Here is a 54,085-nt window from a genome sequence, read left to right as displayed (position 1 = left end):
CCTGAAGCCTGAAGCCTGAAGCCTGAAGCCTGAAGCCTGAAGCCTGAAGCCTGAACTTCCAGCTTCCAGCTTCCAGCTTCCAGCTTCCAGCTTCCAGCTTGCTGCTTTCACTTGCGGCTTGCAGCTTGAGGCTTGCCGCTCGCCCTTCTACTTCACCACCAACACATCACAGGGCGGGCGCTGCAGATAGTGCAGCGCCAGGCTGCCCAGCAGGGCCTGGGAGATCATGCTGCGGCCGTGGCTGCCGAGGGTGATGAACTGCGGCTGGGCGGCGGCGATGGCGTCGTCCAGGGCGCGCGGCAGTGAACCGTGGGTGACGTCCAGGCTGATCTTTGGCGCGGCCGTGACGTTGCCCAGTTCGTCCTTGAGCAATTGCACCAGCAGCTCGCGCTGGGTCTTGAGGTATTCGCTGGCGCTGTTGGCCTTGGCCAGCAGGCGGCCGGTCAGTTCCAGCACGTTCACGGCCTGCAGGTGGCCTTCGGTGGTCAGCAGGCTGCAGGCGCTGCGCAGCGCGTCGCAGGCGCAGAGGGAGAAGTCCAGCGCGGTGAAGCCCTTGCGGTAGGGGGCCGGCGTTTCGCTCACGGCCAGCAGCAAGGGGATGTCGATATGCCGGGCCACGCGCTCCAGGGTGGTGCCGATGAACAGCTCCGGTGCATTGTGGTGGTGATTGCCGATCACCAGCAGGTCGGCCTGGCTCTCTTCCACTTCTTCGAGAATCTGCAGGGCCGGGCGGCCCTTGCGCAGCAGTACCTGGGCGGGCGGGGCGCCGAGCTGCTCCAGGCGTTGCTGGAACAGGCGCTGGGCGCCTTCGCGCAGGTTGTCCTGCAAGGCATTGGGCAGGTGGTCTTCGAGCACGTGCAGCAGGGTCAGGCGTGCGTCGTACTGGCGCGCCAGGTCCACGGCGCGTTGCAGGGCGAGGTCGGCCTCGCGGCTCAGGTCATGGGCGATGAGAATGTGGCTGAACATGGGTGGCACCTCCGGGTGAGGCGCCACTGTGGGGCAATTGGCCGCGCGGCAAGTTGATCCAGGGCAATCCGCCCGAGGCTCAGTGGGCGCGCAGCTGGTACAGCCCGCGGCTCTGCGCCACCACCTCGCCGGTGGCGTCCACCAGCTCCAACTCGAGCAGGTAGTCGGCCTTGCCGTTGGCGCTGGCCTCGGCCTGGATGCGTTCGATCTCCTCGGCGCCGATGCGCGCCTCGACGCTGATGTCACCCTTGGCCGGGCGGCGGAAGCGCAGGCTCATGTCCTTGATGATGGGGTAGAAGCGGCGGGTGTCGAAACTGGTGATGAACAGCGCGCCGCCGGGAATCTCCGCCAGGGTGAACAGGGCGCCGGCATACATGGTGCCGATGTGGTTCTCGTTGCCGGCCAGGGGCACCAGCAGCTTCACGTAGCCCGGTTCCAGGGCCACGGCCTTGAGGCCCATGCGGCGCACGAAGGCGATCTTGTCTTCGGTGAAGTGGCGGGCCATCTCTTCGTTGAATTGCATGACGAACTCCGGCAGGACGAATGCCAGGAGCCTAGCCGGATGCACGCCGGCGGCAATGACCGGGACGGCCAGCGCGGGTGACCGAAACGATCAGGACCCGGCCGTTAGGTGGGACTTTCACCGGGAGGTTGAGCCTGTAACGGACGCGCTTCATTGCCTAGGGTAATCATTGGCCTGCGCATGTCGCGCTCGCTCGAACCAGCAGGGAAAGCCCATGAACGCCACCTTCAAACCGCAGGGATTCAATACCGTTACCCCGAACAGCATCGTCAGCGACCTGGCCAGTGCCGTCAGGTTCTACCAGGCGGTGTTCGACGCGGAGGAGCTGCTCCGCCTGACGACGCCGGACGGCAAGGTGGTGCATTGCGAGCTGAGGTTCGGCGACTCGCGGATCAACCTCGGCGAGTCGATGGACGGCTGGCCGGAGCAGCCGCTGCTGGCGCAGATCTATGTGCCCGATTCGGACGCGACCTTCGCTCGGGCGATACGCGAAGGCGCCCGGGAGCTGAGCCCGGTGGCCGACATGTTCTTCGGCTCGCGGGAAGGCCGGGTCATCGACCCGTTCGGCAACACCTGGACCATCTCCACCCAAAAGCGCCAGGTCTCCGCCGAGGAGATGCAGCGGGCGCTGAACGAGATGTACGCCGGGCAAGGCTAGCCGGAGCCGCGCCCGCCCCGGCGTTCTAGATGCCCTGGCTCTTCAGCCAGCCGAGCAGTTGCGGCAGGGGCAGGGCACCGCTCTGGCGGGCGACTTCGACGCCGCCCTTGAACAGGATCAGCGTGGGAATGGAGCGGATGTTGAGCTGCCCGGCCAACTGGCGGTTGGCCTCGCTGTCCAGCTTGCCCAGGCGGCAGCGGCCCTGGAGCTGGGCGGCGGCCTGCTGGTAGGTGGGGGCGAAGGCCTTGCAGGGGCCGCACCAGTCGGCCCAGACGTCCACCAGCAAGGGCAGGTCGCCGCGCAGTTGCTTGGCGAAGCCGGCTTCGTTGAGGTCGAAGGGCGTGGCAGGGACCACGGCGGACTTGCAGTGACCGCAGCGGGGCGAGTCGCCCAGGCGCTCGGCGGGGATGCGGTTGAGCCCGGCGCAGTGGGCGCAGGGAATCATCAGGGGATCGGTCATGGTCGGCTCCGGAACAGATTCCCCTGATCTGGAGCCGACCCGCCGAATATCAACCCCTGGGCATCAGCCCCGTGCGGCCTCGAGGGACTGGGTGAGGTCGGCGAGGATGTCGTCGATGTGCTCGATCCCGATGGACAGGCGCACCATGTCGCGCGGCACGCCGGCCTTTTCCAGCTCCTCGTCGTTGAGCTGGCGGTGGGTGGTGGAGGCCGGGTGGCAGGCCAGGGACTTGGCATCGCCGATGTTCACCAGGCGCACCACCAGCTTCAGCGCGTCGATGAAGCGCGCACCCGCCTCGGCGCCGCCGACGATGCCGAAGGACAGGATCGCCGCCGGCTTGCCCGCCGTATAGCGCTGGGCCAGTTCGTGCTCGGGGTGGTCCGGCAGGCCGGCGTATTTCACCCAGGCCACCTGCGGGTGGGCCTGGAGGAAGTGGGCGACCTTCAGCGCGTTCTCGGTGTGGCGCTCCATGCGCAGGGGCAGGGTTTCCAGGCCCTGGAGGATAAGGAAGGCGTTGAACGGCGACAGCGCCGCGCCCATGTTGCGCAGCGGCACCACGCGGCAGCGGCCGATGAAGGCGGCGGGGCCGAAGGCTTCGGTGTAGGTCACGCCGTGGTAGGAGGCGTCCGGGGTGTTGAGCAGCGGGAAGCGCGCCTTGTTTTCGGCCCAGGGGAACTTGCCGGAGTCGACGACGATGCCGCCGATGCTGTTGCCGTGGCCGCCGATGTACTTGGTCAGCGAGTGCACGACGATGTCCGCGCCGTGCTCGAAGGGGCGGCAGAGGATGGGCGTGGCCACGGTGTTGTCGACGATCAGCGGCACGCCATGGCGGTGCGCGGCGGCGGCCAGGGCGGCGAGGTCGATGATGTTGCCCGCGGGGTTGCCGATGGATTCGCAGAACACCGCCTTGGTGCGTTCGTCGATCAGTGCTTCCAGGGCGGCGATGTCGTCGTGGGCGGCGAAGCGCACCTGGATGCCGGAGCGCGGCAGGGTGTGGGCGAAGAGGTTGTAGGTGCCGCCGTAGAGCTTGGCCACCGAGACGATGTTGTCGCCGGCTTCGGCGACGGTCTGGATGGCGTAGGTGATGGCGGCCATGCCCGAGGCCACGGCCAGGGCGCCGACGCCGCCTTCGAGCGCGGCGATGCGCTTCTCCAGCACGTCGTTGGTGGGGTTCATGATGCGGGTGTAGATGTTGCCGGGCACCTTGAGGTCGAACAGGTCGGCGCCGTGCTGGGTGTCGTCGAAGGCGTAGGAGGTGGTCTGGTAGATCGGTACCGCCACCGCACGCGTGGTCGGATCGGGGCTGTAGCCGGCGTGGATGGCGAGGGTTTCCGGTTTCATTGTGGCTGCGTTCCTTCGGGGCTGATGAAGGAGCGCAGCATGTGAAAGCGGAAGGGGTGCGGTCAATGACCTGGAGCAATCACCGGCTGGCGCGGCTAGACCGAAAAGTTCGGTGGCTAGAACCGGCCGATCAGCGCAGGGCCATGTAGATGTTGAAGGCGCTGATCAGGGTGATCAGGGTGCCGACCAGGGTCAGCAGGGTGCGCGCCGGCAGCTTCTTGCACAGCATGGCGGCGAAGGGCGCCGCGAACAGGCCGCCGAAGACCAGCCCGGCCACCAGCATCCAGGTGTTCAGCTCACCGGCCAGGAGGATGAAGGAGGTGGCGCTGGAAATGGTCAGGAAGAACTCGGCGAAGTTCACCGAGCCGATGGTGGTGCGCGGGTCGCTGCCCGAGCCCAGCAGGCTGCTGGTGACCACCGGACCCCAACCACCGCCGCCGGCGGCATCGACGAAACCGCCGAACAGGGCCAGCTTGGCCACGTGTTTCGGCGCCCGGCGCTGGGCCACGTGGCGGTAGGCCTTGCTGAGGATGTACAGGCCCATCAGCAGCAGGTAGGCAGAAATGAAGGGCTTGAGCGCGGCGCCGTCGAAGGTGGTGATCAGCACGGCGCCGAGCACCGCACCGATGATGCCCGGCAGCAGCAGGCGCAGGAACAGGGATTTGTTGACGTTGCCCAGCTTCACATGGGAGATGCCCGAGAGCCCGGTGGTGAAAACTTCGGCGATGTGCACGCTGGCGCTGGCCGCGGCGGGGGAGGCGCCGGCGGTGAGCAGGAAGGTGGTCGCGGTGATGCCGTAGGCCATGCCCAGCGCGCCATCCACCACCTGGGCGAGGAAGCCCACGGCCACAGCGCTCCAGAAGGTCGGGCTGCTGAGGGTGCGTTCGATGATGTCCAGGCCGGTGTCGCCGCCGTGGTCACCGAAGAACAGGCGCCAGGCGAGGAAGCTCAGCAGGCTGACCAGCACCAGCACGGCGAACCACATCGCGGCGCGCAGCACCGGGTGGTTGTCGGGGTGGCTGACGAAGTCCTCGACGGGGGGGATGCCCAGTGCCTCGTGCTCGGTGTTGATCGGGCTCTGGCTGAGGTCGAGATTGCGGATCTTCATGCGGGGTACGGCGCCTGACAGTGGGTGGTAGAACAGGCTGGAATAAGCAGGCGGCGAAGATAAGCGGCTTTGCTTAGAGAGTCTAAGAAGATTTCCGCAGGTTCATATTCCATTTTCAAAGGTTCGGATGGGCCGTTGCGGCTGTACCTGCCCATCACCGGATAACTGTATGTCCAGGCAGCACGCCTGCCTGGGCTAGGCTGGGATTTTGCTCGGGAGAACGCGTCATGAGGTTGCTGGGTGTACTGGGTGGCATGAGCTGGGAGTCTACCCTGAGCTATTACCGCTTGCTCAACGAAGGCGTGCGTGACGCGCGGGGCGGCCTGCATTCGGCGCCGCTGCTTTTGCATTCGGTGGATTTCGCCGGCATCGCCGCCCTGCAGAAGTCCGGTGACTGGGACGAGGCAGGGCGCCAGCTGGCTGCCGCTGCGCAAGGGCTGGAGCGTGCCGGCGCCGGTGCCCTGCTGCTGGCCACCAACACCATGCACAAGGTGGCGGCGGCGATCGAGGCGGCGGTGGACATCCCCCTGCTGCACATCGGCGACGGTGTGGGGGCGGCCCTCAAGGCACAAGGCTGCGAGCGGGCGGCGCTGCTGGGCACACGCTTCACCATGCAGGAGGACTTCTACCGGCAACGCCTGGGCGAGCGCTTCGGCATTCGCGTGCAGGTGCCGGACGCAGCAGCGATGCTGGAGATCGACCGGGTGATCTTCCAGGAGCTGTGCCTGGGCCGCTTCCTGCCCGAGGCGCGGGCCTTCTACCTGGCGCAGTTGCAGCAGCTCAAGGACGAGGGGGCCCAGGCGGCGATCCTCGGCTGCACCGAGATCGGTCTGCTGCTGGACGGTTGCGATTCGCCCTTGCCCCTGGTGGACAGCACCGAGGAGCATGTACGCATGGGGCTGGACTGGTTGCTGGCCGGGGCCTGAAGACGGGAGCGGGAACGATGCGGGCAGGGATTATCCGGTGGCTGGGGCGTGGCGCCTTGCTGATGGCATTGGCGGTGCTGCTGGTCTTCGCCGTGCGGGTGCTGGATATCCAGGGCGAGCCGGCGCTGCTGCCCTGGCACCGCTTCGTGCCGGACGAGCTCGATGAGCGCGCCCTGGACCAGGCCGACTGGGCCGCCTGGATGGGCGCCGAAGCCCATGTCTTCGACCAGGTGCGCCAGCAGGTCAGTGAGCGCCTGGAGCCCGAGGAACGGGTGCCGGCGAACCGCTACTTCCCCGGTAGCCCGCTCTACCCCGGGCACTTCCACCAGGATTGGAACCGCTCCTACGTGCTACGCCCGGAAGGCGAGCCGGTGGGCGCGGTGGTGATGCTGCACGGCCTCACCGATTCGCCCTACAGCCTGCGCCACCTGGCGCTGCGCTACCGCCAGGCGGGCTTCGTGGTGGTGGGCTTGCGCCTGCCGGGCCATGGCACGGTGCCGGCGGCGCTGACCGACGTGAGCTGGCAGCAGTGGCTGGCCGCCACCCGCCTGGCCGTGCGCGAGGCCCGACGCCTGGTGGGCGAGCCGCGGCCGCTGCGGCTGGTGGGCTATTCCAACGGCGGCGCGCTGGCGCTGAAGTATTCCCTGGATGCCCTGGAGGACCCGGCGCTGCCCCGGGCCGAGCGGCTGGTGCTGCTCTCGCCCATGGTGGGCGTGGCCGGTTATGCGCGTTTCGCCGGGGTGGCGGGCTGGCCGGCGGTGTTCCCGGCCTTCGCCAAGGCCGCCTGGCTGGACCTGCTGCCCGAGTACAACCCGTTCAAGTACAACTCCTTCCCGGTCAACGGCGCGCGCCAGTCCTACCTGCTCACGGCCGCCCTGCAGGAACAGCTGCAGCGGGCTTCGCACCGTGACGGCTTGAGGGAAATGCCGCCGCTGCTGACCTTCCAGTCGGTGATGGATGCCACGGTGAGCACGCCGGCGGTGGTGGACGGGCTCTACCGCCTGCTGCCGGACAACGGCAGCGAGCTGGTGCTGTTCGACATCAACCGTTCGGTGGATTTCGGTCCGCTGCTGCGGCCGGAGGCAAGCCTGGCCCTGGCGCGCCTGCTGCCGCCACCGCCGCGCAACTACCGCACGGCGGTGGTCACCAATGTGACGGCGAGCAGCCGCGAGGTGGTCGAGCGGGTGACCGAAGCCGGTGCCCGGGAAGAGTGGGTGACGCCGCTGGAGCTGACTTTCCCCCGTGAGCTGTTCTCGCTGTCCCACGTGGCCCTGCCCTTCCCCGAGAGTGATGGGCTGTACGGCCGGCGCCCCGACCCGGCCGATGACTTCGGCATCCATCTGGGCAACCTGTCATTGCGGGGCGAGCGGGGTGCGCTGGTGATGGACATGGGCGCGCTGCAGCGCGCCACGTCCAACCCTTTCTTCCCTTACCTGATGCGGCGCGTGGAGCAGACCCAGGGGCTGGCCCGTTGAGGTTCACCGAGGGCTCGGGGGCTCAGGAAGAGCAGCTGATTTCCAGGTGCTTGCCCCATTCGGGGGGGCGCTCGGCGTAGCGTTCCATGCCCGGCTGCTCGTCGAACGGGCGGGCGAGCACGTCGTGCAGCTGGCGCACCTCGCTGTAGTCGCCACGCTCGGCGGCCTCGATGGCGCGCTGGGCCAGGTAGTTGCGCAGGATGTACTTGGGGTTCACCGCGTGCATGCGCTGGCGACGGGCGTTCTGGTCGGCGCCTTCGCGCGCGGCGCGCTCGACGTACTGTGCGGCCCAGGCGTCGAAGCCGGCGAGGTCGACGAAATCGTCCCGCAGCACGGCCACCGCCTGCTCGGGCGCGCTGTCGCCCAGGCGGCGGAAGAACAGGGTGTAGTCCACGGCGCTGGTCTGCATCAGTTGCAGCAGGCGCTGCACCAGCGCTTCGTCGCCATCCTCTGCCTGGGTGAAGCCCAGGCGCCGGCGCATGCGGTCCAGCCAGGCGGCCTGGTACAGCGGCAGGAACAGCTCCAGCGCCTCGCGCAGGGCTTCCACGGCGATGTGCGGCGTGAGTGCCTGGGCCAGGGCGGCGAGGTTCCAGTGGGCGATGGGCACCTGGTTGCTGAAGCTGTAGCGCCCGCTGTCGTCGGAGTGGTTGCAGATGTGGTTGGCGTCGAAGTCGTCGAGGAAGGCGTAGGGGCCGTAGTCGAAGGTGATGCCGAGGATCGACATGTTGTCGGTGTTCATCACCCCGTGGCAGAAGCCATAGGCCTGCCAGCCGGCGATCATCTCGGCGTTGCGCTCGATCACCGTACGGAACATCGCCAGCCAGGGCTCGTCGGCGTCGAGGCACTCGGGGAAATGGCAGGCCAGCACGTGCTCGCCGAGGGTCTTCAACTGCTCGTGCTGGCGGGTGTAGTAGAAGTACTCGAAGTGGCCGAAGCGCACGTGGCTGGGGGCCAGGCGCATGACCATGGCGCCGCTTTCCTTCTTCTCGCGGTACACCGGGGTGCTGGAGCCGGTGACGCACAGCGCGCGGCTGCTGGGGATGCCCAGGGCGTGCAGGTGTTCGCTGGCGAGGAACTCGCGGATCGAGCTGCGCAGTACCGCGCGGCCGTCGCCCATGCGCGAGTAGGGCGTCTGGCCCGCGCCCTTGAGGTGCAGGTCCCAGTGCTCGCCAGCGTCGTTGACCACCTCGCCCAGCAGCAGGCCGCGGCCATCGCCGAGGCGCGGGTTGTAGCTGCCGAACTGATGCCCGGAATAGACCATGGCGCGCGGGGCCGCGTCGGACCACAGCTTGTGCCCGGCGAAGAGCTCGGCGAACACCGGCGTGTCGGCCTCGGCCGGGTCCAGGTCGAGCAGCGCCATGGCCGCCGGGCTCGCCACCACCAGGTGCGGGTCGGCCAGCGGGTCGGGCAGGACTTCGGTGGAGAAGGCATCGCCCAGGCGGGCGAAGCGGTTGTCGAACTGCAGGTCGTCGAGTCTTTTCATGGGCTCAGCTTGTCACGCGGCCGGAGCCGGGGGAAGTCGCGGGGACCGGTGGTCCCCGCGTGGCGGCGGCCTACTTGGCCCGCTCTTCGGCGGCGTCGGCCGCGGCTTTCTCGACCGGGGCGTGGGCCTCGACCTTGCGGCTGAGGATGACGTCCATCTTCGGCACCGAGGAGATGTTGATGTTGTGTTCCTGGAACAGCTGGTCGATGCGCCGGTTCAGCTCGTCGGTGGCCAGGCCACGGTCGCCCAGTTCGCGCACGTAGATCTTCAGCTCGTGCTCCAGGGTGGTGGCGCCGTAGGTCTTCAACTGCACGTTGGGGGCCGGGTCGCGCAGCACGCGGGTGTTCTCCTGGGTGGCCTGCAGCAGCAGCTTGCGCACCAGTTCCAGGTCGGCGCCGCGGTTGACGTTGTAGACCAGCACGATGCGGGTGACGGTGTCGGTCAGCGTCCAGTTGATCAACTGGCTGGTGAGGAAGGTCTGGTTGGGGACTATCACTTCCTTGCGGTCGCTGTCGGTGATGTGGGTGGCGCGGATGCGGATGCGGTTCACCGTGCCGGTGACGGTGCCGATGGTCACCAGGTCGCCGATGCGCACCGGGCGCTCGAACAGCAGGATCAGGCCGGAGATGAAGTTGGCGAAGATCGCCTGCATGCCGAAGCCGATACCCACCGAGAGCGCGGCCACCAGCCACTGCAGCTTGTCCCAACTGACCCCGAGGGTGGACAGGGCACTGACGAAGCCGATGCCGGCGATGGCATAGGAGAGCAGGGTGGTGGTGGCGTAGGCGCTGCCCTGGGCGAGCCTCAGGCGCGACAGCACCAGCACTTCCAGCAGGCCGGGCAGGTTGCGCGCGAGCACCGTGGTGATGCCGGCGATGATCAGCGCGCCGAGCACGTCGAGCAGGCTGATGGGCACCTGGGTGGCGGCGTCGCCGGTGCCGGCGGCGTACTGGTAGAGGGTCACTTCGTCGAGGTAGGCGAAGACGCTGATCAGGTCGGCCCAGACCAGGTACATGGCGGCGATGAAGGTGCCGAGCAGGGCCAGGCGGATCAGGCGCAGGGACTGCTGGTTGACCTGCTCGATGTCGAGGGTCGGCTCTTCCACCGCCACTTCCTCGCCCTCGGCGTTCTCCTTGGTCTGCGCCTGGCGCTTGGCCAGGGCACGGGCATAGGCCAGGCGCCGGGCGGCCACGGCCAGGCCACGGACGAAGGCGGCCTCGATCACCAGCGTGAGGATCAGCAGGTAGAGGGTGTTGATCAGACGGTCGGTGAGCTTGAGCGAGGTGTAGTAGTAGCCGAAGCCCACGGCGACGATGAACGCCAGCGGCAGCAGGGTGAAGCCCAGGCCGATGAGGAAGCGGAAGGGCGAGGTGTGCTCGCGCATCGGCTCGGCCAGCAGCAGGTTGCTCAATACCAAGGCCATCAGGGCGTAGCAGGAGATGACGACGATGATGCCGATCACGTCCTCGGCCAGGGCCTGGGGCTGGTGCTCGGCGACGGTGACCACGGCCACCAGGGCCATCACGACCATGCCGAGGCGACGGATCTGCTTGCTCAGCAGGGACACCTGCGGGCGCGGCCAGCGGAAGTGCAGCTCGGCGACGCCGCCCGGGGAGAGGATGCGGTACAGGGTGTAGAACACCAGCCAGGCCTGGGCCATCTCCATCAGCGCGGCGCCGAGGGTGGCGTTCTGGCCACGGGCGTCGATCTGCAGGGCCAGGCCGCAGAGGGCGAGGAACAGGGTCACCGGCAGGGCCAGGAGGATGTTCAGCAGCAAGGCCAAAGGCGTGTGCATCTGGCTGTCGCGCTTGTAGTGGCCGATGTCCTGGTGCAGGTCGGTGAGTTTGGCGTAGATCCAGCTGCGCCGCCACAGCAGCGCGCCGATCATCAGCAGCAGCGGAATGAACAGCCAGGGGCGGTCCACCAGGCCTTCACCCAGTTCGGCCAGGCCGGAACCCCAGGGTACGTCGGCGAGCTGGCGTTGCAGGTAGTGCGGGGCGTTCTTGATCCAGGAAAGGTCCAGCGGCTTGTTGCTGGGAATCCAGAACATCTGCTCTTCCAGGGTCGCGCGCAGCGCCTGGGAGGTGCTTTGCAGCTGCTTCTGGTTGAGCTGCAGGGTGATGGATTCGTTGAGCAGGGCGTTGAGCTCGCGGCTCAGGCGGTCGAACAGCTCGGTGCGGGTGGTGGCCAGGTCGAGCAGGGTGGCGCGCAGCTCCGGGGTGACCTGGTCGGCGGGCTGGCGGGACAGCAGGTCGTCGACATAGGCCTGGGGGTTGTTGAGCTTGTCGCGCTGCTGGCTGAGTTCGAACTGGTAGAGGCGGATGTCGGCGATTTCGTCGGCCAGGTCGCCGTCGAGCTTCAGCCGCGGCAGGGCCTGCTTCTGCTGGTAGAGGATCTTCGACAGCAGCAGGCTGCCCTTGAGCACGCTGATCTGCTCTTCCAGGGCCTGGTCGGCCTGGCTAAGGGTGTCCAGCTGCTGGCGGGTCTGCAGGTTCTGCTGCGTCAGCTCGTTGAGGCGGTCGGTGGAGCGCAGAAGGTAATCGGAGATCTTCAGGTTGGTGGAGCTTTCGGCGGCCAGCAGACTGTCCGGCGTGGCCTTCTGCGCCTCGCGGGAGAGCTCGGCGACGGTCTGCTCGGAGCTTTCCCGGCGCTTGTCGTTGATCAGCGATTGCAGGGCCTGGGTTTCCTGCTCCAGGCGATGGATGCGCTCCACCAGCAGGTCGCGGCGGCTGTTGCCGAGGTCCTGCAGCAGGCTGTTGCCGGCCAGCTCCTGGCGGCGCAACTGGGTCTGGGCATCCAGGGCGGCGAGCTCGGCGTTGTACTGGTCGCGCTGCTCTTCGGAGAGCGCCTTGCCGCCTTCCTTGCCGATCTTGAGGATGGCGTTGATCTGCTGGGTGCGGGCCTGGTTGCTGGCGATCTCGGCCTGGGCGCGCTCGGGGCGGGTCTGGGCGGTGATGATCAGGCTGTTGGCCTCGGCCAGGTCCTTCTGCCAGTCGGCCAGCTGGGTGCTGCGCTGGTTGAGCTGCTGGTCCAGCTGGGCCAGGGAGGATTTGCCGTAGCGCTCGCCGACATCCACCGGCTTGCTGGCCTTGAGGCGGGCGAAATCACGCTGGGCGTCGCTGGTCTGGCGCGGGGCGTCGGCCAGCTGGCGCTTGAGGTCGGCCAGGCGCTTTTCGCTTTCGGCTTCGTTGTCCAGCAGCGTCAGGGTCTGCTCCAGTACCTGCTGCAGGGCCTTCTGGTCGGCTTCGGACAGCTTGCGCTCGGCGAGGGTATCCAGGCTCTGCTGGACCTTGGCGCTGGTGGGGGGCTCGGCGGCGTGCAGGCTGGTGACACCGAGGCATAGGCCGATGAAGGCGGCGGCAATGAGGGGGCGCAGGAAAGACATGGTCGCTGGGTGCGGCTCTGGAAAAAGTGCGGTTAATGATATGCCAGGCGCGGCGCCCGTGGTGGGACGTGCCGCGCCTTCAGAGGAACAGTCCGGGGCCTGGACGCCCGTGACCTTCGGGGAATTTGACGCCCACCTTGCGCACCTTGTTCCCTTCCATCAGGGCGACGGTCCAGGTCAGGCCGTTCCACTCCACCTGGTCGCCGACGATGGGCTCGCCGCCGATCTCGTGGGAGATGAAGCGCCCGAGGGCCTGGCTGCCGTCGATGTTCTCCAGCTTGAGGCCGTAGAGCGAGGCGACGGCCGAGAGCTGGGCATCGCCTTCGAGGACGAAGTCGCCGAAGAAGCGCAGGTCGAGGCCACGCTGGGGGGCCTGGCTGAACAGCTTGCCGAGGGCGGAGAGGTCGTGCTCGTGGCCGACCACGCAGAGGATGTCGCCCGCTTCCAGCACGGTACTGCCCGAGGGGTGGAGCAGTTCGGTGCCCCGGAACAGTGCGGCGATGCGGGTGCCTTCGGGCATCTTCAGCTCGCGCAGGGCGGCGCCGATGCACCATTTTTCCGCGCCCAGGCGGTAGACGAACAGCTCCCACTCGCTGGTGGGGTGGATCTCCAGCCCGGCGCGGGAGATGGGCGCCGGCTCCGGCGGTACCGTCACCCGCAGCAGCTTGGCCGCCAGCGGCAGGCTGGCGCCCTGCAGCAGCAGGGAGACGAGGACGATGAAGAAGGCCAGGTTGAAGTACAGCTGCGAGTGGGGCAGGCCGGCCATCATCGGGAACACCGCGAGGATGATGGGCACCGCGCCGCGCAGGCCGACCCAGGCGATGAAGGCCTTTTCTCGGTCATGGAAGGCGCGGAAGGGGATCAGCCCGATCATCACCGACAGCGGGCGGGCGAAGAGGATCATCCACAGCGCCAGGCCCAGGGCGGGGATGGCGATGGGCAGCAGGTCATGGGGCGTTACCAGCAGGCCCAGCACCAGGAACATGCCGATCTGCGCCAGCCAGGCCATGCCATCGAGCATGTGCAGGATGCTGTGGCGCGAGCGGATCGGGCGGTTGCCCAGCACCAGGCCGCAGAGGTAAGCGGCGAGGATGCCGCTGCCGTGCAGGAAGTTGGTCAGGGCGAATACCAGCAGGCCGCCACTCACCACCAGCAGCGGGTAGAGGCCGTTGGGCAGGTTGATGCGGTTGATCAGCTGCAGCAGCACCCAGCCGCCGCCGAGGCCGAGCAGCGCGCCGATGCCGAACTCGCTGACCAGGTGGCCGAGGAAGGACAGGCTGATTTCGCTCTGCCCCTTGGCCAGCATGTCGATCAGGGTGACGGTGAGGAACACCGCCATGGGGTCGTTGCTGCCGGACTCGATCTCCAGGGTGGCGGTGACCCGTTCGTTTAGGCCCTTGCCGCCGAGCAGGGAGAACACCGCCGCGGCGTCGGTGGAGCCGACGATGGCGCCGATCAGCAGGCCTTGCATGATGTCGAGGTCGAACAGCCAGGCCGCGGCCATGCCGGTCAGCCCGGTGGTGATCAGGACGCCGACCGTGGCCAGCGACAGCGCCGGCCACAAGGCCACGCGGAAGCTGGAGACCCGTGTGCGCAGGCCGCCGTCGAGGAGGATGATGGCCAGCGCCAGGTTGCCCACCAGGTAGGCCAGCGGGTAGTTGCTGAAGCCGATGCCGCCCGGACCATCGATACCGGCGACCATGCCGACGGCAAGAATGATGACCAGGATGGGGATACCCAGGCGCGAGGAAACCGAGCTCACCAGAATGCTTGCGCCGACCAGCAACGCGCCGATCAGGAACAGGCTATTGATGGTGGCTGCATCCACGTATTGAAGCTCCTGGCAATGATGGTGGGGGTGACGCTGGAGGGATGCATGCAGCGTGCATGCCAGCCGGATTCTAACCTGCTACCCGCAACGCGCCGCAAGCGCTGATCGGCATAAATCCACAGGTTTTTTTGAGCGCGACCGACGCCCTCGTTCGTCGTTTCGACCAGGCGGTCAGGATTCTTGCCCCGGGTGCGGGCGCCGGCGGTTGTTCCGGCGCGATCAGGGCATGGGCGAGCCTGACGCCCCGATCCGCAGGCAAAAAAAGCCCCGCATGTGCGCGGGGCAGGGAAACCCTGAAAAGTTGAAATCAGAACCAGGCGTCGCGCATTTCCAGGCAGGTGTCGTCGCGGGCTTCGAGAATGGCCAGGGCGTGGTGCACCCCCGGCACTTCCCAGGTGAGGAAGTAACGCGCGGCCTGCAGCTTGCCCTTGTAGAAGTCGGCGTCGGCGGCATTGCCGCGGGCCAGGCCTTCTTCGGCGCGGATCGCCTGTTCCAGCCAGCGCCAGCCGATCACCGCATGGCCAAAGGCGTTGAGGTACAGCGCGGAGTTGGCCAGGGCCTGGTTGACCTTGCCCTGCATCAGGTCGCCGAGCAGAGACAGGGTCACGGCGGAGAGGCGCGACACCAGTTGCTCCAGCGGCTGGCGCAGGGCGTCGAGGGAGCCGTGGGCGCTGGCGCGCTGGCAGGTGTCGTTGATCAGGCGGGTCAGCTGCTTGAGGCCGGCACCGTTGTTCTGCGCCACCTTGCGGCCCAGCAGGTCCAGGGACTGGATGCCGTGGGTGCCTTCATGGATGGGGTTGAGGCGGTTGTCGCGGTAGTACTGCTCCACCGGGTATTCGCGGGTGTAGCCGTGGCCGCCGAGGATCTGCACCGCCAGTTCGTTGGCCTTGAGGCAGAACTCCGAGGGCCAGGATTTGACGATGGGGGTGAGCAGGTCGAGCAGCTCGTGGGCCTGCTTGCGCTCCTCCTCGGTGGCGAGGGTCTGGGTGTCGTCGAACAGGCGGGCCGAGTACAGGCCGAGGTCGAAGGCGCCTTCCACATAAGCCTTCTGGGTCAGCAGCATGCGGCGCACGTCGGCGTGCTCGATGATCGCCACCTGGGCGCTGGTGGGGTCCTTGCCGTCGGGCAGGCGGCCCTGGGGGCGCTCGCGGGCGTATTCCAGGGAGTAGAGGTAGCCGGCGTAGCCGAGCATCACTGCGCCCATGCCGACGCCGATGCGCGCCTCGTTCATCATCTGGAACATGTAGGACAGGCCGGCGTGGGGCTTGCCCACCAGGTAGCCGACGCAGTCGCCGTTGTCGCCGAAGTTCAAGGCGGTGGAGGTGGTGCCGCGGTAGCCCATCTTGTGGAACAGGCCGGCGAGGATCACGTCGTTGCGCTTGCCGAGGGATCCGTCGTCGTTGACCAGGAACTTGGGCACGATGAACAACGAGATGCCTTTGACCCCGGCGGGGGCGTCCGGCAGCTTGGCCAGCACCATGTGCACGATGTTGTCCGACAGCGGGTGGTCGCCGCCGGAGATGAAGATCTTGTTGCCCTTGATGCGGTAGGTACCGTCACCGGCCGGTTCGGCGCGGGTGCGGATGTCCGACAGCGAGGAGCCGGCGTGGGGCTCGGTGAGCGCCATGGTGCCGAAGAACTTGCCGTCGATCATCGGCTGCAGGAAGCGCTGCTTCTGTTCGTCGCTGCCGAAGCTCTCGATCAGGTTGGCCGCGCCCATGGTCAGGAAGGGGTAGGCCGAACTGCCGACGTTGGCCGACTGGAAGTGGGCGAAGCAGGCCTGGGACAGCAGCGTGGGCAGTTGCATGCCGCCCTGTTCGAAGCTGCGGGTGGCGTTGAGGAAGCCGGCTTCGAGGAAGGCGTCGACGGCGGGCTTCACTTCCGGGATCAGCGTGGCGGCGCCGTTGTGGTACTCCGGCTCGTTCTCGTCGCCCTTGCGGTTGTGCGGGGCGAAGTATTTCTCGGCGATGCTGCGGGCGGTGCCGATGGCGGCGTCGAAGGTTTCGCGGTTGTGGTCGGCGAAGCGCTCGCGCTGGGTCAGGGCTTCGGCGTCCAGCACTTCGTAGAGTTCGAAGGCCAGGTTGCGGGAACTGAGCAGGGTCTCGGACATGTCGGATCTCCGGTTGGATCGTCGGAGTCTAGATCGGTGAATGAAGGTCGCCTAGCAACATCCATAAGGGTGATAAAGCGGCAAAACCCGGCCAGCGTCGTGGCTGTTAAACTGCGCGCCTCGCGAGGATTCCAACACCATGAACTACCGTCACGCCTTTCATGCCGGCAACCACGCCGATGTGCTCAAACACCTGACCCTGGCCCGCCTGATCGCCCTGCTGTCACGCAAGGAGGCGCCCTTCGCCTACCTCGACAGCCACGCCGGTGTCGGCCTTTACGACCTGGCCGGCGACCAGGCCAACCGCACCGGGGAGTGGGAGGAGGGCATCGGCCGGCTCTGGGGCCAGCCCGACCTGCCGGAACTGATGGTGGACTACCTCGGCGTGCTGCACGCCCTGAACCCCGATGGCGCGCTGCGCCACTACCCCGGTTCGCCGGAGCTGGCACGCCAGCTGACCCGCCCGCAGGACCGCCTGCACCTGAACGAAAAGCACCCGGAAGACGGCCAGGCGCTGAAGGAGAACATGGCCGGCGACCGCCGCGTTGCCGTGCACCTGGGCGAAGGCTGGCACCTGCCCCGCGCCCTGCTGCCCACGGCGGAGAAGCGCGCGCTGATGCTGATCGACCCGCCCTTCGAGAAAGCCGACGAGCTGGAGCGCTGCGTCACTGCGCTGAAGGAAGCCATCGGTCGCATGCGCCAGACAGTCGTGGCGATCTGGTACCCGATCAAGGACCAGCGCCAGCTCAAGCGCTTCTACCAGGGCCTGGAAGCCTCCGGCGCACCCAAGCTGCTGCGCGTGGAACTGATGGTGCACCCGGCGGACAACGCCCTCGGCCTCAACGGCTCGGGCCTGGCCATCGCCAACCCGCCATGGGGACTGGAAGAGGAACTGCGCCAACTGCTGCCCTGGTTGAGCGAAAAGCTTGCGCAGAGTCAGGGTGGTTGGCGGTTGGATTGGATTATTGCGGAGAAGTAGGCGCTGCGCGCCAGATACAAGTTTCAAGCTGCAAGCGGCAAGTTCAGGGAGCGGCAAGCTATAAGCCGCAAGCCGCAAGCTAAAAGCAGTGACCGCTCTGGCTCCTACTTGCAGCTTGTAGCTTGCAACTCCCCTCTCCCGGCCGTCAGGCCGGCATACAAACCCCAGTCCCCCCCAACCCACAGTAACCCCCCGGATTCTTCGCCAGGTACTGCTGGTGATACGCCTCGGCGTAATAGAAGGTCGGGGCTTCGTCGATTTCGGTGGTGATGGCGCCGAAGCCTGAGTTGCTCAGTTCGGCCTGGAAGCGCGCTTCGCTAGCCTTGGCGGCTTCCAGCTGGGCGGCGTCGCTGCAGTAGATGGCCGAGCGGTACTGGGTGCCGATGTCGTTGCCCTGGCGCATGCCCTGGGTCGGGTTGTGGGCTTCCCAGAACACCGAGAGCAGTTTTTCGTAGCTGATCACCTGCGGGTCGAACACCACCAGCACCACTTCGGTGTGGCCGGTGAGGCCGGAGCAGACTTCGTCGTAGGTCGGGTTCGGGGTGTGGCCGCCGGCGTAGCCGACTGCGGTGGACCAGACGCCTTCCTGTTGCCAGAAGCGCCGCTCGGCGCCCCAGAAGCAGCCGAGACCGAATACCGCCTGCTGCAGGTGGGCGGGGAAGGGGGCTTGCAGCGGGCGGCCGTTGACGAAGTGGGCGTCGGGCACCGGCATCGGCGATTCACGGCCGGGCAGCGCCTGTGCCGCCGTGGGCAGCTCGATTTTGTGAGCGAGGATCTGCGAGCGCAGGACCATGGCGTTCTCCTGATTGGGTGGCTGGTCGATAGACCCGCGGGAGTCGCCGATGTTACAGCAGGCTCAACTCCGTGGGCGGCAGGGGTAGCGGCGCAGGCTTTCCAGCAGCAGGTGCCCCGGAATGGGCTGGTCGAACAGGTAGCCCTGGCCGACGTCGCAGCGCTGGCGGCGGAGGAAGGCCAGCTGGGAGGCGCTCTCGATGCCTTCGGCGACGACCTTGAGCTTGAGGTTGTGGGCCATGGCGATCACCGCGGAGGTGATTTCCATGTCGTCCTGGTTGTCGGGGATGTCCTTGATGAAGCTGCGGTCGATCTTGATGACGTCGATCGGGAACTTCTTCAGGTAGCTGAGGGACGAGTAGCCGGTGCCGAAGTCGTCCATGGCCAGCGTCAGGCCCAGGGTCTTGAGGCGGTTGAGCTGGTGCTTGGTGTCGTCGGTGGCTTCCAGCAGCAGGCCTTCGGTCAGTTCCAGTTCCAGCAGGCCCGAGGGCAGTTGCTCCTCGTGGAGGATGGCGGCGATGGAACCCACCAGGTCCGGGTCGCTGAACTGCTTGGGCGACAGGTTGATCGCCACCTGCACATCGCCCATGCCCGAGGCGCTGAGGCGCCGGCTCATGCGGCAGGCTTCGCGGATCACCCATTTGCCGATGGGGATGATCATCCCGGTTTCCTCGGCGACGCTGATGAACTGGTCGGGGCGGATCATGCCGCGCTCCGGGTGCTGCCAGCGCAGCAGCGCCTCCATGCCCAGCAGTTGCCCGGACTTCAGGCACAGCTTGGGCTGGTAGAAGACTTCCAGCTCGTTCTGCGCCAGGGCGCGGCGCAGGTTGTTCTCGACGAACAGCTTGTAGCTGGCTTCGGCGTTGAGGGTTTCGGTGAACAGCTGCAGCTGGTGCTTGCCGTTGGCCTTGGCCTTGTGCAGGGCGAGGCCGGCGTGCTTCATCAGGGTCTGCGGGTCACGCCCGTGCTGGGGCGCGCAGGCCAGGCCCAGGGAGCCGGTGACGCTGATCAGCTGGTTGTCGACGAACAGCGGCTTGTCGAGGGTGTGGAGGATCTGCCCGGCGGTCTTCTGCCCGCTCTCCAGGTCGGCGCCATCGAGCAGCACGGCGAATTCGTTGCTGGCGAAGCGCGCAAGGATGTCGCCCTGGCTGAGGGTGTTGCGCAGCCGGCGGGCGAGGCTGACCAGCAGTTTGTCGCCGGTCTGGTGGCCGAGGCTGTCGTTGATGCGCTTGAAGTTGTCGATGTCCACCAGCAGCAGGCAGAGGGGCGACTCGTGGTCGCTCTGGAAGCGCTCTTCGAGGCTGCGGATGAAGTAGGGACGGTTGCCCAGCCCGGTGAGGTTGTCGGTGTAGGCCAGCTTCTCGATGCGCTGCTGGGCCAGCTTGTTGTGGGTGACGTCCTCGTAGATGCCGATGTAGTGCGTCAGTTCGCCGTTCTCGCCGAACACCTTGGAAATCGACAGCTGGCCCCAGTACGGCTCGAGGTTCTTGCGCCGGCTGCGGAACTCACCCTGCCAGCTGTTGCTGGTGGTGAGGCTGGAGCGGGCGTCGAACAGCAGGTCGCTGAGGTTTTCCAGGGCCGGCAGCTCGGAGAGGCGGCGGCCGTGGACTTCATCCGAGCTGTACTGGGTGATGGCGGTGAAGCTGGGGTTGACGTATTCCACCAGGCCGTCGCGGTCCACCAGCAGGAAGGCGCTGGCGCTCTGTTCGACAGCGCGCTGGAACAGGTGCAGGGCATTGGTGGCGTCGAGGCGTTGCTGGTTGACCAGGACCTGGGCGAACTGGTCGGCCAGCTCGCCGGCGAAGGCGATTTCATCGGTCTGCCAGACGCGCTGGCCGCCGGTGTGCTCCAGGCACAGCACACCGACCACCTCGCCACCGATGCGCACGCTGGCATCGAGCAGGGCGACGACACCCTGGGGCTTGAGGTAGTCGTCCACCAGTTCGATGGTGCGCGGGTCGCGCTGGGCGTTGTGGGCGTCGATGGCGCGGCCGCTGTGCAGGGCTTCGAGGTAGAGCGGGTAGCGGCTGACGTCGATGGATTTCGGGTGTTCGTGTTGGTCCTGGTCGCGCCGGTAGAGGGTGATGGCGCGCAGCAGGTCGCCATCGAACATCCACAGCGAGGCACGGGAAACCTCGTAGGCCTCGCAGGCGGCCTGGGTGATCAGCTTGGCCGCTTCCAGGGCCGGGTCGCCCGGGCCGTAGCGGTGGCGGGCCAGGCGCACGATCAGGCTCTGCTGGGCGCGGGAGCGGATCAGGTGCTGCAGGTGGTCTTCCTGGGAGCGCTGGTAGAGGTCCAGGGAGCTTTTCAGCCGCTGGTTCTGGGCTTCCAGTTCGCTGAGGCGCTGGTCGTCGTCTTCACTGTCGTCGACCTCCACCGGCAGCAGGTAACCGCGCAGCAGGTTGCGGCCGTGCTGCTGGAAGGCTTCGCCGAGTTCGAGGATGGTGCGCACGCCGTCGGGGGTGTGCAGGTCGTACTGCACCTGATAGCTGGCGCTGCCGGTCAACTGACGCTGGATTTCGTCATGCAGGCGGTAGCGCGCTTCGGGGGACATCAGGCTGGCATAGGGCGAGCCGACCAGGGCGCAGAGCTCGGTGGCGGGCAGGCCGATCTGGCGTTCGCAATTGGGGTCGAGGAACAGCAGCGCCCAGCTGGCCTCGTTGAGCCGCTCGAAACGCATGAGGCCAAGCCGCGAAGGGACTGGCAACTGCGTCACAACCTCGGCCACCGTACGGCTGGCGGCATCGGGATGGCTTTTCATCGGGCGGGTGGGTTCCAGTATGCTGACCGAGTCGGGCCTCGGCCCACTTCATATTATGGCGTCGGGCAAGGGTGCATCATGCGGATGGGGCTGACAAGACAACTTGGTGGGGCTTTGGTGCTATGTGGGCTGTTTTTTTTATCACCGGTCTCGGCGGCCGCTCCTGAGCCTGTTCTCAGCAGCGCCGAACAGACCCGTTACCTGACGGAAATCAAGCGTCTCTACCTGACCGACGACGAGCGCAAGGCGCTGTTCGCGCACACCAATGCGCTGCTCAAAACCTACGCCCTGAGCGCCGGCTACCAGGTGGGCTCCAGCGACCGCCGCGACCTGGAATACCAGGTGAGCCTGGCCAAGCCGGGCGAGCTGATGCTGCGCGAAGAGGTGCGTGCCACCTCGGGCACCGGGGTTTCGGTACACAACCGCCTGTTGCCGGTGTTCGGCGTCGACCCGAGCATCAGCTACTCGTGCCCTCGCGAAGGCCAGGCCTGCGTGCTCAACGTGCCCGGCTCCACGGAGCCGATGCTGACCATCGTCCGGGATCTCGATGGTGCCGGGCAGCTGGCCAAGGCCTTCAGCTTCCTGATCCGCAATCTGCAGAAGGGCTGATCCCGGCTGCAGCGCCGAAACCCACTGGCAGCCGCGAGTGGGTTTCGCCTGGTTTTCCCCGATCAATCATTCCTCCTCAATGACGCGATGCGGGCCGCCGCAGGCCGGGGCGTGGGCGTCGTCCGGCGCTTACATCCTCTTAATCCAGGCAAAAAAAACCCCGCCGAATCGGGCGGGGTTGAGGTACGAGCATGGCGTGCTCGCGATGAAGCAAAGGTTTACAGCAGCATGGTGCGGATGTCCGCCAGCACGTCGCCCAGGCGCTTGGTGAAGCGCGCGGCGGCGGCGCCGTTGATCACGCGGTGGTCATAGGACAGCGACAGCGGCAGCATCAGGCGCGGCTGGAAGGCCTTGCCGTCCCAGACCGGCTGGATGGTGGCCTTGGACACGCCGAGGATCGCCACTTCCGGCGCGTTGACGATCGGCGTGAAGCCGGTGCCGCCAATGTGGCCGAGGCTGGAGATGGTGAAGCAGGCGCCTTGCATGTCGTCCGCCGAGAGCTTCTTGGTCCGGGCTTTCTCGGCCAGGGCAGCGGCTTCGGCAGCCAGTTGCAGCAGGCTCTTCTGGTCGACGTTGCGGATCACCGGGACCAGCAGGCCGTCCGGGGTGTCCACGGCGAAGCCGATGTGCACGTACTTCTTGCGGATCAGCGCCTTGCCACTGGGGGCCAGGGAGCTGTTGAAGTCCGGCAGTTCCTTGAGCAGGTAGGCGCAGGCTTTCAGCAGCAGCGGCAGCACGGTCAGCTTGACGCCGGCTTTCTCGGCCACGGCTTTCTGGGCGACGCGGAAGGCTTCCAGCTCGGTGATGTCGGAGGAATCGAACTGGGTCACGTGCGGGACGTTGAGCCAGCTGCGGTGCAGGTTGGCGGCGCCGACCTGCATCAGGCGGGTCATCGCCACTTCTTCGATTTCACCGAACTTGCTGAAGTCCACTGTGGGGATCGGCGGAATGCCGGCACCGCCGGTGGCGCCTGCGGCAGCCGCCGGGGCCTCCTTGGACTTCTGCATCACGGCCTTGACGTAGGCTTGCACGTCTTCCTTGAGCACGCGGCCGTGCGGGCCGGTCGCGGTGACCGCGCTCAGCTCGACGCCGAACTCACGGGCCAGTTGGCGCACCGCCGGGCCGGCATGGACCTTGGCGCCGTTGGAGCGGGCCGGGGCGCCGGCGCTACCGGCGGCAGCGGCCGACAGCGAGGCGATGGCGTTGACCTCGGCGGCAACGGCCGGGCTGGCGCCTGCCGGTACGCGATGGACCGGTTGGCTGTCCTGCGCGGCAGGGGCCGGAGCGGCGGCCGGGGCGGAACCCTGGGTGCGCAGCTTGAGGATCAGGTCGCCGGTGCCGACCTCGGCGTCCAGCTTGACCACGATGCTCTCGACCACGCCAGCGGCGGGCGAGGGGATCTCCATGCTGGCCTTGTCGGATTCCAGGGTGATCAGGCTCTGGTCGGCTTCGACGCTGTCGCCGGCCTTGACCAGAATCTCGATGACCTTGGCCTTGCTGTCGGAGCCGATGTCCGGGACGTGGACGTCCTGCACCGATTCGGCAGCCGGAGCGGCCGGAGCCGCTGCGGGAGCCTGGGCCGGTGCCGGCGCGGCGGCGGGTGCCTCGGCGGCCTTGGCGGCAGCGGGTGCAGCGCCTGCAACGCGCAGCTTGATGATCAGGTCGCCGGTGCCGACTTCGGCGTCCAGCTGGACCACGACGCTCTCGACCACGCCAGCGGCGGGCGAGGGGATCTCCATGCTGGCCTTGTCGGATTCCAGGGTGATCAGGCTCTGGTCGGCTTCGACGCGATCGCCGGCCTTGACCAGGACTTCGATGACCTTGGCCTTGCTGTCGGAACCGATGTCCGGGACGTGAACGTCCTGGACGCTTTCACTGGCGGGGGCCGCCGGTGCCGGTGCGGCAGCGGGCTTCTCTTCCGCCTTGGGGGCGGCTGCCGGTGCCTGGGCCGCGGGTGCCGCAGCAGCGGCGCCCTCGATGTCCAGTTCGATCAGGTCGTCGCCTTCCTTGAGGCGGTCGCCGATCTTCACCTTCAGGCTTTTCACCACGCCGGCCTTGGGCGAGGGGACTTCCATGCTGGCCTTGTCGGATTCCAGGGTGACCAGGCTCTGGTCGGCTTCGACGCGGTCGCCGACCTTGACCAGAATCTCGATCACTTCGCCTTCGCCGCCGATATCGGGTACGCGGATCAACTCACTCACAATGCGTCTCCTCAGCAGTCCAGGGGGTTGCGCTTATCGGGGTCGATGCCGAACTTGGCGATGGCCTCGGCCACCACTTTCGGTTCGATGTCGCCGCGATCCGCGAGGGCTTCCAGTGCCGCCAGGACAACCCAGTAGCGGTCCACTTCGAAGAAGTGGCGCAGCTTCTTGCGGCTGTCGCTGCGGCCAAAGCCGTCGGTACCCAGGACCTTGAATTCCTTGCTCGGCACCCACTGACGAATCTGTTCGGCGAACAGCTTCATGTAGTCGGTGGAGGCCACGACCGGACCCTTGCGGCCATTCAGGCACTGCTCGACGTAGGTCGACTTGGGCTTCTGGCCCGGGTGCAGGCGGTTGTGGCGTTCGATGGCCAGGCCATCGCGGCGCAGTTCGTTGAAGCTGGTGACGCTCCAGACATCGGCGCCGACGTTGAACTCGTCGCGGAGGATCTTCGCCGCTTCGCGGACTTCGCGCAGGATGGTGCCCGAGCCCAGCAGCTGCACGTGGTGCGCTGCCTCCTTCTTGTCCTCTTCGAGCAGGTACATGCCCTTGATGATGCCTTCCTCGACACCGGCCGGCATCGCGGGCTGGGTGTAGGCCTCGTTCATCACGGTGATGTAGTAGAAGACGTCCTGCTGCTCTTCGGTCATCTGGCGCATGCCTTCGCGGATGATCACCGCGAGCTCATAGCCATAGGTGGGGTCGAAGGTGCGGCAGTTGGGGATGGTGCCGGCCAGCATGTGGCTGTGGCCGTCCTCGTGCTGCAGGCCTTCGCCGTTGAGCGTGGTGCGGCCGGCGGTGCCGCCGATCAGGAAGCCACGGGTGCGGCTGTCGCCAGCGGCCCAGGCCAGGTCGCCGATACGCTGGAAGCCGAACATCGAATAGAAGATGTAGAACGGCAGCATCGGCTGGTTGTGGCTGGAGTACGAGGTGCCGGCGGCGATGAAGGAGCTCATGGCGCCCGCTTCGTTGATGCCTTCCTCGAGGATCTGGCCCTTCTTGTCCTCGCGGTAGAACATCACCTGGTCCTTGTCGACGGGCTCGTAGAGCTGGCCGACGGAGGAGTAGATGCCCAGTTGGCGGAACATGCCTTCCATGCCGAAGGTACGGGCTTCGTCCGGGATGATGGGGACGATGCGCTGGCCGATTTCCTTGTCCTTGACCAGCTGCGAGAGGATCCGCACGAAGGCCATGGTGGTGGAGATTTCACGGTCGCCGGAGCCGTCGAGGATGGCCTTGAGGGTATCCAGCGGCGGGGTCGGGATGCTGAAGCTCTTGGCGCGACGCTGGGGCACGAAACCACCCAGTGCGGCACGGCGCTCGCTCAGGTAACGGGCTTCGGCGCTGCCTTCTTCGGGTTTGAAGAAGGGCAGGTTCTCCAGCTCGTCGTCCTTCACCGGGATGTCGAAGCGGTCGCGGAACGACTTCAGGCTGTCGACATCGACCTTCTTGGTGTTGTGCGCGGTGTTCTTCGCTTCGCCGGCACCGGTGCCATAACCCTTGATGGTCTTGGCCAGGATAACGGTGGGCTGGTCCTTGTGGTTGACCGCCTGGTGGTAGGCCGCATAGACCTTGTACGGGTCGTGGCCGCCACGGTTGAGCTTCCAGATCTCGTCGTCGGAGAGGTCGGCGACCATCGCCTTGAGCTCGGGGGTGTTGAAGAAGTGCTCACGGACGAACGCGCCGTCCTTGGCCTTGTAGTTCTGGTACTCGCCGTCGATGACTTCGTCCATGCGGCGCTGCAGGATGCCGTCGACGTCCTTGGCCAGCAGCGGGTCCCAGAAGCGACCCCAGATGACCTTGTTGACGTTCCACTGGGCGCCACGGAACACGCCTTCGAGTTCCTGGATGATCTTGCCGTTGCCGCGAACCGGGCCGTCGAGGCGCTGCAGGTTGCAGTTGATGACGAAGATCAGGTTGTCGAGCTTCTCGCGGCCGGCCAGGGAGATGGCGCCGAGGGATTCCGGCTCGTCGCACTCGCCGTCGCCCATGAAGCACCAGACCTTCTGCTTGCCGGCGGGGATGAAGCCGCGGCTTTCCAGGTACTTCATGAAGCGTGCCTGGTAGATCGCCTGGATCGGGCCGAGGCCCATGGATACGGTGGGGAACTGCCAGAAGTCCGGCATCAGCCAGGGGTGCGGATAGGACGACAGGCCCTTGCCATCGACTTCCTGGCGGAAGTTGTTCATCTGGTCTTCGGTGATGCGGCCTTCCATGAAGGCGCGGGCGTAGACACCGGGGGAGGCGTGGCCCTGGAAGTAGATCAGGTCGCCGCCGTGTTCGTCGGTCGGGGCCTGGAAGAAGTAGTTGAAGCCAATGTCGTAGAGGGTCGCCGAGGACGCGAAGCTGGAGATGTGACCGCCCAGGTCGGAGTCCTTCAGGTTGGTGCGCATGACCATGGCCAGCGCGTTCCAGCGTACCAGCGAGCGAATGCGGCGTTCCATGAACAGGTCGCCAGGCATGCGTGCTTCGTGGGTGACGGGGATCGTGTTGCGATAGGGCGTGGTGATGGCATAAGGAAGCTGCGAACCGCTACGGGTAGCGAGTTCACCCATACGGGTCATCAGGTAATGCGCGCGGTCTTCGCCTTCTTTGTCGAGAACCGATTCCAGGGCGTCCAGCCATTCCTGGGTTTCGACGGGATCGAGGTCTTGCATGGCTTGCTCCAGGGCGGAAAGGCTTCCAGAATCGGACGCCTATGTTCACTGCCAGCCTTTTGGGCGGGCAGAAGCTAATTCTTGGATTTACCGGGGGTCGAACCGGCCTTGTGTAGTTTTACTACATTTCGACGGCCGTTTCAGCACTCTGGACACAATCTTTCGTAGTAAAACTACAGATGGGCGGTGCAAGGCCAGCAACCACAGGCCCGGCGTACGCCGATCACAGGATAGACCATGAGCCTGCCCCCGCTTGTCGCCCTTCCCCCGCAACTGCAATCGCTCGCCGACCGTGCGCGCCAGGCTTTCACCTCCGCTGGGGAGGGCCTGCCGGAATCTCCGCAGCAGGTGTTCGAGGGCTGGCCCGACGAACGGCAGCAGGCATTCCAGCGGGTGTGCGCGGCCAGTGACTTCGTGGCCGAGCAGGCGCAGCGCGATCCGGCGATGCTCATGCAGCTGGCGGAATCGGGCGAGCTGGAATGTACACTTAAATCCAATGAATTGTGTACACAATTGGATTCAGTTCTTGCTGAGTGCGAGAGTGAAGACGAGCTGGCGCGCCGCCTGAGGCGCTTTCGCAACCGCCAGCAGGTGCGCATCATCTGGCGCGACCTGACCCGCCAGGCGGACCTCGCGGAAACCTGCCGCGACCTTTCCGATCTCGCCGACGCTTGCATCGACCGCGCCTACCACTGGCTCTACGAGCGCCATTGCGCGCAGTTCGGCACCCCCACCGGGCGCCGCTCCGGGCTGCCGCAGCACATGGTCATCCTCGGCATGGGCAAGCTGGGCGCCCACGAGTTGAACCTGTCCTCGGACATCGACCTGATCTTCGGCTACCCGGAAGGCGGCGAGACCGAGGGCGCCAAGCGTGCCCTGGATAACCAGGAGTTCTTCATCCGCCTCGGCCAGAAGCTGATCAAGGCGCTGGATGCCATCACCGTCGACGGCTTCGTCTTCCGCGTCGACATGCGCTTGCGCCCCTACGGCTCGTCCGGCGGGCTGGTGCTCAGCTTCAATGCGCTGGAGCAGTACTACCAGGACCAGGGCCGCGACTGGGAACGCTACGCGATGATCAAGGCGCGGGTGGTTGGTGGTGACCAGCAGGCCGGCGCGCAGTTGCTGGAGATGCTGCGGCCCTTCGTCTATCGCCGCTATCTGGACTTCTCGGCCATCGAAGCGCTGCGCTCGATGAAGCAGCTGATCCAGCAGGAAGTGCGCCGCAAGGGCATGACCGAGAACGTCAAGCTCGGCTCCGGCGGCATCCGCGAGGTGGAGTTCATCGCCCAGGCCTTCCAGCTCATCCATGGCGGGCGTGACCTGAGCCTGCAGCAGCGGCCGTTGCTCAAGGTGCTGGCCACCCTGGAAGGGCAGGGCTACCTGCCGCCGGCCGTGGTGGCCGAGCTGCGCGATGGCTATGCCTTCCTGCGCTACACCGAACACGCCCTGCAGGCCATTGCCGACCGGCAGACGCAGATGCTGCCGGACAACGACCTGGATCGTGCCCGCGTCGCCTTCATCATGGGCTTCGATGACTGGGCGGCCTTCCATGAACGGCTGATGTATTGGCGCGGTCGTGTCGAGTGGCACTTCCACCAGGTCATCGCCGACCCGGACGAAGACGAGGACGCCGGCCCGCAGGACGCCTGCATCGGCGGCGAGTGGCTGCCGCTGTGGGAAGACGCCCTGGATGAAGAGAGCGCCTGCCGGCAGCTGAGCGAATCCGGCTTCCTCGACCCGTTGGCGGCCATGAAGCGCCTGATCGACCTGCGCAACGGCCCGCAGCTGCGGGCCATGCAGCGCCTCGGTCGCGAGCGCATGGACGCCTTCATCCCGCGCCTGCTGACCATGGCCAGCGAACACGCCAACCCTGATCTGGTGCTGGAGCGCGTGCTGCCGCTGGTGGAGAAGGTGGCCCGGCGTTCGGCCTATCTGGTTCTGCTGAGCGAGAACCCCGGTGCCCTGGAGCGCCTGATCACCCTCTGCGCCGCCAGCCCCTGGATCGCCGAACAGATCGCCCGCTATCCGCTGTTGCTGGACGAGTTGCTCAACGAGGGCCGCCTCTATCACCCGCCGCTGGCACCCGAGCTGGCGGCCGAGCTGCGCGAGCGACTGACCCGCATCCCCGAGGACGACCTCGAGCAGCAGATGGAGGCCCTGCGCCATTTCAAGCTGGCCCACAGCCTGCGGGTGGCGGCCTCCGAGATCGCCGGAACGCTGCCGCTGATGAAGGTCAGCGACTACCTGACCTGGCTGGCCGAGGCCATTCTCGACCAGGTACTGGCCCTGGCATGGCGCCATACCGTGGCCCGCCACGGCGCGCCCCATCGTGCCGATGGCAGCGACTGCGACCCGGACTTCATCATCGTCGGCTACGGCAAGGTCGGCGGCCTGGAGTTCGGCCACGGTTCCGACCTCGACCTGGTGTTCATCCACGATGGCGACCCCCAGGCCGAAACCGATGGCGAGAAGCCCATAGACGGCGCCCAGTTCTTCACCCGCCTGGGCCAGCGAATCATCCACCTGCTCACCACCCAGACCACCTCCGGCTCGCTCTACGAAGTGGACATGCGCCTGCGCCCCTCAGGTGCGGCGGGCCTGCTGGTGAGCTCCCTGGGCGCCTTCCAGCGCTACCAGGAGAACGAGGCCTGGACCTGGGAGCACCAGGCGCTGGTGCGTGCCCGCGTGCTGGTGGGCTGCAAGCGCGTGGCAACGGCCTTCGAGGCGGTGCGCCTGGCGGTGCTCGGCCGCGAGCGCGAGCTGGACACCCTGCGCCAGGAGGTCAGCGAGATGCGGGCGAAGATGCGCACCACCCTGGGAACGCGCGAGACCGCGGCGGGAACCGCTGCGAACGCCTTCGAAACCACGGCTCCCTTCGATCTGAAGCAGGACGCCGGCGGTATCGTCGATATCGAATTTATGGTGCAATATGCGGCCCTTGCCTGGTCGCGACAGCACCCGGAGCTGGTGCGCTACACCGATAACATCCGCATTCTCGACGGCCTCGAGCAGGTCGGGTTGCTGTCCGGTGAAGCGGTCAGCCTGCTGCAGGAGGCCTACAAGGCCTATCGCTCCGCCGCCCACCGGCAGGCGTTGCAGAAGCAGCCGGGCGTAGTGAGTGGTGACCAGTTCCACGCGGAGCGCCAAGGCGTGATGCGGATCTGGCGTGAGTTGGGCTTGAGCTAACAGGCCGTTGAAGAACGTAGACGAGGCAGCCGATACAAGGCGAGAACGGCCGAAAAAGCGCAGTTTACGTGTGGTAAATGAGCATTTTGAGGGCGTTTTCAACGCCGTAGCGGCAACGCAGTTAGTTTTTCAGCAGCCTGCTAACTCGCCGAGCTGAATCAATCGAATCCTTGAGGAGCTGGCAAATATGTCGATGGCCGATCGTGATGGCGTGATCTGGTATGACGGCGAACTGGTGCCGTGGCGCGAAGCGACCACTCACGTACTGACCCATACCCTGCACTACGGGATGGGCGTGTTCGAAGGCGTGCGCGCCTACAACACCCCGGACGGCACGGCGATCTTCCGCCTGCAGGCGCACACCGACCGCCTGTTCGACTCCGCTCACATCATGAACATGCAGATCCCGTGGACCAAGGATCAGATCAACGAGGCCACCCGCGCCGCCGTGCGTGAGAACAACCTCGAAAGCGCCTACATCCGCCCGATGGTGTTCTACGGAAGCGAAGGCATGGGCCTGCGTGCCACCGGCCTGAAGGTCCACGTCATCGTCGCCGCCTGGAACTGGGGTGCGTACATGGGCGAGGAAGCGCTGCAGAAGGGCATCAAGGTGCGCACCAGCTCCTTCACCCGCCACCACGTGAACATCTCCATGACCCGCGCCAAGTCCAATGGTGCCTACATCAACTCGATGCTGGCCCTGCAGGAAGCCATTTCCGGCGGCGCCGACGAGGCCATGATGCTGGACCCGGAAGGCTACGTGGCCGAGGGTTCCGGCGAGAACATCTTCATCATCAAGGACGGTGTGCTCTACACCCCCGAAGTGACCGCCTGCCTCAACGGCATCACCCGCAACACCGTGCTGCGCCTGGCCGAAGAGCAGGGCCTGAAGCTGGTCGAGAAGCGCATCACCCGTGACGAGGTGTACATCGCCGACGAAGCCTTCTTCACCGGCACCGCCGCTGAAGTCACCCCGATTCGCGAAGTCGACGGCCGCAAGATCGGCATCGGCAGCCGTGGTCCGGTGACCGAGAAGCTGCAGAAGGCCTACTTCGACCTGGTGACCGGCAAGACCGCCGCGCACGCCGAGTGGCGCACCCTGGTCAAATAAATAGACAAGGCTGCAAAGTGCAAGCCGCAAGCCGCAAGCAGTGGGTACTGCTTGAAGCTTGCGGCTTGTCGCTTGAGGCCCCGAAGCTGCCTTTATGAATATTCTGATCGTTGGCCCCTCCTGGGTGGGCGACATGGTGATGGCGCAGACACTCTTCCAGTGCCTGAAGGCCCGCCATGGCGACTGCCAGATCGACGTCCTGGCACCCGAGTGGAGCCGGCCCATTCTCGAGCGCATGCCCGAGGTGCGCCAGGCCCTGAGCTTTCCGCTCGGCCACGGCGTGCTGGAACTGGCCACGCGCCGCCGCATCGGCAAATCCCTCGCCGGTCGCTATGACCAGGCGATCCTCCTGCCCAACTCGCTGAAGTCCGCGCTGGTGCCCTTCTTCGCGGGCATCCCCCAGCGCACGGGCTGGAAGGGCGAGATGCGCTACGGCCTACTCAACGACATCCGCAAGCTGGACAAGTCCCGCTACCCGCTGATGATCGAGCGCTTCATGGCCCTGGCCTACGAGCCCGGCGCCGAGCTGCCGCAGCCCTATCCGCGCCCGACCCTGAACATCGAGCCGGCGAGCCGCGACGCGGCCCTGGCCAAGTTCGGCCTCAGCCTCGACCGCCCCATCCTCGCCCTGTGCCCCGGCGCCGAATTCGGCGAGGCCAAGCGCTGGCCGGCCGAGCACTACGCCAAGGTCGCCGAGCTGAAGGTCCGCGACGGCTGGCAGGTCTGGCTGTTCGGCTCGAAGAACGACCACCCCGGTGGCGAAGACATCCGCATGCGCCTGATCCCGGGCCTGCGCGAAGAGGTGATCAACCTCGCCGGGCAGACCAGCCTGGCCGAGGCCATCGACCTGATGTCCTGCTCCGGCGCCGTGGTCTCCAACGACTCCGGCCTGATGCACGTGGCCGCTGCGCTGAACCGCCCGCTGGTGGCCGTCTACGGCTCCACCTCGCCGCTGTTCACCCCGCCCCTGGCGGAACAGGTGGAGGTGGTGCGCCTGGGCCTGGAATGCAGCCCCTGCTTCGACCGCACCTGCCGCTTCGGCCACTACAACTGCCTGCGCCAGCTCAAGCCGCGCCCGGTGATGGATGCCCTGGGGCGCCTGGTGGCCGATCCGGCCGAGGTCGCTGAATGAGGGTTTTGCTGGTCAAGACCTCGTCCCTGGGTGATGTGATCCACACGCTGCCGGCGCTCACCGATGCCGCCCGGGCCATCCCCGGCATCCAGTTCGACTGGGTGGTGGAGGAGGGTTTCGCCGAGATTCCCGCCTGGCACCCGGCGGTGGCGCAGGTCATCCCGGTGGCCATCCGCCGCTGGCGCAAGAACCTGATGCAGACCATCCGCAGCGGCGAGTGGAAGCGCTTCAAGGCGCGCCTGCGCGAGACCCGTTACGACCTGATCATCGACGCCCAGGGGTTGTTCAAGAGTGCCTGGCTGACCCGTTACGCCAAGGCACCGGTGGCCGGGCTGGACCGCGAGTCCGCCCGCGAGCCCATCGCCGCGCGCTTCTACGACCAGGCCCACTCCGTGGCCTGGGGGCAACACGCCGTCGAGCGTGTACGCCAGTTGTTCGCCAAGGCGCTGGACTATCCGCTGCCGACCACCACCGGCGACTACGGGCTCAGCCGTTCGCAGCTGGCCGATGCACCGGGTAGCGCGCCTTACCTGCTGTTCCTGCACGGCACCACCTGGGACACCAAGCACTGGCCGGAAGCCTACTGGCGTGACCTGGCCGAGCGGGTCTGCGAGCACGGCTGGAACCTGCGCCTGCCCTGGGGCAACCCGAACGAGAAGGCGCGGGCCGAACGCATCGCCGAGGGCTTGGAAAACGCCGCGGTGCTCCCCAAATTATCCCTGGCCGGCATGGCCAAGGTGTTGGCGGGCGCCCGTGCCTGCGTGGCGGTCGACACCGGCCTGGGCCACCTGGCGGCGGCGCTGGACGTCCCGACCCTGTCGCTCTATGGGCCGACCAACCCCGGCTTCACCGGTGCCTACGGCCGTTCGCAGGTGCACCTGGGCAGCGACTTCCCTTGTGCGCCCTGCCTGAAGAAGACCTGCACCTACCAGCCGACCGAGGAAGACAAGCGCCGCTTCGACCTGAAACGCGAGCAGCCCCTGTGCTTCACCCGGCTGAACCCGCAGCGCGTGGCCACCCAGCTGGAGGCCCTGCTGCTGACCGAGGACACTCACTGATGCAACTGGCATTCGTGCTCTACAAGTACTTCCCGTTCGGCGGCCTGCAGCGCGACTTCATGCGCATCGCCCAGGATTGCCAGCGCCGTGGGCACGCCATCCGCGTCTACACCATGATCTGGGAAGGCGATATCCCGGACGGTTTCGAGGTGCTGATCGCGCCGGTCAAGGCGCTGTTCAACCACAAGCGCAACGAGAAATTCACCGCTTGGGTCGAGGCCGACCTGGCCAAGCGCCCGGTGGACCGGGTGATCGGCTTCAACAAGATGCCTGGCCTGGATGTGTACTACGCCGCCGACCCCTGCTTCGAGGACAAGGCGCAGACCCTGCGCAATGGCCTGTACCGCAAGTGGGGCCGCTACAAGCACTTCGCCGACTACGAGCGGGCCGTGTTCGCCCCCGAGTCGAAAACCGAGGTGCTGATGATTTCCGAGGTCCAGCAGCCGCTGTTCGTGAAGCACTACGCCACGCCGGCCGAGCGCTTCCACCTGCTGCCACCGGGCATCGCCGCCGACCGTCGCGCACCTGCCAACGCCGCCGAGATCCGTGCCGAGTTCCGCCGCGAGTTCAAGCTGGCGGACGACGAGCTGCTGCTGGTGCAGATCGGCTCCGGCTTCAAGACCAAGGGCCTGGACCGCAGCCTGCGTGCGCTGGCCGCGCTGCCCAAGGCGCTGAAGAAACGCACGCGGCTGATCGTCATCGGCCAGGACGACCCCAAGCCTTTCATCCTGCAGATGAAGACGCTGGGTATTTCCGATCAGGTCGAAATCCTCAAGGGTCGCAGCGACATCCCGCGCTTCCTGCTGGGCGCCGACCTGCTGATCCACCCCGCCTACAACGAAAACACCGGGACCGTGCTGCTGGAGGCGCTGGTCGCCGGGCTGCCGGTGCTGGTGACCGACGTCTGCGGCTACGCCCACTACATCGACGAGGCCAGGGCAGGTCGCGTGGTGCCGAGCCCCTTCGAACAGGAGCAGCTGAACCGCATGCTGGCCGAAATGCTCGACAACGATAACGCCCGCAACGAATGGGCCCGCAACGGCCTGGCCTTCGCCGATGCGGCGGACCTCTACAGCATGCCGCAGCGCGCGGCCGACGTGATCCTGCAGGCGCGCCCATGAAGCTGGTGCTCGCACAACCCTTCAAGGACCTGTGGGCCGGGCGCGACGCCTTCGCCGAGGTAGAGAAGCTGCAGGGCGAGGTCTTCCGCGAGCTGGAGGCCCGGCGCACCCTGCGCACCGAGGTCGACGGCCGCGGCTACTTCGTCAAGATCCACCGTGGCATCGGCTGGGGCGAGATCTTCAAGAACCTGATCACCGCCAAGCTGCCGGTGCTCGGCGCCGGCCTGGAGTGGGCCGCCATCCAGCGCCTGCAGCAGGTGGGGGTGCCGACCATGACCGCAGTGGCCTTCGGCGAGCGCGGGAGCAACCCCGCGCAGCAACACTCCTTCATCGTCACCGAAGAGCTGGCGCCGACCATCAGCCTGGAAGACTTCAGCCTCGACTGGCAGCAGAACCCGCCGCCGCTGAAGCTCAAGCGCGCGCTGATCGACGAGGTGGCGCGCATGGTGCGCGAGATGCACCGCGCGGGCGTCAATCATCGTGATTGCTACATCTGCCACTTCCTCCTGCACACCGACAAACCGGTCACTCCCGGGGACTTCCGCCTCTCGGTCATCGACCTGCACCGCGCCCAGGTGCGCGCGAGCACGCCGCGCCGCTGGCGCGACAAGGACCTGGCGGCCCTGTATTTCTCGGCGCTGAACATCGGCCTGACCCGCCACGACAAGCTGCGCTTCCTCCAGGTCTATTTCCAGCAACCGCTGCGCCAGGTACTGCGCGAGGAAATCGGCCTGCTGGCCTGGATGGAACAGAAGGCCGCGCGCCTGCTGGTGCGCTACCAGCGCAAGTACGTGGAAGGAGCAGCGGATTGAGCGATTGGAAACTGGCGCCCGGGCTCGACGAAGGCGTCGCCGGCCTGTTCGCCGACCTCGATGCGGTGTTCGCCCTCAAGGGCGACTGGATCACCGGTGACCCGCTCTCCGAAGTGCTGCGGGTCGAGCATGCGGGCATCCGTTACTACGTCAAACGCTACTGGGGGGCGGGCAAGGGCCTGCGTCGCTGGATCGGCCGGCCGCGGGTCAAGGCCGAATGGCAGAACCTCAAGAACTTCAGCAAGTGGGGCATTCCCACTGCGCCGGTGGTGGGCTGGGGCCTGGAGCGGCGCTTCGGGCTTTTCCACCGTGGCGCGCTGATCACTCGCGAGCTGGAGCGCACCGCCGATATGGCGGCGCTGGCCCTGCGTGACGACCCGCGCCTGGACGACGCAGCCTGGGTGGATGGCGTCAGCCGCCAGCTGGCCCGCGCCACCCGAGCCATGCATGACCACCACTTCGCCCATAACGACCTGAAGTGGCGCAACCTGCTGGTCAACGACGAGGGCGAGCTGTTCCTCATCGATTGCCCCACCGGCGCCCTCTGGTTCGGCCCCTTCCTGCAACGCCGCATCACCAAGGACCTGGCCTGCCTGGACAAGGTGGCCAAGTACCAGTTGAGCCGCACCCAGCGCCTGCGCTTCTACCTGCAGTACCGCGGGCGCCAGCGCCTGAACGTCAGCGACAAGCGGCGTATCAGGCAGATCATCGGTTTCTTCGAGGGACGCGAATGAGCGACTTCATCGCCGCCAGTGACCGCGACATCCTGGCCCGTCATGGCCTCGACAACTTCGAGGCGCTGTGGAACCTGCAGCTCGAGGCGGTGGATGCGCCCAATACCGGCCGTGGCGGCTGGAGCAGCGTGTTCCGCCTCGACCTGGGTGATGCGGCCTATTACCTCAAGCGGCAGAGCAACTACCTCAGTCGCAGCTTGGCGCACCCGTTCGGCGAGCCCACCTTCGCCCGCGAATTCCGCAACATCCAGCGTTACCAACTGCTGGAGGTCCCTGCCCTGCGTGCCGCCTTCTTCGCCGAGCGGGAGGTGCACGGCGAGCGCCGTGCCATCCTCCTGACCCGCGCCCTCGATGGCTGGACCGAGCTGGCTGAGCTGCTGGAGCGCTGGCCGAGCCTGGGCGAGGAGCAGCGCGCGGCGATCATCCTCGCCGTCGGCACGCTTGCCCACCGGCTGCATGCGGCCGGTCAGGTACATGGCTGCTTTTATCCCAAGCACGTCTTCCTGCGCGAAAGCGGCGGCCATTACGAGAGTTGCCTGATCGACCTGGAGAAAACCCGCTCGCTGTTGCTGGGGCGTCGTGACCGAGTCAAGGATCTGGAGCCGCTGGTGCGTCGCGCCAATGCCTGGGGCGAAAGCGAGATCCGCGAACTGCTGGTCGCCTACCTGGGCGCCGAACATTCCAGCAGCGATGTCGATACCTGGGTTCACCGCCTCGGCGCGCGTCGCCGTAACAAGGAGCGTCGCGCTTGAAACTGGCCGAACTCGCCGGTGCCGGGCGCGCACCGAACCTGCCGCTGGCGGTGGACGCTGCGGATGGCCTGGAACTGGTCTGCCTGTTCCGCGTGCTACCCGGGCAGCGTTACGTCGGTCTCGCCCGCTGGCAGGGTCGCGAGGTGCTGGCCAAGCTGATGGTGGGCGCCAAGGCCGAGCGTCATTACCAGCGCGAGCTGGCCGGTGCAAAGCTGCTCGCCCAGCAGGGCCTGCCGACGCCGGCGTTGCTGGCCGAAGGCTTTGCCGCGGGGCAGGGCGGCTGGTTGCTCTTCGATTACCTGAAAGATTCCCGCAGCCTGTGGGACGAGTGGCGTGCGGTGGAAGCCGAAGCGCCGCTCTCCGATGGGCAGCAGGCGGTCCTGGGTGAGGCCCTGGCCCTGATCGGCCAATTGCATGGCAAGGGGTTGGTCCAGGAAGACCTGCACCTGGACAACATCCTTCGTCATCAGGGCGCGCTGCAACTGATCGACGGCGGCGGCGTACGCGGCGAATCCCCCGGGCAGAGCCTGGCACGGGACAAGGTGCTGGCCAATCTCGGGGTGTTCTTCGCCCAGTTGCCGGCGGACCTCGACCCCTTCCTCGAAGAGCTGCTGGTGCACTACCTGCTGGCCAACGGTGAACACGCGTTGCCGCTGGAGATGCTGCAGAAGGAGATCGCCCGGGTACGCCGCTGGCGCCTGCGCGATTTCCTCGCCAAGATCGGCCGTGATTGCAGCTTGTTCAGCGTGATCGGCTCGGCCTTCGGCATCCGCGCCGCCCGTCGTGACGCCCTGGATGCCTTGTCGCCCCTGCTGGCCGATCCGGATGCGGCCCTCGCCGCCGGTCGTCTGCTCAAAGGCGGTGGCACCGCCACGGTGGCGCAGGTGGAGGCCGGTGGGCGGCAATTGCTGCTCAAGCGCTACAACATCAAGGGCCCGCTGCACTGGCTGAAGCGCTTCTGGCGCCCCAGTCGTGCCTGGCACAGCTGGAAGGAGGGCAATCGCCTGGCCTTCCTCGGCATCGCCACACCGCAGCCCCTGGCCATGATCGAGCGCCGCTGGTGCTGGCTGCGCAGCCGCGCCTACCTGATTACCGAATATCTGCCCGGGCGCGATATAATCGCCCGTTTTCAGGAAGCCCAGGCCGATCCGCAAGGCAATGGCTTGCCGGCCGAAGCCGATCTGCAGGCGCTGGACCGCTTGTTCGCCGCCCTGATCCGTGAGCGCATCAGCCATGGCGATCTCAAGGGACACAACCTGTTCTGGCAGAGCGGCGCCTGGTGCCTCATCGATCTGGATGCCGTGCAGCAACACCGAAGCGAGCGCAGTTTCGCCCGGGCCTACGCCCGCGATCGTGCCCGCTTCCTGCGCAACTGGCCCGCCGACTCGGCGTTGCACCAGTTGCTGGACCGACGTTTACCGAAAGACAGTTTCAAGCCGAGTGCTTGAAGCTGGAAGAAACAGCCCTCTGGGCCGTGAACCATATGACCGCTGGCGCCTCGGGCTTCCCGTTTCAGGCTGCCAGCTGCTTTCAAGAGGCTTAACACTGTGGCACTGACGATTCTCGGCCTTTCTGGCGCCCTCAGCCATGACCCCTCCGCCGCGCTCTACATCGACGGCAAGCTGATCGCGGCCGCCGAAGAAGAGCGCTTCGTGCGCGACAAGCACGCGAAGAACCGCATGCCCTACGAATCGGCCAAGTTCTGCCTGGAGCAGGCCGGCATCAAGCCTTCCGACGTCGATGTGGTGGCCATTCCCTTCGCCCCCATCAGCCTGTTCGGCAAGGCCCGCTGGCAGTACGCCAAGCGCTACTGGTACGCACCGGACCGCGCCCTCGACGCGATCCTCATGGGCAACCGCCGCTACAAGCGCTATCGCAACAAGATCGTCTGGTGCCTGGAGCAACTGGGCTTCGACGCCAAGAAAGTGAAGATCGAGCCGGTGGAGCACCACCTGGCCCACGCCTCCAGCGCCTACCACTGCTCCGGCTTCAAGGAGAAGACCGCGATCCTCGGGATCGACGGCAAGGGCGAGTACGCCACCACCTTCTTCGGCTGGGGCGAGAACGGCAAGATCCACAAGATCAAGGAATTCTTCGACCCGGATTCCCTGGGCGGCCTCTATGGCGCGATCACCGAATACCTCGGCTTCGAGATGCTCGACGGCGAGTTCAAGGTCATGGGCATGGCGCCCTACGGTGACGCCGCCAAGTACGATTTCTCCCGCCTGGCCAAGTTCGAGAATGGCGAGCTGGTGATCAACACCGAATACGCCAACGTCATCGGCTTCCGTCGCTACAAGGAAAACGGCAAGGGCTACTACTTCTCGCCCAAGCTGATCGAGTGGCTCGGTCCGAAACGCCAGGGCGACATCGCCGACGACCCCTACATCCACTACGCCGCCAGCATGCAGGCCCTGTTCGAGAAGCTGGCGCTGGAGATGATGGAGTACTACCTCGGCGACATCCTCCGCGAGACCGGCAAGATCGCCTTCGCCGGCGGCTGCGCGCTGAACGTCAAGCTGAACCAGAAGATCATCGCCCGCCCGGACGTGAAGGAGCTGTTCGTGCAGCCCGCCTCCGGTGACGCCGGCACCGCTGTTGGCGCCGCCGCCTACATCTCGCACAAGCGCGGCGTGCCGGTGGAGAAGATGGAGCACGTCTACCTCGGCCCGGCCTTCTCCAACGAGGACGTCATCGCCGCCTGCGCCAAGCACCCGAACAAGCCGGTGTTCAAACGCATCGAAAACACCCCGCAGCGCATCGCCAGTATCATGGTCGCCGGCAACCCGGTGGCCTGGTTCCAGGGCCGCATGGAGTTCGGCCCGCGCGCTCTGGGCGGTCGCTCCATCATCGGCTGCCCGAGCATCCCCGGCGTCGCCGACCGCATCAACGAACAGATCAAGTTCCGCGAGCGCTGGAGGCCCTTCTGCCCGTCGATGCTCGACACCGTTGCACCGCAGATGCTCAAGGTCGACCACCCGAGCCCGTTCATGACCTTCACCTTCGAGGTCAATGACGAGTGGAAGGAGCGCGTCTCCGAGGTGGTGCACGAGGACGGCACTTCCCGCGCCCAGGTGCTGGAGCGCCGCCACAACCCGCGCTGGTACGACCTGATGAAGGAACTGGAGAACCTCACCGGCAACGGCGTCTCCCTGAACACCTCCCTCAACCGTCGCGGCGAACCGATGATCTGCTCGCCCACCGACGCGCTGAACATGTTCTACGGCTCTGACCTGCAGTACCTGATCATGGAGGACGTGCTGGTCGTCAAGGATGGCGTGGATTGGTATGACAATGTCGGCTAGTCCGCTGCTCAGCGTCATCATTCCGGCGTACAACTACGCCAGGGTGCTGCCGCGAGCGGTCGAGTCGGTGCTATCGCAGGCCGACGCTGATGTGGAACTCTGGGTCGTCGACGACGGCTCCAGCGACGACACCCCGGCTGTATTCGAAGCACTGGCGACTCGCTATGGCGATCGCTTCCAAGGGGTTCGTCAGGAAAACGCCGGCCCCTCCGCTGCGCGTAATCATGGCGTGCGCCTTGCGAGTGGCCGTTTCGTACTGCTGCTGGATGCCGACGACGAGTTGGCTCCGGGCGTGCTGCCCGAGCTTTGCGAGCAGTTGCGTGGACACTCCGATACCGGTCTATGGCTGGCTGGGCACGTAGCGGTCCAGCCCGATGGCCGCGAGCGCGAGCACCCTGCCTCCGAGGTGCCCGGCGACCTGCATCGACGCCTGTCAGCCTACCTGTTGGACAAGACCATCGCCATCAGCCACGGCGCCTGTGTATTCAGGCGCGACCTCTTGCTCCAGCGCCCCTATCCGGAACACCTGCGACACAGCGAAGATATCCCCGTGTTCGCCTACGCCCTGGCCCAAGGCCCGGTGCGATGCCTGGACTTCCCCCTCGCGCGCATCCACAAGCACCCTGGCAGCCTGCGACACAACGCCGAGGCGGCGCGGAAGGTGGATCTGAGACTGGTGGATGAGGTATTCGGCAGCCTGCCCGCTGCGGGACAAGGGTTGCGTCATCGCTACAAGGCGCAGCGCTGCCTGTCGTTGTTTCGGACTTGTCTCTTGGCCGATGATCATGACGGCGCAAGACTTTACTACAAGCATGCTTTGCGTACGGATTGGCGGGTGATATTCAAGTTCTCTTATACCCGCAAGGCGCTGCGCTTGTGGTTGAGATATTAAGAAGAGTTCAGTATGAGCCAACGTCGCACCAAGGTTCTGCAACTGCAGAATTATTACAACGTCAATGAATCCGATTTGGCTGAGCAGATCATTCAAGCTCTTCCCCCCGAGCGCTACGAGGTCACTACCGCGTTCCTGCGTGGTCGGCCTGGCCCGGGGCAGTTATCAAGTAAAGCGGAGCGCTCCGTATATTTCGGCTATAGCAAATCGGCAACCAGTGGGCTGCGATTGCGCGCCCTGTGGGCGTTATATAAGCACTGCCGCGCCGAGCGATATGATGTGGTGATTGCACATCGTTTCAAGCCGGTAAATATGATGATGCTGCTCAACCTTTGGCTGCGGATTCGAGTTTGTATCGGCGTTGCTCATGGCTTTGGCGAGTATGATCGGCCCTTTCGATGCTGGGTCGCACGCCAACTTGTTACGCCCGCCTGGCGCCTGATCGGCGTATCTCGTGCGGTGTGCGACTATTTGATCGGCTCCGGGGCCGGGTTCACTAAGTCGAATACGCGGCAGATCAACAACGCTATAGATATAGCTCGTGCCGAAAGCCTTCAGCATTCGAGCGTGAAGGCTCGGGAAATGCTTGGTTTGCCGAGTGACGTCTTTGTATTTGGTGCGATTGGTCGATTGGTGCCAGTGAAGGGGCATATTTATCTGTTGCATGCGTTTGCAAAGATTAAAAATGAAAATCCCCAGGCGTTACTGGTGATAATCGGTGAGGGGCGGGCTCGTCTGGAGCTCGAGGCCGCCATTGAGGAACTTGAGTTACAGGGGCGTGCGTTGCTCGTGGGGGCCAAAGATGATGCCCTGCAATATGTGCGAGCCTTTGATGCTTTCGTCATGCCGTCGCTCAGCGAAGGCCTGCCTCTGGCGTTATTGGAGGCCATGAGCGGTCGATTGCCCGTCATTGGGTCGGATATAAGCAGCTTGAAACCCATTCTGGAGGAGTGCGGTGGAAGGATGTTCGCTTCCAGGGATGTCGAGGGCCTAGCAAGGCAGCTTGGGGCACTCCTTGCTCTCGACGCTGTGGATCGGCGTGGAGAAGGCGCTGCTGCATACGATTATCTGTGCCTTGAGCACGACATAAACAAGTTTCGTCAGCAATACAGGGATGTGTTGAGTGAGTTCGATGTTGGTGTTCACGGTGCGTGAGCTTTTCAAATCACGGAACAGGGCGGCACTCATGCTGCCGGGTGTTGCGTGCCTCCTTGTTGGGATATTTCTTCCAACCAGCAAAAGTTATCATCAGGCTTTGATAGTGTTGCTCTGGCTTCCAGGCTTGTTCCTGCTTTGGAGCGAGAGGGAGGCATTGAGGAGCCTTGCCAAGTGCACGTTGATCCACGCAGTGACAGTGTTCTTGGTGTGGTCGCTGGTAACCAGTCTCTGGGCTTCTGACGGGCAAGGACTCCAGGAGGGGAAGTACCTCTTCTTTATCATGCTTACTCTTTGGGGGATGTTCTTGATTGGGTCGCTCCCGCAGCATGTCTTGTTCAACCTGCTTTGGTATTCATCAATTATTGCGTCGTTATTTGCGGGCTATTATTGGTTCAGGTTTTACTTGGTCAATGGCATGCCTTGGGAGGAAAGGCTGTCCGGAGTGGGCCAGCTGAGTCACTCGATACTGGCTGCCCATGTTTTCGGCTTCTTTACCATGGTGCTTTATGGCCTTCGGCCGCGCGGTATTCGGCAAGTCATTCTGTGGGGGGCAGCGCTATCGATGCTCTTCATTTATCTCCTTTTTGCGCAAAGCAAGGGAGTGTGGGTGGCGGTAATGTTTTCCTTGGTGTTGACTCCCATATGGGGGCGCTGGCTGCTCTATAAGTACGTGGCTGTCATCTGTGTGGTGGCAGTCGTGGCGCTGTATGGTTTTGTCCCTGAGTTAATTACTCAGCGCGGGATGTCATACAGGCCAGAATTGTTTTCTGCTGGGGTTGAAATGTGGAAGCAGAGCGGTTTCCTGTTAGGGACGGGGCTGGGGGATCATTACTCACTCTTTCTGGAGAGCATTCCGGCAGCCTTTGATCATCCGCATAATTTTTATTTGAGTGTCGCTATCCAGGTTGGATTGGTTGGGCTGATCTTCTGGGGGATGGTCTGGGGAGGGGTTGTTGGTCACGCTTGGTTTGCCCGTCAGCTTTTTTTAAGGCGTGTTATTTTGGGCGTGTGGGTTTTCTCGACGGTTTCGCTATTGTCGGACGGTTTCAACGTCTGGGACAAACCCCGTGAGATATGGTTTTTGACCTGGGTGCCCGTAGGGCTGATGCTGATGCTGTGGCGGTCACAGGCAGTGAGTGATAAGGCGAGTCCAGAGTGACGGAGAGTAATTGGAGCTTTCTCTAACCAGCACCTCGCTTTCTGGCTTCAGATGAGGCTGTTGTTTAAGTAGCGAGATCCATCTTAGGGTGGCGTATTTTTTCGAGTGCGGTGCGAGTTCAAGGAAATCGACGAGTTTTTGCATCAACGGTAAATAGTCGTTGAACGCCTGCAGAGAAATGGTTTTCTTGTTTCTCCATATCTCATAATGAACATCTATCTGCTCTTGGGTTGCCGGTATGGCGTTGCGGTTGAATTGTTTGAGGAAGATGGCTTTCAGGCTGCTTTCATTTTTGTTTATATGAATCTGAGATGCCTGCAGATCATGGGTTCGGTACTTCAGTAGCGCCTTGGGAATGTTGCATAAGCGGGCCTGTGGGTTGCTGAGAAGCAGGGACAGGAAAAAGTCGTAGTCCTCCGCAAATACCAGGCTTTCGTCATATCGTGAGTTTCCAATGATGCTCTTTCGTATCATTGCGCTAGGGTTGGATATGGTTCTCCCCAAGAAAAGGTAGTTGTCTCTGAGCTCTGAGTTTCCTGTCGGGTATTTAACTTTTCTCTTGTTTCGCCCGAACGTAGTCATCCAGCTGCCGCAGAGATCAATTTTTTCATTTTCCATGGCTCTGATTTGTGCCTGGAAACGGTCGGGATGGCATATATCATCAGCGTCCATGAGCGCGACGTAGTCACCTTCACAGGCTTCGAGTCCCAGGTTTCTTGCCGACGACACGCCCCCATTCTCTTTGGATATGATCTGGATTCTGCTATCGGACCGTCCATGTCTTTCAAGCACTTCAAGTGAGCGGTCATTTGAACCATCGTTGATGGCGATTATTTGGTCGGGGCTTCTGCTCTGCTGGAGCAGGGAGTTAACGGTTTCGTCTAAATAGGGGGCCGCGTTGTAGATGGGGAGGATTACGCTGAGTGTGCTCACTGGCTTTGCTCTTGCTGAACGTGTGTCTTGTTCGTCTCGTGAAGCAGCTTGTTCAATAGCTCCGTAAAGTGCTGCTTATCATTGTGGGGTAGGTTTTGGCAGTATCCATCGACTAAGTGTGCGCTGCCTAAGGCCAGTGCTGCGATATCCTTCCTGTATCTGAAGAGGTGCTGAAAATTACGCTTCCGCATGCCTGCGCTCAGCGGGTGTGCGGATATCTTCATGTCCGCTATATCTATCAGTCCGAATGAATCATCTTCGCACGCGACGATATTTCCGAGGTGTAAAGAGCGGAAGTACACGCCCGCGTCATGAAGTCCGGCAATGAAACTGCCAAGGGCGTGGCAGGTGTCTTCAATCTCTTTGCATTCCAAGTTCTGTAACACCTGGCGGAGTGTCGAGCCAGGTAGCGGCCAGTAGTGCACAGCTGTTCGCTTGATACTTTTGATTCTGTATGTCGCTATGATTTTAGGGCACGGTATATGCAGCTCGGTTAGCTGGCTGGCATTCGCGGCGAATCTTTCTGCGTAGGGCCGATACAACTCAGACGTGACCAGGCGCTTTCGGCGAAATAGCTTCAGGAAGCTTCCGTCTGAAAGTTCTAGAACTTTTTCTCCGCAGTGATCTTCCTCAATCAATAGGGCGTTCTGGCGAAGCGAAAGAAATTGTTTGTTTGAGAGAGGGGTCATCATCGGTATGGCTCTACTTGCTGGTCGGGGCAGTCTACCCGAATATCGCGAAGTGGTCAGATGGCTATGTTAAACTGCCGGGCTATCAGAGCCTTGGGTAATTTGAATGAGCGAAAATAAGCTGAGTCTTGGTGAGCCTTCTAGCCTCAAGATCTACCTGCGGCTGCTGAGCTACGTCCGTCCTTATATCTGGCAGTTCGTGCTGAGCATCGTCGGCTTCGTGATCTTCGCCACCACCCAGCCGATGCTGGGGGCGATCCTCCAGTATTTCGTCGATGGCCTCAACGACCCGAGCGTGGTGCTATTCCCCAATGTGCCGGTGCTGCGCGACCTTCAGCTGCTGCAGATGGTGCCGCTGTTGATCGTGCTGATCGCCGCCTGGCAGGGGGTCGGTTCGTTCCTCGGCAACTACTACCTGGCCAAGGTTTCCCTCGGTCTGGTGCATGACCTGCGTGTTGCGCTGTTCAACAACCTGCTGGTACTGCCAAATCGCTATTTCGACAACCACAACTCCGGGCACCTGATCTCGCGCATCACCTTCAACGTCACCATGGTGACGGGGGCTGCGACCGATGCGATCAAGGTAGTGATCCGTGAGGGCATGACGGTGGTCTGCCTGTTCGCCTACCTGCTGTGGATGAACTGGAAGCTGACCCTGGTGATGGTGGCGATACTGCCCCTGATCGCCTTAATGGTGACTACAGCCAGCCGCAAGTTCCGCAAGCAGAGCAAGAAGATCCAGGTGGCCATGGGCGATGTAACCCACGTGGCTTCCGAAACAATCCAGGGCTATCGCGTGGTGCGCAGCTTCGGTGGTGAGCCTTATGAGGAGGCGCGCTTCTTCGATGCCAGCCAGAGCAATACCGACAAGCAGTTGCGCATGACCAAGACCGGCGCCATTTACACGCCGATGCTGCAACTGGTGATCTTCAGCGCCATGGCCGTGCTGATGTTCCTCGTGTTGTTCCTGCGTGGTGATGCGTCGGCCGGTGAGCTGGTGGCCTACATCACCGTGGCCGGCATGCTGCCCAAACCCATCCGTCAGCTGTCGGAAGTCAGCTCCACGGTGCAGAAGGGGGTGGCTGGTGCCGAAAGCATCTTCGAACAGCTGGATGAGGTGCCGGAGACGGATACCGGTTCCGTCGAGCGCGAGCGGGTCGTCGGCCGGCTAGAGGTGCGGGACCTGAGCTTCCGCTACCCCGGTACCGAGAAGGCCGTTCTGGACAGCATCAGTTTCACCGCCGAGCCAGGGCAGATGATCGCCCTGGTGGGGCGCTCGGGTAGCGGCAAGTCCACGCTGGCCAACCTGATCCCGCGTTTCTACCAGCACAGCGAAGGTCAGATCCTTCTCGACGGTGTCGAGGTCCAGGACTACCGGCTGCGCAACCTGCGCCGGCACATCGCACTGGTCACCCAGCAGGTCAACCTGTTCAACGACTCGGTGGCCAACAACATCGCCTATGGCGACCTTGCCGGCGCGCCGCGCGCGGATATCGAGCAGGCGGCCGAGGCGGCCTATGCCAGCGAGTTCATCGAGAAGCTGCCTCACGGCCTGGATACCGATGTCGGCGAGAACGGCGTGCTGCTGTCCGGCGGCCAGCGCCAGCGCCTGGCGATCGCCCGGGCGTTGCTGAAGAACGCACCGCTGCTGGTGCTGGACGAAGCTACCTCGGCGCTGGACAACGAATCCGAGCGCCACATCCAGAAGGCGCTGGACCGGGTGATGGATGGCCGCACGACGCTGGTCATTGCCCACCGCCTCTCCACCATCGAGAAGGCCGACCTGATCCTGGTCATGGACCAGGGCCGTATCGTCGAGCGTGGCAACCATGCCGAGCTGATCGCCCTGGATGGTTATTACGCGCGGTTGCACGCCAACCAGTTCGCCGAGGACAAGGTCCAGACGGCGGAGCGCGACTGAATCCTTGATGTGTCTGAGATGAAGCGTCCATTCCCAGGGACCGAGCCGTGCTGAACCTGATACGCGCCTGCCGTGAGCGCGGTTGGCGTTCCTTGAGTGCCGCCGACTACGCTGCCGTCTGGTTGCGTTTCGGCGGCAGCCTGATGACCCATCCGGATGTGGTGGAGCGCCTGTCCGCGATGGCGGGTATTCCCGTGCGTTACCTCGGCTGGTTCGAGGGTGACGAGCCGGTGGCCGCGATCCCTACCTGGGGCCGTTATCTCGCGTTGTCGCGAGATGTGCTCAAGCGTGCCGGCAAGCGCCACCTGTTCGACCTCGGTAACGCCGAGGTCATCCTGCCGGCGCGCCCTGATAGCGGCGCCGTCCTACGTCACCGCAGCAGTTACCTGGGTGAGCCCAACCACCGCAGCTTGCTAGGATTGCGCCTGCAGAGAGAGTCGCTGGCGCTGTGCCGTGCTCCCGAAGAGTTTTCCAAGAAATTCCGCTATAACCAGCGCCGCGAACTGCGCCTGCTGGAGGAGGCGGGCGGCACCTTGCGCCCGGTCGCGGAACTCAGCGTTGGCGAGTTGGCCACTATTTATACCGACCTGTTCGAGCGCCGCTGGGGGTTCGCTGTGCCCGGCAAGGGGCATCTGGAGGAGGTGTTCGGGCTGCTCCGGGAGTTCCTCAGCGGCAGCCTGATAATGCTGGAGGGAGCGCCCATCGCCGTTCAGGTGGTGTACAGGGTGGAATCTCCAGAATGGATCAGCGCCGAGTACATCAACGGTGGCGTCGATCCACAAAGTCGGGACTTCAGCCCGGGTAGCGTTCTCAGCTTCGTCAATACGCAGGCCGCCTGGGAGGATGCCCGGGCCAGAGGCAAGGCCCTGCGTTATTCGTTCGGGCGCGCGGATGTGGAATACAAGGATCGTTGGTGCAACAAGGTTCCCGTCTTTCGGGTGTGAGTGAATGGAAACACGCAAGCAGCTGCTCCTGCGCCGTCATCGGCGCCATAAGCGTTTGTTCATGTTCGGCGCCCTGCTGGTGTTGGTGGCGCTGGACTGGTTCGGTTCCTGGAGCACCACGCCGGTGCTTCTCGTGCTCGGCTGGATAGCCCACGAAGCCTGGTTCGCCGACCACCTGTTCTACTCCCCGCGCGACGACTATCACTACCGTTTCCCGGCTGGCATCGAGCCGCTGCCGGTGCGCCTGGTGGACGGGCGCGTCGAGGCGGCAGCCGGAGAACTGCCGGTGGGCGTCGATACCCTGATGCTGGAGGTCAATATCCGCAGCGGCTGGCTTGGCCGCTGGCTGGACCCCCACATACTGATCGACTGCGGCGAGTGCACCGATCGCCAGGATTTCGAGCGCGGGGTGAATGGGCGCCGCTACCTCAATCTTTCCGGGGCCCAGGCCGCGCTCGCCGCTGGGACCCTGCGTCTGCGCGGGCGCTTCTGCCGCCTGGCTCCCGGCGCTTCGCTCTATGCCTTCAGCAACCCCGACTACGCCAAGCAGAAGGTGCTGGTCATCGCGCCCCATGCGGACGATGCCGAGCTGGCGGCCTTCGGCCTCTACAGCCGCTGCAGCGATGTGCATATCGTCACCCTGACCCAGGGCGAGATCGAGGCCCAGGTGTATCGCCGCCTGGGCTTGGACAGCGCTGCTGCCGCCCGCCTGAAAGGCCGCCTGCGCAGCTGGAGCAGCCTGGCGGTACCGCTCTGGGGCGGCGTGCCGGCCACCCGCTGCCTGCAGCTCGGCTACTACTGCCTGCGCCTGGAGGCCATGGAGGCTGAGCCGGAGCGTGCCTTCGCCTCGCTGGAGTCGGGTGAGACGGACATCCGCAGCGTGCGCCGCTTCAATGCTCTGGCTCTGCCCGGCGACCTCGACGGCGCATCGAGCTGGCGCAACCTGGTGGGCGACCTGGCGGCGCTGCTGGCACGCCTGCAGCCCGACGTGGTGGTGGTGCCGCATCCGCAGCTCGATCCACACCCGGACCATATCCAGGCCAGTCGCGCCCTCGACCAGGCTATCGAGCAGAGTGGCTGGACCCCTTCCGTGCAGCTGCTCTACGCCAACCACCTGGTGGACAACGACCGCTGGCCCATGGGCCCGGCGGGTGGCGGCATCGCCCTGCCACCCTGCATCGATCCGCTGCCGGCGGATGCCCTGTGGAGCCCCGTGCTCTGTGAACAGGCACGCCTGGACAAGGCCCAGGCGCTGGCCATGCAGCACGACCTGCAGGTGCCGCTGTCGTTCAAGAAGCGCCTGCGCCGGACCATCCAGTGGCTGCTCGCCGCACGGCGCTGGCCGGAGAGTGGCGAGGACGACTTCTTCCGCAAGGCAGTACGCCGCCACGAGCTTTTCTGGGTGAGACGCCTTTCCGATTGACGGCCTCCGGCGACGGGGCGGGTCAGCTGCTATGTTATGATCCGCGCCGTTTTTCCATGCTCCTGGAGTCTTCATGAAGCTCACCATGCCCCGTTTCGATCTGGCCCCCGTTCTGGTGGTGGGCGATGTCATGCTCGACCGTTATTGGCATGGCGGCACCTCGCGTATCTCCCCTGAAGCGCCGGTGCCCGTGGTACGTGTCGACCAGATCGAGGATCGCCCGGGCGGTGCCGCCAACGTGGCGCTGAACATCGCCGCCCTCGGCGCGCCGGCTGCCCTGGTGGGCGTGACCGGTGAGGACGAGGCCGCTGCCAGCCTGCTTGCCAGCCTCGGTGCTGCCGGCGTCGACGCGCGCTTCCAGCGCATCCCCTCGCAGCCGACCATCGTCAAGCTGCGGGTCATGAGCCGCCACCAGCAACTGCTGCGCATGGACTTCGAAGAGCCCTTCGAGACCGATGCCGAAGCGCTGGCCGCCGAGGTCGAGCGCCTGCTCTCCGGGGTCAAGGTGCTGGTGCTTTCCGACTACGGCAAGGGCGCGCTGAAGAACCACCAGGCGCTGATCCAGGCCGCCCGTCGCAAGGGCATCCCGGTGCTGGCCGACCCCAAGGGCAAGGATTTCGGCATCTACCGCGGTGCCAGCCTGATCACCCCCAATCTCAACGAGTTCGAAACCATAGTCGGGCGTTGCACCGACGAGGCCGACCTCGTCGCCAAGGGCGCGCAGCTGATGCGCGACCTGGACCTCGGCGCCCTTCTGGTGACCCGTGGCGAACACGGCATGACCCTGCTGCGCCCGGACCAGCCCGCCCTGCACCTGCCGGCCCGTGCCCGCGAGGTGTTCGACGTCACCGGCGCCGGCGACACCGTGATTTCCACCCTGGCCGCCAGCCTGGCTGCCGGCGAGGACCTGCCCCAGGCCGTCGCCCTGGCCAACCTGGCCGCTGGCATCGTGGTCGGCAAGCTGGGTACCGCCGCCATCAGCGCACCCGAGCTGCGCCGCGCGGTGCAGCGCGAGCAGGGCTCCGAGCGCGGTGTGCTCAGCCTGGACCAGCTGCTGCTGGCCATCGAGGACGCCCGCGCCCACGGCGAGAAGATCGTCTTCACCAACGGCTGCTTCGACATCCTCCATGCCGGCCACGTGACCTACCTCGAGCAGGCCCGTGCCCAGGGCGACCGCCTGGTGCTGGCGGTCAACGACGACGCCTCGGTCAGCCGCCTCAAGGGCCCCGGCCGGCCGATCAACTCGGTGGACCGGCGCATGGCCGTGCTCGCCGGCCTCGGTGCCGTCGACTGGGTGGTGAGCTTCAGCGAAGACACCCCCGAGCGCCTGCTGGGCCAAGTCAAGCCGGACATCCTGGTCAAGGGTGGCGACTACGGTATCGAGCAGGTAGTAGGCGCTGACATCGTCAAGGCCTACGGCGGCGAAGTGCGCGTGCTCGGCCTGGTGGAGAACAGCTCCACCACCGCCATCGTCGAGAAGATCCGCAGCCGTTGATCCTCCCGCCGGGTGGGTGGCCGTCGTGCCACTCGCCCGCGTCCCGTCGGTCATAGGCGTGCCCATTCGCGGCGCGCATCATCGAGGCATCCTCACCCCGCGTGGAGCGAGATGCCCATGAGTACCGATGCACAGGGACGCGCCCTGTCCGTGCTGAACCGCGTCGCCCAGGCCGATTGGCCGGACCGGTTCAAGCTACGCAAACCCTTCGAGAAACTTCTCTACACCGGCAGCCGTGCCGGCTTCCAGATGGTCGCCGAGCGTTCCGGCAAGGCTGCCAAGAAGCCGCGTGCGGCCGACCCGGATGCGCTGTTCGACCTGTCCCTGTCCGACGAGCAGCAGATGATCCGCGAGATGCTCCAGGGTTTCGCCCTGGAGGTGCTGCGCCCGGCCGCCCATGACGCCGACGCCCGTGGCGCCATCCCCGCCGAGTTGCTCAACCAGGCCCTGGAGCTGGGCCTTGCCCACTATGGCGTGGGTGAGGTGCACGGCGGCATGGCCGGTGAGCGCACCGTCATCAGCAACGCGCTGATCGCCGAGGCCCTGGGGCAGGGCGACCTGTCCCTGGCCGCCTCTCTGCTGGTGCCACTTTCCGCCGCCAACTGCATCCGTCGTTCCGCCTCGCCCGAACAGCAGGCCCGCTGGCTGCCGGCCTTCGTCGGTGAGGAGCGCCCGCCGCTGGTAGCCATCGCCGTCAGCGAGCCGGGGTTGCTGGCCGATCCCCATCGCCTGGCCACCAAGGCGCGGCGCAAGGGCAAGCACTACCAGCTGTCCGGTGAGAAGAGCCTGGTGCTCGAAGGGCTCAACGCCAGCCAGCTGATCGTCGCGGCGGAAGCCGAAGACGGCCCGGCCCTGTTCCTCGTGGAGGGCGGTGCCAAGGGGCTGGAACGCCAGGCCGAGCCCGGCATGGGGCTGAAGGCCTGCTCCACCGCACGGGTGCAGCTCAAGGGCGTCAAGGTGCCGCTGGAGAACCGTCTGGCCGCGGCCGATTTCGACTACCAACGCTTCCTCGACCTCACCACCCTGGGCTGGTGCGCTCTGGCCCTGGGCACCGGGCAGGCGGCGCTGGATTACGTGGTTACCTACTGCAACGAGCGTGTCGCCTTCGGCGAGCCCATCAGCCACCGCCAGGGCGTCGCCTTCATGGTCTCGGACATCGCCATCGAACTCGACGCCATGCGCATGATGGTCTGGCGTGCCTGTGCCCGGGCCGAGCGCGGCGAGCCGTTCCAGCGCGAGGCCTACCTGGCGCGGCTGCTGTGCGCCGAGAAGGCGATGAAGATCGGCACCGATGCGGTGCAGCTGCTCGGTGGCCATGGTTTCACCAAGGAACACCCGGCCGAGCGCTGGTACCGAGACCTGCGTGCCGTGGCGATCATGGCCGGTGGCCTCCATCTGTGAGAACCGGTTTTGATCGGCTGCGCGTCGGATCTGCGGCGTTAAACACCGGCTCGAAATGCTCATTTACAGCACGTAAGTTGCGCTTTCTCGCCGGTCTTTGCCTTGCATGTCTCTAGCTCGCACGATCAAAAGCTGGTCCTGAGGACTTTGCGATGAACCTTGAAACCCCGAAGAAATTCCGTGGCCTGGCCAACCAGGCGCACCAGGTGGCGGCCAACTATTTCCGCCCCATCTCGCGCAAGTACGACAAGGCCGAGCACGCCTATCCCAAGGAACTGGACCTGCTGGCTGCGCTGCTGGACGGCATGAACGCCGGCTCCCCCGACGCCGTCGGTGCCACCTCCGCCAGCAAACGCGGCAGCGGCCAGGTGGAGGAGGGCGTGCGCAACGGCGGCAACCTCTCGGCACTGCTGGGCGTGATCGAACTCTGCTGGGGCGACGTCGGCCTGTTGCTGGGCATGCCGCGCCAGGGGCTGGGCAATGCCGCCATCGCCGCGGTGGCCAACGAGGAGCAGCTCAAGCGCTTCGGCAGCACCTGGGCGGCCATGGCCATCACCGAGCCGGGTTGCGGCTCCGACTCCGCGGCCATCCGCACCACGGCGGTGAAGGATGGCGACCACTACGTGCTCAATGGCGAGAAGATCTTCGTAACCTCCGGCGAGCGCGCCGATGCGGTGGTGGTCTGGGCGACCCTGGACAAGAACCTGGGCCGCGCGGCGATCAAATCCTTCGTGGTGGAGAAGGGCACGCCCGGCATGAGCGTCACCCGCCTGGAGAAGAAGCTCGGCATCAAGGCCTCGGACACCGCGTCCATCAGCTTCAGCGATTGCCGGGTGCCGGCGGCCAACCTGTTGGGCAATGCCGAGATCGATGTGCAGAAGGGCTTCGCCGGGGTCATGGAGACCTTCGACAATACCCGCCCGCTGGTGGCCGGCATGGCAATAGGCGTGGCCAAGGCCTCCCTGGACCGCACCCGTGAGCTGCTGAAGAAGGCCGGCTGCAAGTTCGACTACCGCAAGCCGCTGCTCAGCGTCAGCCATGTGGAGGCGACCCTCTACCGCCTGGAAGCCGAATGGGAGGCTGCGCGCCTGCTGACCCTCAAGGCTGCGTGGATGGCGGACAACAAGCTGCCCAACTCCAAGGAGGCCTCCATCGCCAAGGCCAAGGCCGGGCGCGTGGCCAACGAGGTGACGCTCAAGTGCGTCGAGCTGGTCGGCGCCCTCGGCTACGGCGAGGACGAGCTGCTGGAGAAGTGGGCGCGGGATTCGAAGATCCTCGACATCTTCGAGGGGACCCAGCAGATCCAGCTGCTGATCATCGCCCGTCGCCTGCTGGGCAAGAGCTCAAGCGAACTCAAGTGATTCTGTTGTAGTGCCCGATTGACCCCGCCTCGGCGGGGTTCTTTTTTTGGGCGCCGTGCCCGCCAGGGGCTTCAGCACGCCAGGCGCTTGGCCTGCTCGGCGGTGCCGACGCGGGCCAGCCAGTCCTTCCAGCGGATGCGCTCATCGCGCACCAGCCAGCCGTCCTGCTCGGCGAAGCTTTCCGACAGCCAGATGCCCCGGGTGCTGGCGGGCTTGAGCTCGCCATTGCGCAGGGTCAGCAGTTCACCGGTGGGCTTGCCGTGGTCGCGGGCCAGCAAGTAGATGTCCGGGCGGCGACGCTCCAGCGCGGCCACCAGCTCGCCGTCGCGCAGGCTCTCATCGACGTGGAAGAAGCTCAGCTGGCGGGCGTCGCGGGGCAGCTCCAGGCTCATGTCGTACACCAGCTGCAGCGAGGCGGTGGGCAGGTGCACATAGGCGCGGGGGCGCTCCAGCAGGGTCAGGCTGCCGCTTTGTACCGGGCGTGCGGCGCCGGACAGCGGGCTCAGGCGGAAGTGGCTGGCCTCCCGGTAATGCAGCTGGCGCTGGTAGGGCGTGGGCAGCCAGGTATCGGCGAAGCGCCCGCCGAGCCAGCCTTCGGGCGTCTCGATCAGGCATTCCTCGGCCACTTCCTGGATGGCGGTGAGCAGCGGCAGGTTGAGCTCATGGGCCGGCACGTAGCCGGAGATCAGCTTGAGCACGGTATCGCCGCGGTCCAACCGGCGCTGGCGCACCAGCACCCAGTATTCGCGGCCCTGCAGCTCCAGGGTCAGGCGCACGGAGACGCCCAGGTTGGCCAGCTCGACAGCGAAACGCTGGCTGTCGGCGATCTCCACCGGACGCCGGCGGCGTTCGAGCATCTGGGTGAAGTTCAGCGGCAGCCCCAGGGCCTGGTAGGCCAGGCCATCGGCATTGGCCTCGACATGGAGGGGCAGGGTCTTGAACGCCCCCGGGTCTTTACGGGCGAGTATTCGCGGCATGTCGGCTCCTTCTTGCGTCGGGGTCGGCCGCAGTTGCGGCGCTCTAGGGACGGCCTTTCAGCACCTCGGCGGCCGTCGTGACATTGTGGGACAGGTGCAGCGGATTGATGGTTCCGATGATGGCGCTGCCGACGCCCGGGTGGCCGAAGATCAGCTCGAAGCTCGCCTTCACCGGGTCGACGCCGGCTCCCACGCAGGCATGGCCGCTGGCCAGGCCCTTCTTGATCAGGATGCCCTTGGCGTGACTGGCAGCATA

At 65.3% G+C, this 54,085-nt stretch carries 41 protein-coding genes (1 of these 41 only partly in view); 24 read left to right on the top strand and 17 right to left on the bottom strand.

From position 1 onward, the window contains the following. Positions 1-147: 147 nt before the first annotated feature. Complete coding sequence (locus OEJ36_RS25100) at positions 148-966, bottom strand: universal stress protein (RefSeq protein ID WP_263403833.1); 819 nt, start codon at positions 964-966, stop codon at positions 148-150. A gap of 79 nt (positions 967-1,045) precedes the next feature. Further along, complete coding sequence (locus OEJ36_RS25095; RefSeq protein WP_263403832.1) at positions 1,046-1,489, bottom strand: DUF4442 domain-containing protein; 444 nt, start codon at positions 1,487-1,489, stop codon at positions 1,046-1,048. Between the two features lie 214 nt (positions 1,490-1,703). Between OEJ36_RS25095 and OEJ36_RS25090 the strand changes: the two genes are divergently transcribed. Continuing rightward, positions 1,704-2,147 carry a VOC family protein gene (locus OEJ36_RS25090; RefSeq protein WP_263403831.1) on the top strand — a complete coding sequence of 148 codons (444 nt, stop codon included), beginning with the start codon at positions 1,704-1,706 and terminating at the stop codon, positions 2,145-2,147. A gap of 25 nt (positions 2,148-2,172) precedes the next feature. On the opposite strand, the gene trxC is transcribed toward OEJ36_RS25090, so the two are convergent. From trxC to OEJ36_RS25075, 3 genes are all read right to left on the bottom strand, one after another. Continuing rightward, positions 2,173-2,607, bottom strand: coding sequence for a thioredoxin TrxC (gene trxC, locus OEJ36_RS25085; protein ID WP_111259812.1), 435 nt, complete (start codon positions 2,605-2,607; stop codon positions 2,173-2,175). Positions 2,608-2,670: 63 nt separating this feature from the next. Further along, positions 2,671-3,948, bottom strand: coding sequence for a bifunctional O-acetylhomoserine aminocarboxypropyltransferase/cysteine synthase (locus OEJ36_RS25080; RefSeq protein ID WP_021219827.1), 1,278 nt, complete (start codon positions 3,946-3,948; stop codon positions 2,671-2,673). A gap of 130 nt (positions 3,949-4,078) precedes the next feature. After that, positions 4,079-5,056, bottom strand: coding sequence for a sulfite exporter TauE/SafE family protein (locus OEJ36_RS25075; RefSeq protein WP_263403830.1), 978 nt, complete (start codon positions 5,054-5,056; stop codon positions 4,079-4,081). Between the two features lie 227 nt (positions 5,057-5,283). Between OEJ36_RS25075 and OEJ36_RS25070 the strand changes: the two genes are divergently transcribed. Together OEJ36_RS25070 and OEJ36_RS25065 are read left to right on the top strand one after the other, a co-directional pair. After that, positions 5,284-5,982, top strand: a complete 699-nt coding sequence (locus OEJ36_RS25070; RefSeq protein WP_263403829.1) for an aspartate/glutamate racemase family protein — start codon at positions 5,284-5,286, stop codon at positions 5,980-5,982. A gap of 17 nt (positions 5,983-5,999) precedes the next feature. Continuing rightward, positions 6,000-7,457, top strand: coding sequence for an alpha/beta hydrolase (locus OEJ36_RS25065; protein WP_263403828.1), 1,458 nt, complete (start codon positions 6,000-6,002; stop codon positions 7,455-7,457). A gap of 22 nt (positions 7,458-7,479) precedes the next feature. On the opposite strand, the gene selO is transcribed toward OEJ36_RS25065, so the two are convergent. From selO to OEJ36_RS25045, 4 genes are all read right to left on the bottom strand, one after another. Then, entirely contained in the window at positions 7,480-8,940 is a 1,461-nt protein-coding gene (selO, locus tag OEJ36_RS25060; RefSeq protein WP_263403827.1) for a protein adenylyltransferase SelO, read from the bottom strand. Between the two features lie 70 nt (positions 8,941-9,010). Further along, positions 9,011-12,325 (bottom strand): mechanosensitive channel MscK, encoded by a 3,315-nt coding sequence (gene mscK, locus OEJ36_RS25055; protein WP_263403826.1) that lies wholly within the window; start codon positions 12,323-12,325, stop codon positions 9,011-9,013. Positions 12,326-12,404: 79 nt separating this feature from the next. After that, complete coding sequence (locus OEJ36_RS25050) at positions 12,405-14,153, bottom strand: potassium/proton antiporter (protein ID WP_263403825.1); 1,749 nt, start codon at positions 14,151-14,153, stop codon at positions 12,405-12,407. 310 nt (positions 14,154-14,463) lie between these two features. Beyond that, a complete protein-coding gene (locus tag OEJ36_RS25045) occupies positions 14,464-16,266 on the bottom strand; it encodes an acyl-CoA dehydrogenase (RefSeq protein WP_263403824.1) in 1,803 nt (600 codons plus the stop codon). A gap of 139 nt (positions 16,267-16,405) precedes the next feature. Between OEJ36_RS25045 and OEJ36_RS25040 the strand changes: the two genes are divergently transcribed. Beyond that, positions 16,406-17,245: a 23S rRNA (adenine(2030)-N(6))-methyltransferase RlmJ gene (locus OEJ36_RS25040; protein WP_263403823.1), complete on the top strand. Its 840-nt coding sequence runs from the start codon at positions 16,406-16,408 to the stop codon at positions 17,243-17,245. 145 nt (positions 17,246-17,390) lie between these two features. Here the strand turns inward: OEJ36_RS25040 and msrA are convergent, their stop codons facing one another. Continuing rightward, positions 17,391-18,038, bottom strand: coding sequence for a peptide-methionine (S)-S-oxide reductase MsrA (gene msrA / locus OEJ36_RS25035; protein WP_263403822.1), 648 nt, complete (start codon positions 18,036-18,038; stop codon positions 17,391-17,393). 63 nt (positions 18,039-18,101) lie between these two features. Next, a complete protein-coding gene (locus OEJ36_RS25030) occupies positions 18,102-20,798 on the bottom strand; it encodes a putative bifunctional diguanylate cyclase/phosphodiesterase (RefSeq protein WP_263403821.1) in 2,697 nt (898 codons plus the stop codon). Between the two features lie 78 nt (positions 20,799-20,876). Here OEJ36_RS25030 and OEJ36_RS25025 point away from each other — a divergent pair, with 78 nt between their 5' ends. Next, positions 20,877-21,407: a hypothetical protein gene (locus OEJ36_RS25025; protein WP_263403820.1), complete on the top strand. Its 531-nt coding sequence runs from the start codon at positions 20,877-20,879 to the stop codon at positions 21,405-21,407. Positions 21,408-21,625: 218 nt separating this feature from the next. Here the strand turns inward: OEJ36_RS25025 and aceF are convergent, their stop codons facing one another. Continuing rightward, positions 21,626-23,608, bottom strand: a complete 1,983-nt coding sequence (gene aceF / locus OEJ36_RS25020) for a dihydrolipoyllysine-residue acetyltransferase (protein WP_263403819.1) — start codon at positions 23,606-23,608, stop codon at positions 21,626-21,628. Positions 23,609-23,619: 11 nt separating this feature from the next. After that, entirely contained in the window at positions 23,620-26,265 is a 2,646-nt protein-coding gene (gene aceE, locus OEJ36_RS25015; protein WP_263403818.1) for a pyruvate dehydrogenase (acetyl-transferring), homodimeric type, read from the bottom strand. A 237-nt stretch (positions 26,266-26,502) separates the two neighbouring features. Here aceE and glnE point away from each other — a divergent pair, with 237 nt between their 5' ends. The 13 genes from glnE to OEJ36_RS24950 all read left to right on the top strand — a co-directional run bounded on the left by glnE (position 26,503) and on the right by OEJ36_RS24950 (position 42,685). Beyond that, positions 26,503-29,451, top strand: coding sequence for a bifunctional [glutamate--ammonia ligase]-adenylyl-L-tyrosine phosphorylase/[glutamate--ammonia-ligase] adenylyltransferase (gene glnE / locus OEJ36_RS25010; RefSeq protein ID WP_263403817.1), 2,949 nt, complete (start codon positions 26,503-26,505; stop codon positions 29,449-29,451). Positions 29,452-29,638: 187 nt separating this feature from the next. Further along, entirely contained in the window at positions 29,639-30,562 is a 924-nt protein-coding gene (gene ilvE / locus OEJ36_RS25005) for a branched-chain-amino-acid transaminase (RefSeq protein WP_021219812.1), read from the top strand. Between the two features lie 94 nt (positions 30,563-30,656). Further along, a complete protein-coding gene (gene waaF / locus OEJ36_RS25000) occupies positions 30,657-31,694 on the top strand; it encodes a lipopolysaccharide heptosyltransferase II (RefSeq protein WP_263403816.1) in 1,038 nt (345 codons plus the stop codon). Continuing rightward, positions 31,691-32,752, top strand: coding sequence for a lipopolysaccharide heptosyltransferase I (waaC, locus tag OEJ36_RS24995; protein WP_031287820.1), 1,062 nt, complete (start codon positions 31,691-31,693; stop codon positions 32,750-32,752). The genes waaF and waaC overlap by 4 nt, the downstream gene beginning before the upstream one ends. Next, entirely contained in the window at positions 32,752-33,873 is a 1,122-nt protein-coding gene (locus tag OEJ36_RS24990) for a glycosyltransferase family 4 protein (protein WP_263403815.1), read from the top strand. The genes waaC and OEJ36_RS24990 overlap by 1 nt, the downstream gene beginning before the upstream one ends. Continuing rightward, on the top strand, positions 33,870-34,685 hold the full coding sequence (gene rfaP / locus OEJ36_RS24985) for a lipopolysaccharide core heptose(I) kinase RfaP (RefSeq protein WP_263403814.1): 816 nt from the start codon (positions 33,870-33,872) through the stop codon (positions 34,683-34,685). The genes OEJ36_RS24990 and rfaP overlap by 4 nt, the downstream gene beginning before the upstream one ends. Next, a complete protein-coding gene (locus OEJ36_RS24980; protein ID WP_263403813.1) occupies positions 34,682-35,419 on the top strand; it encodes a lipopolysaccharide kinase InaA family protein in 738 nt (245 codons plus the stop codon). Before rfaP ends, OEJ36_RS24980 begins: the two co-directional genes overlap by 4 nt. After that, positions 35,416-36,171 carry a lipopolysaccharide kinase InaA family protein gene (locus OEJ36_RS24975; RefSeq protein ID WP_263403812.1) on the top strand — a complete coding sequence of 252 codons (756 nt, stop codon included), beginning with the start codon at positions 35,416-35,418 and terminating at the stop codon, positions 36,169-36,171. The genes OEJ36_RS24980 and OEJ36_RS24975 overlap by 4 nt, the downstream gene beginning before the upstream one ends. Further along, complete coding sequence (locus OEJ36_RS24970; protein ID WP_263403811.1) at positions 36,168-37,619, top strand: lipopolysaccharide kinase InaA family protein; 1,452 nt, start codon at positions 36,168-36,170, stop codon at positions 37,617-37,619. Before OEJ36_RS24975 ends, OEJ36_RS24970 begins: the two co-directional genes overlap by 4 nt. A gap of 99 nt (positions 37,620-37,718) precedes the next feature. Next, positions 37,719-39,476 carry a carbamoyltransferase gene (locus OEJ36_RS24965; RefSeq protein ID WP_043242298.1) on the top strand — a complete coding sequence of 586 codons (1,758 nt, stop codon included), beginning with the start codon at positions 37,719-37,721 and terminating at the stop codon, positions 39,474-39,476. Next, positions 39,466-40,368, top strand: a complete 903-nt coding sequence (locus tag OEJ36_RS24960; protein WP_263403810.1) for a glycosyltransferase family 2 protein — start codon at positions 39,466-39,468, stop codon at positions 40,366-40,368. Before OEJ36_RS24965 ends, OEJ36_RS24960 begins: the two co-directional genes overlap by 11 nt. 12 nt (positions 40,369-40,380) lie before the next feature. Beyond that, positions 40,381-41,523 carry a glycosyltransferase gene (locus tag OEJ36_RS24955; RefSeq protein ID WP_263403809.1) on the top strand — a complete coding sequence of 381 codons (1,143 nt, stop codon included), beginning with the start codon at positions 40,381-40,383 and terminating at the stop codon, positions 41,521-41,523. Then, the gene (locus OEJ36_RS24950) at positions 41,501-42,685 is read left to right on the top strand and encodes an O-antigen ligase family protein (RefSeq protein WP_263403835.1); all 1,185 of its coding nucleotides are present in this window, start codon (positions 41,501-41,503) and stop codon (positions 42,683-42,685) included. The genes OEJ36_RS24955 and OEJ36_RS24950 overlap by 23 nt, the downstream gene beginning before the upstream one ends. Here the strand turns inward: OEJ36_RS24950 and OEJ36_RS24945 are convergent. Further along, positions 42,650-43,618: a glycosyltransferase family 2 protein gene (locus tag OEJ36_RS24945; protein WP_263403808.1), complete on the bottom strand. Its 969-nt coding sequence runs from the start codon at positions 43,616-43,618 to the stop codon at positions 42,650-42,652. The genes OEJ36_RS24950 and OEJ36_RS24945 overlap by 36 nt on opposite strands. Then, positions 43,615-44,310, bottom strand: coding sequence for a toluene tolerance protein (locus tag OEJ36_RS24940; protein WP_263403807.1), 696 nt, complete (start codon positions 44,308-44,310; stop codon positions 43,615-43,617). Before OEJ36_RS24940 ends, OEJ36_RS24945 begins: the two co-directional genes overlap by 4 nt. Before the next feature lie 103 nt (positions 44,311-44,413). Here OEJ36_RS24940 and msbA point away from each other — a divergent pair, with 103 nt between their 5' ends. The 6 genes from msbA (at position 44,414) to OEJ36_RS24910 (ending at position 52,852) form a co-directional block, all read left to right on the top strand. Then, a complete protein-coding gene (gene msbA, locus OEJ36_RS24935) occupies positions 44,414-46,228 on the top strand; it encodes a lipid A export permease/ATP-binding protein MsbA (protein ID WP_263403806.1) in 1,815 nt (604 codons plus the stop codon). Between the two features lie 47 nt (positions 46,229-46,275). After that, entirely contained in the window at positions 46,276-47,172 is an 897-nt protein-coding gene (locus OEJ36_RS24930; protein WP_263403805.1) for an antimicrobial resistance protein Mig-14, read from the top strand. Between the two features lie 4 nt (positions 47,173-47,176). Beyond that, positions 47,177-48,595, top strand: coding sequence for a PIG-L deacetylase family protein (locus OEJ36_RS24925; RefSeq protein ID WP_263403804.1), 1,419 nt, complete (start codon positions 47,177-47,179; stop codon positions 48,593-48,595). A 73-nt stretch (positions 48,596-48,668) separates the two neighbouring features. Beyond that, on the top strand, positions 48,669-50,090 hold the full coding sequence (gene hldE / locus OEJ36_RS24920; RefSeq protein WP_263403803.1) for a bifunctional D-glycero-beta-D-manno-heptose-7-phosphate kinase/D-glycero-beta-D-manno-heptose 1-phosphate adenylyltransferase HldE: 1,422 nt from the start codon (positions 48,669-48,671) through the stop codon (positions 50,088-50,090). 111 nt (positions 50,091-50,201) lie between these two features. Further along, positions 50,202-51,491, top strand: a complete 1,290-nt coding sequence (locus tag OEJ36_RS24915; RefSeq protein ID WP_263403802.1) for an acyl-CoA dehydrogenase family protein — start codon at positions 50,202-50,204, stop codon at positions 51,489-51,491. Between the two features lie 152 nt (positions 51,492-51,643). Then, positions 51,644-52,852: an acyl-CoA dehydrogenase family protein gene (locus OEJ36_RS24910; protein ID WP_263403801.1), complete on the top strand. Its 1,209-nt coding sequence runs from the start codon at positions 51,644-51,646 to the stop codon at positions 52,850-52,852. A gap of 71 nt (positions 52,853-52,923) precedes the next feature. Here OEJ36_RS24910 and OEJ36_RS24905 read toward each other — a convergent pair whose 3' ends face one another. Beyond that, positions 52,924-53,829 (bottom strand): hypothetical protein, encoded by a 906-nt coding sequence (locus tag OEJ36_RS24905; protein WP_043242324.1) that lies wholly within the window; start codon positions 53,827-53,829, stop codon positions 52,924-52,926. A gap of 43 nt (positions 53,830-53,872) precedes the next feature. Then, on the bottom strand, positions 53,873-54,085 hold the 3' end of the coding sequence (locus OEJ36_RS24900; RefSeq protein ID WP_411861051.1) for an aldo/keto reductase. Its footprint extends 618 nt past the window's final position; 213 of the gene's 831 nt are visible here — the last part of the coding sequence; the start codon falls outside the window, past its right edge; its stop codon occupies positions 53,873-53,875.

The sequence above is a fragment of the Pseudomonas sp. PDM13 genome (assembly GCF_025685765.1).
Lineage (GTDB): Bacteria > Pseudomonadota > Gammaproteobacteria > Pseudomonadales > Pseudomonadaceae > Metapseudomonas > Metapseudomonas solani.
Note: the sequence above shows the minus strand (reverse complement) of the source record. Positions and strands in the feature narration are given on the sequence as shown.

Coding starts and splice junctions, on each gene's coding strand:
- OEJ36_RS25100 (WP_263403833.1), bottom strand. CDS start 966: ATGTTCAGCCACATTCTCATCGCCCATGACCTGAGCCGCGAGGCCGAC.
- OEJ36_RS25095 (WP_263403832.1), bottom strand. CDS start 1,489: ATGCAATTCAACGAAGAGATGGCCCGCCACTTCACCGAAGACAAGATC.
- OEJ36_RS25090 (WP_263403831.1), top strand. CDS start 1,704: ATGAACGCCACCTTCAAACCGCAGGGATTCAATACCGTTACCCCGAAC.
- trxC (WP_111259812.1), bottom strand. CDS start 2,607: ATGACCGATCCCCTGATGATTCCCTGCGCCCACTGCGCCGGGCTCAAC.
- OEJ36_RS25080 (WP_021219827.1), bottom strand. CDS start 3,948: ATGAAACCGGAAACCCTCGCCATCCACGCCGGCTACAGCCCCGATCCG.
- OEJ36_RS25075 (WP_263403830.1), bottom strand. CDS start 5,056: ATGAAGATCCGCAATCTCGACCTCAGCCAGAGCCCGATCAACACCGAG.
- OEJ36_RS25070 (WP_263403829.1), top strand. CDS start 5,284: ATGAGGTTGCTGGGTGTACTGGGTGGCATGAGCTGGGAGTCTACCCTG.
- OEJ36_RS25065 (WP_263403828.1), top strand. CDS start 6,000: ATGCGGGCAGGGATTATCCGGTGGCTGGGGCGTGGCGCCTTGCTGATG.
- selO (WP_263403827.1), bottom strand. CDS start 8,940: ATGAAAAGACTCGACGACCTGCAGTTCGACAACCGCTTCGCCCGCCTG.
- mscK (WP_263403826.1), bottom strand. CDS start 12,325: ATGTCTTTCCTGCGCCCCCTCATTGCCGCCGCCTTCATCGGCCTATGC.
- OEJ36_RS25045 (WP_263403824.1), bottom strand. CDS start 16,266: ATGTCCGAGACCCTGCTCAGTTCCCGCAACCTGGCCTTCGAACTCTAC.
- OEJ36_RS25040 (WP_263403823.1), top strand. CDS start 16,406: ATGAACTACCGTCACGCCTTTCATGCCGGCAACCACGCCGATGTGCTC.
- msrA (WP_263403822.1), bottom strand. CDS start 18,038: ATGGTCCTGCGCTCGCAGATCCTCGCTCACAAAATCGAGCTGCCCACG.
- OEJ36_RS25030 (WP_263403821.1), bottom strand. CDS start 20,798: ATGAAAAGCCATCCCGATGCCGCCAGCCGTACGGTGGCCGAGGTTGTG.
- OEJ36_RS25025 (WP_263403820.1), top strand. CDS start 20,877: ATGCGGATGGGGCTGACAAGACAACTTGGTGGGGCTTTGGTGCTATGT.
- aceE (WP_263403818.1), bottom strand. CDS start 26,265: ATGCAAGACCTCGATCCCGTCGAAACCCAGGAATGGCTGGACGCCCTG.
- glnE (WP_263403817.1), top strand. CDS start 26,503: ATGAGCCTGCCCCCGCTTGTCGCCCTTCCCCCGCAACTGCAATCGCTC.
- ilvE (WP_021219812.1), top strand. CDS start 29,639: ATGTCGATGGCCGATCGTGATGGCGTGATCTGGTATGACGGCGAACTG.
- waaF (WP_263403816.1), top strand. CDS start 30,657: ATGAATATTCTGATCGTTGGCCCCTCCTGGGTGGGCGACATGGTGATG.
- waaC (WP_031287820.1), top strand. CDS start 31,691: ATGAGGGTTTTGCTGGTCAAGACCTCGTCCCTGGGTGATGTGATCCAC.
- OEJ36_RS24990 (WP_263403815.1), top strand. CDS start 32,752: ATGCAACTGGCATTCGTGCTCTACAAGTACTTCCCGTTCGGCGGCCTG.
- rfaP (WP_263403814.1), top strand. CDS start 33,870: ATGAAGCTGGTGCTCGCACAACCCTTCAAGGACCTGTGGGCCGGGCGC.
- OEJ36_RS24975 (WP_263403812.1), top strand. CDS start 35,416: ATGAGCGACTTCATCGCCGCCAGTGACCGCGACATCCTGGCCCGTCAT.
- OEJ36_RS24960 (WP_263403810.1), top strand. CDS start 39,466: ATGTCGGCTAGTCCGCTGCTCAGCGTCATCATTCCGGCGTACAACTAC.
- OEJ36_RS24955 (WP_263403809.1), top strand. CDS start 40,381: ATGAGCCAACGTCGCACCAAGGTTCTGCAACTGCAGAATTATTACAAC.
- OEJ36_RS24950 (WP_263403835.1), top strand. CDS start 41,501: ATGTTGGTGTTCACGGTGCGTGAGCTTTTCAAATCACGGAACAGGGCG.
- OEJ36_RS24940 (WP_263403807.1), bottom strand. CDS start 44,310: ATGATGACCCCTCTCTCAAACAAACAATTTCTTTCGCTTCGCCAGAAC.
- msbA (WP_263403806.1), top strand. CDS start 44,414: ATGAGCGAAAATAAGCTGAGTCTTGGTGAGCCTTCTAGCCTCAAGATC.
- OEJ36_RS24925 (WP_263403804.1), top strand. CDS start 47,177: ATGGAAACACGCAAGCAGCTGCTCCTGCGCCGTCATCGGCGCCATAAG.
- hldE (WP_263403803.1), top strand. CDS start 48,669: ATGAAGCTCACCATGCCCCGTTTCGATCTGGCCCCCGTTCTGGTGGTG.
- OEJ36_RS24915 (WP_263403802.1), top strand. CDS start 50,202: ATGCCCATGAGTACCGATGCACAGGGACGCGCCCTGTCCGTGCTGAAC.
- OEJ36_RS24910 (WP_263403801.1), top strand. CDS start 51,644: ATGAACCTTGAAACCCCGAAGAAATTCCGTGGCCTGGCCAACCAGGCG.
- OEJ36_RS24905 (WP_043242324.1), bottom strand. CDS start 53,829: ATGCCGCGAATACTCGCCCGTAAAGACCCGGGGGCGTTCAAGACCCTG.